The organism is Bacillus cereus group sp. BfR-BA-01382 (assembly GCF_022663475.1).
GTDB lineage: Bacteria > Bacillota > Bacilli > Bacillales > Bacillaceae_G > Bacillus_A > Bacillus_A thuringiensis_S.
Map to the genome: position 1 here is coordinate 1 of NZ_JAKUFQ010000030.1, position 55,266 is coordinate 55,266.

Genomic DNA, 55,266 nt, shown 5'->3' on the forward strand with positions numbered 1-55,266 from the left:
AAATTGTTGTGTGTAATTTGTACATCGTTTTAGAAAAGCTTCCAGACCATTCTGTTTATATTGGTTTACCCAATTCAAAATGATTGTGTCACTTATACCGAGCGATCTACCCATTTCTCGATAACTTTCATTTCCGTTCAAATAACGTAGAACGATTTGTATTTTTTCATCAGCTGTAAATTTAGCCATAGAAAAACTGCACCTCCAATTGTTAGACTGTGTCTAACAATTGGGGTGCAGTTCATTAAATCCTTACTCTTTTTACTTTTATTGTGTGAATAATTGTCGTTTTTGTATACATCAATTTAATATATGTGTAGTTGTGTGATTTAAATGTTGCATATTCTTTTTAAATTAGAAAGATGAAAAGTAAGTTTTTTCGGAAAATTTAAATAGAAACTATTGACTTTATGATTGGATTTTTAATACAATGATACTTCGACTGAAAAATTAGAACGGACAGGAGGGAATCGTCGAAATGAGCAACATATTTGAAGATGAGTTACAAAAAATGAAGGATACTTTGCATACGATGGATGAGCAATTGGATAAGCTTGAAAAAATCCCAGTTTATTATGGAGAAGATTTTAAGGAGCAAATTCTTGAAAGTATGAGAGAGTCTAATAGACAAAATTTACGTATTGGTGTGCAAGAGCCGTACTTTGGAAGGTTAGATTTTCAGGAAGATGGTAAAGAAGCAGCTATGCCGATTTATATTGGAAAAGTAGGGGTTTCGGATATGGACACGATGAAACCAATCATTATTGATTGGAGAGCACCTGTCGCAAGTATGTTTTATTCATTTACCGGTGGAGAAGAATTAGCATTTTATCAATCACCAGATGGGTTAGTAGAAGGTGATGTGTATTTAAAACGAAACATTTCTATTCGAAAAAGAGAACTTGAACGTGTCGTTGATACATATGTAAAAGGAAATGAAGATGTATCACATGCCGATGATTTTCTTCTATATCGATTAGGTGAGAATAAAGATAATAAACTAAAGGATATTGTTTCAACGATTCAATCGGAACAAAATGATATTATTCGTGCGGAAAGAAACTTGCCATTATTAATTCAAGGGGTTGCAGGGAGCGGAAAGACAACAATTGCTTTACATCGCCTTGCTTTTTTGATTTATGAATATCGTGAGCAGCTAGAAGCTGAGAGAATGATCGTATTTGCGCCGAATAGTCTGTTTTTAGACTATATTTCGAGTGTACTTCCTGAATTAGGTGTAGGGAATATTAGTCAAACAACGTTTCCGGATTGGGCATTACGCACGTTAGATGATTCAGTGAAACTAAAGCAGACAGAAGAAAAATTGAAAGAAGCATTTTCAATTAATCGTGATGAAGAAAAGGTTATGCTCGGTAAATTGAAAGGTACACTGGAATTTAAGTTCTTTATTGAAGAGAGAATGATTCAATTTGAAAATGAATTAATACCAACAAGTGATTTTGAGGCATGGGACAAAGCTATTATTCCAGTAGAAGACATAAAAAAATGGATGCAAGTTGAATATAAACATTATCCATTAAAGAAAAGAAGAGAAAGATTAGTCGGCCGAATGAAGCGCTGGATTGAAATTGAACTGAAAAAGTATGGAGAAACAAACGAGAAGAAATTATTAAAAAAAGAAGCGACAAAGAGATTGAACACTTATATGAAGTTTTGGCCGAAAATGAGCCCACTTTCACTATATAGTTCAATATTGAAAAGTAAAGAAATACTCGAAGTATTGCCTGAAGAACTTGTGAAAGAAACTGAAAAGAGTTGTCGTAAAAAAGAAGTGTATGTAGAAGATTTACCAGCTTTAATTTACATACATCACCGCATAACAGGTATTGAAATCGGACAGAAATTCCATCACGTCGTTATTGATGAAGCGCAAGATTTTCCACCATTCCAAGTTTATGTATTAAAAGAAATTACACTAGGTAATTCTTTTACTATATTAGGTGATTTATCTCAAGCAATTTATGATTATCAAGGAATTGAAGATTGGAGTGCTTTTAAAGAAGTATTCCAAGAAACAGGTTATTATGAACTGACGAGAAGTTATCGTTCTACAAAAGAAATTATAGAATTTGCGAACGAAATAATTAAAAATGCAGAGATTCCAGTTGGGCTCGCAACACCAGTTTTTCGCAGTGGTGAAGATGTTAAGGTAATCCATGCAGAAGATCAATTTAATGAGATTATGAAGACGTTAAAACATCTACAAAACGAAGATGTGAAAACCATTGCGGTAATAGGAAGAACAGACGATGAATGCCGCGATATATATGAGAAATTAACAAAAGCAGGATTGGCTGTAAACGTTATTGAAGCAGATCAAAGTAAATATGAAGGTGGTATTTCAGTAGTACCTGTCTATTTAGCGAAAGGTTTAGAATTTGATGCGGTGCTTTTAATTGATGTGGATGAAGAACATTACAAAAACACAAAACATGATGCAAAGTTACTATATGTCGGATGTACGAGATCACTTCATGATTTATGGATTTTCCATAGTGGGGAAGCGTCACCTTTAATTAAAGGATTAAAATAAAGTGAAACTATAATCAGTGGGGAGTTTTACTGCAAGCTAATGTGGGATAAATATAAAAAGAGGATTTTCTAGTACTGTATGAAAATCCTCTTTTTTATATTGAAATGGTAGATGTGTAAAATGACAATAAAGTTATTTAATTTTAAAACCTAAAACAAGTATAACCCCGCTCTAAATTTAGGACGGGGTTAAAACATAGTTATTTAATTTTCGATATAAGATACTTCACTGTACTTAAAAATATAACAATAAAGTCGTTTGAAAATCTAAGTTTTATTCAACAATATCGCCCATTGTTGAATAATGTTCAATTTTAAACGAATAAAGCCATTAATATTAAATTTTGATAGCTATCATCCAATTTTACACCCTTTGCTTTTCTACCCTCTTCAAAGAAGCCTAGATTCTTATATAACTGGATTGCACCTAGATTATCTTCCATTACCTCAAGACAAACTTTTTCAATCTTACTGTTATTTTTAGCCCAATTGATTAACGTTTCTAGAAGAGCTCTTCCAATACCATAATTTCGATATTCAGGTAGTATGGTCATCGCAAAAGCCCCTTGATGACTAATTTTTTCTTTGTTTCCGTTCTTAAAATCTATTGCACCGACTAACTTACCATCAACTTCAGCAATAAACTGTACATAATTTGGATTTTCATGATAAGCTTTTAACGTTTTTTGAATAGCATCGATACGCACCTTTTTTACATCCTCAACCGTACTTAGCGTGTATGGAGCGTTTATTAAAGCTTTTGAAGCAGAATCTAGTATTCTTTCTGCATCCTGTTCTTTAGCTTCTCTAATTATTACTGTTTTTCCATCCTTAGATTTATAAGTAAAAACATTAGTTGATAAGATACTACACACACCCTTTCGGAATATAATTAATTAAAATTTTTAACTGTTTCGCGATTCTTAAGTAAGAAAAAGTCGTATCACCTTTTTCTGCATTCGCTCTGCTTCAACTTAATAACGATTATTTCAAATGTTTCTAATTTTTACAATAATTTATTCCGTTATATAACCCGATTTTTGAATAACATGACTGGCGTTTTTTAAACAAATTCATTATCTCTGTACAAGATGAATTAACGACTTGAGCTGTTGTATAAATAATATACAATGACCTTTTCTAATTCCTTAGTTTGTCCTTTTTCCCGTATACGAACGGCATCTACTGGAATTTGTGTATGTTTTAACCAATCTAGAATAAGGTGTAGTTGTAGTTGTAGTTGTACTTGTATTTGACCAATGTGTAGCTTCTTTATGTTCTTATTCTGAATTCTATTAATTAATTGCAGCATATAGGGAAGTTTTTCTATACATTCGCTTAAATCTCCGCAATAACCTGAAGGGAATTCATTTGTACCAAATTCTAAAGTATTGATGTAATTAGAAACTAGGTATATCATGGCTTTTTGTTCGGTATAACCACCTAATTCAATCGCTTTTCGAAGGGATTTTTCTAAATCGTCTTCTTTATTGCTAGAGTCCATATAAATTCCTATCCATCTAAAAGGTCTTGAATCAATCGGATTGTTTTCTGTCCATCTATATAGAATATCAATTAGAAAACTATTTAGTGAGAAAGTTAAGACCTCATCTTTTTCGTTTAATGCATCTAAAATAGTAAACAGCGAAATGGCAAACTCTTCTTGATCTTTTGATTCCCATTTCTTTGCATTTGAAATAAATGTCTCTAAATGTTTATAAGCTAATTTTCGAAGTCCCGCTTCGCGATGCTGACAGTAACAAATAAAATCATGCCAATGTTCATTTGTATTCATATTTATAATAATGGTTTGTAATGCAGTGTGAGGTTTATGTATTATAAGTCCCCCAATCTATTAAGAACGTGTTGAAAATTTAGTGTTATTATATCATTACATAAATTAAAAAGGGAGAGTTACTATGATTACAAAAGTAATTACGAAAAGTAATTGGGAAATCGCAAAAATAATTGGAGAAATTAATGAAGATTCACTTATAGAAGAGGGATTTATTCATTGTTCATTAGTAGATCAAGCTTTAAAAGTTGCAGAAAAATATTTCAAGCATGAAGAAGATGTTTTATTACTTACAATTGATCCAGCCCTATTAAAAGCAGAAGTAAAATATGAACTTGCTTCTAACGGTCAAGAATATCCGCATGTTTACGGAGTAATTAATGTTGAGGCGATTGTAGAGGTTGTTCCATTGCATAAAGAAAACGGAGAGTTTATCCCGCATTAACAGACAGCTCGATTGGTGAGGGCTGATAATCAGTGGGGAATGAACCAAACCCCCACTGATTAAAAAAGATAAGTATGTTATATATGTTAGTGAGAAAAGCGCAAATCATATAGTTAGTGTGTTTTATTATCCGTTTTTTTGTAAAAAATATTGTTTTTATCACACTAATACTGTACGATACATAGTATAAAACATATACTGTATGACATATAGTAATGGAAAAGAGGTGAGTGAATGGATGCTTTATTAAATTCGTTAATTACTGAACTAAGAAGAGGAACATTAACATTAGCGGTTTTAAGCCAGTTAAGAACACCGCAGTATGGGTATTCACTTGTCCAATTATTGGAGAAATCAGGGATCACAATCGATCAAAGTACTTTATATCCACTACTTCGCCGATTAGAAAAGCAAGAGCTAGTGACGAGTAGTTGGGATAAAACGGAGAGTAGACCGCGTAAGTATTACGTTTTAAGTGAATACGGATTAGAGATATTTTTGCAGTTAAAAAAGGAATGGATAAAGGATTCGAAGGAACTTTATAACTTATTAAAGGAGGACAAGAATGAATTTAATTGATATTTATGTCGAGGAAGTAGCGAAGAGATTACCTGAAAAAAATCGTGAAGATATTATTCTTGAACTACGGTCAACAATCGAGGATATGTTACCGGATGATTATAATGAAGATGATGAAAAAAGAGTTCTTGAAAAATTGGGAAGTCCAGTTGCATTAGCTAATGGGTACTTGGATAGACCAATGCATTTAATTGGACCACGTTATTTTGATGTATATATGACATTATTAAAAATGATCTTACCAATCGCAGTTGTAATTGCGCTTATTTCAATGGTTGCAGAAAATTTTATTAGTTATAGTGGTGATCAGGCTGTATTAAATGTTATTTTAAAATTGATAGGTGAAGGCATTGGAAGAACGTTTGAAGTAGGTTTCCAAGTATTTTTCTGGCTGACAGTTGTGTTTGCTGTTATAGAAAGAACGGATAAAGAAAAGGACCCACAACCATTAACAACAAGTTTAAAAAAATGGACGCCAGATGATTTGAAAAATATTGCGTATATCCCGAAGAAAAAGGCGATCTCAAAGTTTGAAGTGTTTGGAGGTCTAATGTGGACGGCAATATGGGCTACACTTTACTTCTATGCGAATCATCTCGTTGGCGTATACAATGGTACGGAAAATGGACTGAAGTTTGTCTCGCCAACTTTTAATCAAGATGTTTTACTGCAGTACTGGCCAATTGTTGTAATTATGATCGTTTTTGAAATAGGTATATCCCTTTATAAATTAGTGCAAGGAAAATGGACGCAAAGATTGGCGATTGGAAATGCTATTCTTCAAGTAGCTGGGACGATAGTATTCATTGTAATTGTAGTAAATCCACATTTATTTAACACAGGATTTATTACGTATTTGGCAAATGCATTTACTATTTCCACAGAGGAGTTTAAAACGTGGCTCATTGGGGGAGGAATTTTCTTCTATACGTTATCTGCTGCAATAAATATATTTGATGGTTTCCGAAAAGCTAGTATTCGTACGTAGATAAAAATCGGAAATTTCGGTAAAATAAAACTATTAAAAAGATAGTGAAATAAGATGAACATGATGAAAGGAAGAAAACAATGATAAGGGAAGCAACGAAAAGAGATTTAGCATACATTTTAGATATTTATAACGATGCGATACTTTATACAACAGCTGTATATGCGTATAAACCTGTAACCCTTGAAAATAGAATAGATTGGTATGAACAAAAAAAGGCCGAAGGGTATCCAATTTTTATATACGAATTAGATAATAAAGTAGTAGGATTTGCGACATTCGGCCCATTTAGAGCGTGGCCTGCTTATAAATATTCAGTTGAACATTCTGTGTATGTAGATAAGACATATAGAAAAAATGGCATTGGGTCTTTATTCATGAAAGAATTAATTAAAATTGCGAAGGAACGAGAGTATATGACCTTAATTGCTGGAATTGATGCAGAGAATGAGAAAAGTATTGCCTTGCATCAAAACTATGGATTTGTTCATGCAGGGACAATAAAAAAAGCTGGTTATAAGTTTAATAAATGGCTAGATTTAGCTTTTTATCAGCTGGAGCTTAACGGTCCTGAAAATCCTATAGAAGAATAAATATTTTTCGGTAGCAAGAAAAAATTCATGCTACCTTTTTCTTATTTTAATAGCTGATGAAAAGGTTTTTTATATTCAATATTGAATTATTAGAAGTTAATATAACGATATGAAAAGAGGGATGGAAATGGAAACTGTCATAAATAAAATAAAAGAGGTACAATCTAATTATGTGGGAATGGAAATTTATTCTACAAAAAACAATCGTATAGTTGCTTCATATAATAGTGAATTAAATATTCCGTTAGCATCAGCAGCAAAATTAGTTATTGGATTTGTAGTAGCACAAATGGTGAAGGAAAATAAACATAATTGGAATGATATACTTCATCACATTAAATTTAATCCGCATGAAGATAGTACGCAGTTATATCCGCATTTACAAGGAAGAACTTCTTTAACACTTAGTCAAGCGGTCGAGGTAATGATAGCTTGTCATGATAGTTACGTTGCACAGTCAGTTGTAATGCACTGTGGTGGATGGGATGCTGTGAAAATGTATGTACAAACGTACTTTTCAAAAATTCATATACAAGAGAATGCTAGAGATGAGAAAAATATTGGAGACTTAAATGAAGTTCTTGCCCTTTTGATACAAACCTTTCAAGGTTATAAATCAGAACCAGAATTATGGGAACCAATTATTAGTGGCATGGTAAGACAACAAGGAGAGTATGAAGAAATCCCATATTATCATTTAGCTCATATGACAGGTGGATTGCTCACAGCTACAATAAATATTGGTATAATAGGAATGTTTAACGAATTTCCGCTTCTTTATGTGATTGGGGGAAAAGATTTACCGAATCGACGTGAAAATAAAGAGGTAGATGAAGCTTTTACAGTAGTTTTAAAGTACATATACAAAGAATATAGTGAAAACATGCTAGGAGTGAGCGGTTGAAAAGAAACTTAAAGACTTCAACAATCATTATTTTAATTTTAACGATTATTGCTCTTGAAGTTGGAATCGCACTATCTAATCACAATTTGTCATTAGATACAATTTACTTTGCAGCAATCCTTATTTGTATTGTATTGCTTTTTGGTACACGTGTTTCTGAAAAGAAAGAAAGTAAATCGAAACGAGGGCGAAGAAAAACAGCTCTTATATTTTGGCCATCTATTTTATTGTCTATCACTTGTTTCGCAGTTATAAGTTACATAAGGATAGGCTATGTCTCTGTACCAGGGATAATTGGCTTTTCATGCTTTGTTACATATGGTGGATTCGTATGTATTAGTATTTTAAAGAGAAAAAATAAAATGTAGCTTACTGAGCTGAAAGGAAGCAATATATATGAAACATATAAAGAACGGTACACGCACTGAAGGAGAATATATTAAAAATAAAGTTATTCAATATAATATGTCCATCTTAACAGATGAGGCAAGACAGACGATGGAAGAAGTAAGCCTCGTAGTAAAAAATGAAGAAGGAAAAATTTTTGGTGGCGTAACAGGTACGATGTATTTTTATCACCTTCATATCGACTTTTTATGGGTTGATGAATCAGTTCGTCATGACGGTTATGGTAGCCAACTTTTACATGAAATTGAAGGTATTGCGAAGGAAAAAGGGTGTAGATTAATATTGCTAGATTCATTTAGTTTCCAAGCACCAGAATTTTATAAAAAGCATGGTTACAGGGAGTATGGTGTCGTTGAAGATCACCCGAAAGGTCATAGTCAGCACTTTTTTGAAAAGAGATTATAAAGTGAAACTTTAATCAGTGGGGGTTTTACGGGTAGCCGGATCCCACCAAACTTCTTTGCTTTTGCTGAATTTTGAGGTGGGGTCTTACTGCACGGCAAATAGCGGGATAATAATATTATGTATACTGGTTGATGGGAGAAAGCATATGTACACGTATAAATTGCAACAAGAACAACCAGTCTGTGCAGAAAAAATAAAAAAACTTTATGATTCTGTCGGTTGGTGGCCAGAAAGAAAAGAAGTCGATATTGAAATAATGTTAAAGAATAGTATAGCAATTGGAGTATGGGAAGAAAATGAATTAATTGGATTTGCTAGAGTCGTTTCTGATGGTGTTTTTCGAGCATACATTGAAGATGTTGTCATACATGAGAGTGTAAGAAATAAAGGTATTGGAGAGAAGATGCTTACAATATTACTTCGAGAAATATCTCATATTGATATTGTTAGTCTATTTTGCGGAGAGAAGCTAATAAAGTTTTATGGTGAGCAACAATTTCAAGCAACGAAGCAAATTGTGATGCATCGTAATCAAACAGGGAAAGAATAAGAGGTGCCAATTAAAATGAATGCAACAAGAGCGTACTGTTTATCGAAAAGAAAAGCGACAGAAGATTCTCCAGATGGTTGGAGTGCAACATGTATGAGGCTTAATAATAAAATATTTGCGATAGTAAATCATGAAGAAGGTGAAAAAGCTGCGATTACATTGAAGTGTGATCCAGAAGTCGCATTAAGAATAAGAGAAGATTATCCAGAAACAATTATTCCAGGGTATCATATGAATAAAAAACATTGGAATACCGTTTATATTCGTAAGGGTATAGAACAGGAGCAAATAAATAAAATGATTGATTGGTCGTATGATTTAGTACTACAATCATTTTCAAAGAAAAAGCAGCAGGAGTTAATGAATTAATATGTATTAGGAGTGTGTGTAATGAAAGATTCGATTAAAGATACGTATGATAAATTAGCGAGTACATATAAAGAAAATCTAGATTTCGCAAATCCATATAACAGTTATTATGAAAGACCGGCGATGATGGAGCTTATTCCAAAGGAACTAGAAGGAAAAAAGATACTAGATGCTGGATGTGCAGCTGGATGGTATACTTCTCAATTCATAGGAAGAAGAGCAAATGTTACAGCAATTGATATAAGTCCTGAAATGGTAAAAGCAGCAAAAGAAAATATAGGAGAAGAAGCAACGTTCCTTTGTCATGATCTGCAAGAAACATTGCCATTTGAAGATAGTACGTATGATGTGATTGTAAGTTCGTTAACTCTTCATTACTTAGAAAATTGGAATCAAGTATTTCAAGAATTTCGTCGTGTACTGAAGCCAGATGGAGAACTTATTTATTCTATTCATCATCCTTTTATGGATTTCACAAAGTTTCCATGTGAAAATTATTTTGAAAAACAGTTATTAATAGATACTTGGGTTAAACCGAATATTACTATTGAAGTCAAGTTTTTCAGAAGGTCACTACAAGACATAATAAATGAAACTACAAATTATTTTGTATTAGAAGAGATAGTGGAACCGAAGGCAGTTGAAAAGATGAAAGAAGTAGACGAAAAATCATATTATTATCTAAATATGAATCCACATTTTCTTATCATAAAAGCAACTAATAAATAGCTAGTAAAATAACTTTATTTTACTAGCTATTTACAGTTATACATTATATATTAGGAGACTTTAAAATGAATACGAAACGAAATAGAGTATTATATGCACTATTTACTATAGTTGTTATTATTTTAGGTCTTAGCTCAAGGAAGTTTTCTTTTGCACTACCACATCTATTAAATGATTACTTAGGCGATGCTTTATGGGCATTAATGATTTTCACTGGCTTTGGATTTTTGTTTCTTAAAACAGAGACGAAGAAGTTGTCTTTTATTAGTTTAATGTTTTGCTACGGGATTGAAGTGAGCCAATTGTATCATGCTGAATGGATAGATAGCATGCGTGCAACGACTTTGGGTGGACTCGTGTTGGGATACGGTTTTTTGTGGAGTGATTTAGTGGCTTATACAATTGGTGTTGGAGTGGGAATACTGTGTGAGGTTATTTTTCGGAAGAAATAAGAATTGTAAAAGGAGTATTTGTAAATGGAACAAGCACTGGAAATTGCAAAGTTTTGGTTTCAAAATGAACATGTCACAGCTACTGTAATGCAACCAAAAGTAGCGAAGGTTATATGCAAGAATAAAGAGTATATTTTAAAGAGAACGGGATCGATAGACCAACTTCTAGTTGAATTCGATGTTTTGGATCAACTGTATGAAAAGGGAATTAAAGTACAGAGAGTAGTAAAGACAGAAAATGATGAACAATATGTATTATATAAAGAAAAATATTATTGCTTATATGAGTATGTTGCCGGAAGTGTTTTAGAAATAAAAGATACGGATAAGCTGGAAAGGCTAGCAAGTACAATTGGAGAAGAAATAGCTAATCTGCACAAAGCATTATATTCGGTGAATAGTGATCATGAGTTAATAAAAAGAAATTTATATAAGACGGTATTTGAATGGGCTATACCAATTTTAGAAAAGAATGAGTATGTTCATCGAGAGGTAATTCAAAAGATGGAGCGAATGCACACAGATTTCAAGGAAACGGTCCATCCATTACCGAGACAAATTATTCATCGTGATATGCATCTATCAAATGTAATCTTTAAAGATGATAAACTGGAAGGGTTTATAGATTTCGATATTTTAGAAAATAATGTAAAAATATTTGATATATGTTATTGCTGTACAAGTGTATTAAGCGAGGTATTTAGTGATGAAAGATTAAGAGGAAAATGGTTACATATCGTTAGCAAAGTCTTTGAAGGTTATTATAAACAAAATGATTTAACGAAAGAAGAACTAAAAGCTATTTGGTATGTTATGCTTTCAATTCAAATTATCTTTATTGCTTATTTTGTCCAGTTACCAGATTTATTAAAGTTAAATGAAGAAATGTTCTTCTGGATCTTTGCTAATAAGGAAGATATTGAAGAAGTTATAGAAGGTATCGTAAAGGTATGAAAAAAATAATATTAATTGGTTCTGGTGGTTCAGGAAAATCTACACTAGCAAGACAGTTAGGAAATAAATTAAATATTAAGGTGCATCATCTTGATGTATTATTTTGGAAACCGAATTGGGAAGGTGTTCCGAGAGAAGAACAAATAACAGTTCAAAATAACTTAATTAAAGATGAGAAGTGGATTATTGATGGGAATTATGGCGGGACGATGGGTATCAGACTGAATGCAGCTGATACAATTATTTTCCTTGATATTCATAGAACAATTTGTATTTATCGTGCTTTTAAAAGAATTGTAAAATACCGAAATAAAACAAGACCAGATATGGGCGCGGGGTGTGAAGAAAGATTTGATTTGCAATTTTTTAAATGGATATGGGAATATCCTAATGCTAAACGACCTACAATTTTAAAAGAGTTAGAGCAATTGCCCGAAGAGAAAAAGGTTATTGTTTTAAAATCTCCAAATGAGGTTCGGAAATTTTTAGAGCACATATAATAATAGAATGTAACACAAAAATTCTTTGTGGATCTTACCGATTAGTTTAATAAAACTAATCGTTTTTTATTATGAAAAATTTAACGCTTTTTGAAAATTGTATTTTGTAATGAGTATATGACTATAAGTTCATATAAAATGAACGTTTGGAGGAATAGAAAATGACTAACGATTTAATTCAACTAATCGATTCATTAATGGTCAATATTCCAGCTGGAGAGGTAGTATTAAGAGATGATCGAATAAAAAAAGAATGGCTAGTACAAATTCAACCATTTCTTCTTGCAAAGTATGCTGTAACAATGGAACTATATGATGCTATTACAAATAGTACATTAAATAATTTTGAAAAAAATCATAAACCAGTTGTAAATATTTCATGGAACGATGCCATTGCGTTTTGTAATGTACTTTCAAAAATAGCGGGATTAAAAGAATATTATTCTATTAGTGATGTTGGTCAAATTGTGAAATTTAATTTAGATTCGAATGGCTACCGATTACCATCTGAGGCAGATTGGCAATATGCATGTAAAGCAAGTACAACCGGATATACATACGGGAAACTTCTTGATATAGCGTGGTATAATGAAAATTCAAATGGACAAATTCATGACGTTGGCCAAAAGGAACCGAATGCATGGGGACTTTATGATATGCTAGGGAACGTTTGGGAATGGTGCTATGATTTGTATGATGAAAAAGTATACGGATCATACCGCATTTTTCGTGGAGGTAGTTGGGCGGAGGCAGCGAGAGGTTGCGGCGCTACTTGTCGTCGCCGAAGCCATCCCACATTTCATATAGAAGATCTCGGTTTTAGACTTGCTAGGTCAATTTAGCAGGAATATGATACGAACAACAAAGAAAAGAGTATGGAGAGAATCCATACTCTCGCTAACATAGAAATGATTTAACGTAAGGAGTGTTTATAATGGCGCGTGTTTTATGTATTAACGCTGGATCAGAAGGACATATAAATCCAACTTTACCGGTTGTAGAAGAATTGATTTCTCGCGGTGAAGAGGTCGTTTATTTCTCAATAGAAGCTTTCAGGGAGCGGATTGAAAAGACAGGTGCTACTGTACGAACGATTGATGATCAAAAATTTATAAAAGCGTTTCTATCTGGAGGCAGAAATTATTTACAGGAAAGAATAAACGGTCTTCTACATACAGCGGATATTGTTATACCTAGTGTTCTAGAACAAATTGAAGGTGAACATTTTGATTACATAATTCATGATTCTATGTTTGGCTGTGGGCACTTAATTGCTCAAATTCTTAAACTGCCATCCATAAATTCATGTACATCTTTTGCGCAGGATGAAAAATCTTTTGAACAAATGTTAGGTCATCTGTCAAAAAATATTCCAGTAGAAATTCATGATAAAATACAGAATGATTTTCAAAACTTAACGAAGGGAATTGCTGAAAAATATGGTGTTGAAATAAAATCACAGTATGAAGTTTTCTGTAATCCTGCACCCCTTACTATTGTGTATACAATTAAGGAGTTCCAGCCTTTTGGTGATACGTTTGATGAAACATATAAATTTGTAGGACCATCTATCTCTGCACACGTGAAAAACAGAGACGTTGATTTTACTTCAATTGAAGAAAAAAGTCCGATTTATATTTCATTAGGTACTGTTTTTAATGAAGCGATTGACTTTTATAAACTGTGTATGAAGGCCTTTGAGAATAGTGAGCATACAATTGTTATGTCTATTGGTAATAAAACGAAAATAAGTAATCTAGGCGAAATTCCTAAAAACTTCATTGTGAAACACTATGTGCCTCAAACCGAACTGCTTACTTATACGAAACTATTTATTACACACGGCGGGATGAACAGTACGCATGAAGGACTATATAACGGGGTTCTGCTCGTTGTAATACCGCAAAGTGCAGATCAGCCAGCAATCGCAAAGCAAGTGGAGAGTCTTGGAGCAGGAGTTCAATTACATATGAATGAATTAACCGTGGAGAAATTGCGTGAAAGTGTGGAGTTAATTTTAAATAACCCTTCATATAAAGAGGCTGCTTTGAATTTGAAGGAATCATTCCGAACATCGGGTGGATATAAGGAAGCTGTTGATGAAATTTTCACATTTGTAGGTCAGTAATAAATATAAAGTTATACATGAAAAAAGTGTCTATATTAAATGATATAGACACTTTTCTGTTGTAAGAAGAGAAGAATTGTTTAAATGGAAAAAATGAAAATACTAAATGTGAATTTTGAGAACTAAGTCTACAATTTCTGCTGCACACTTTTATTTTATCCCGTATTAACCGACCGTAAAACCCCAACTAATTAAAGTTTTACTTTATGATTTCAGGATGTGGTTTTATATGTTAGTAATAATTTCACTGTTTCTGCACAACTTCTGCACATGCTTAGGCGAGTTCTATGTCATGATATATTCATAAAGTGAAATATTTCACAAGGAAAAAATATATTTTCACTGCGGTGTATGCATAATTAATACATACATCGGTACAAGTTTGTCTCTTGTTATTCTTTTACATCAAAGCCCACATTCCACTACAAAGTATAACAAGAAGGAGACATGAACATGAATAATCGATTTTTAAAACAACTACAAAACATGAAAATGAACAAAAAAAGTTTAGGAGCTGTAGCATTAACAGCTGGAATTATTAGTACGACACTTATTCCTCAAAATGCTTATGCGCACGGTTTTGTTGAAAAGCCCGGTAGCCGATCCGCTTTATGTAGTCCAACTTATGGTGCGCTAAATGTAAACTGCGGAAGTGTTATGTATGAACCACAAAGTTTAGAAGCTCCAAAAGGGTTCCCACAAGGTGGTCCAGTAGATGGACAAATTGCTTCAGCAGGCGGAAAATTTGGTGGTATTTTAGATCAACAAACAGCAAATCGTTGGTTTAAAAATACAATCACTGGTGGGGAAAATACATTTACTTGGAAGTATACTGCGCCTCACTTAACGAGTAAGTGGCATTACTATATTACTAAAAAAGGATGGAATCCAAATAAAGCGCTAACAAGAGCAGATTTTGAACCAATTGGAACTGTGCAACACGATGGTTCTGCAGCTTCAAATAATTTAACTCATAAAATTAATGTACCTACTGATCGTAGTGGATATCATGTGATTTTAGCAGTATGGGATGTAGCTGATACAGCAAATGCATTCTATAATGTAATTGATGTTAATCTTATTAATGATGTGAAACCAGACATAGAAGCGCCAAGTATTCCAAATGGACTTCAGACGAAAAAAGTAACAGCGAATAGTGTAGAACTAACATGGAACTCTTCTACGGATAATGTAGGGGTAAAAGGATATCAAATCTTCCGTAACGGAGAGATGATAGATACAATACTAGGCACTCATTTTATTGATAAGAAATTACAACCAAGCACAGAATACTCTTATACTGTAAAAGCAATTGACGCAGCTGGAAATGTATCGAAAGAAAGTACAGCGCTTACAGTAAAAACAACAGTTGCGACTCCTGATACAGAAGCACCAACACAACCAAAAGGATTACATAGTATGGGAACGACAGCATCAAGTGTGGATTTAATGTGGAGTCCATCTGACGATAACATTGGTGTAGACCATTATGATATTTATAGAGAAATAGAAGGATTAATGAAAAAGATTGCAACATCCAATACAACTTCTTATATGGATAAAAATCTGCTTGCTAATACTACTTATAAATATGTAGTGAAAGCTGTTGATGTAGCTGGAAATGAATCCGTACAGAGTGATATATTCACAATTACTACAAAAGCTGAAAGCGCTTCATATGAAGCGTGGGATGCAAAAAAAGCATATAAAAAGGGAGATAGAGTTCTACACGAAGGAAAAGTATATGAAGCAGTCCAGAGTTATCAAGGAAATGGTGATCCAAACTGGATTTATGCATTATCATTATGGAAAACAGTGTAAGCTTTACCTAGGCATGAACTAAGAGATGATGGGCTTTGATGCAAAAGGGAATCTTGAGAATTCGCTTTTCTATTTATAATAAAGACGACGTATTCAGCGTCGTCTTTTTTTCTAAATTTTACTTCCCTTCATTCAATGATGATAAGTCCCGTAATTAATTAAACTAAAGTGTTATTTTAATAAAATAGCGGGAAAAGGAGAGATTTATAGAAAAATCGTTGTGTATGATTCTAAAATGTTTTTGAAAATGTATGGAGTGAAATAAAAAGAACCCTTTGTAAAACGGGTTCTTTTGGTGCGTTAATCTATTAATTACAATCTTGATGATATTCATCACACGAATCTTTATTATCGTTACAGCAAATACAAAATGTTTTTTGCACAAATAAACTAACTATACTAGTAGGGCCTTCCTGTTTCGTAAAAGTAAGACTTTGAAAATCTTCAACTTGAAATATTTTTGTTTGAACAGGTTGTAATGTTGTAGTAATTGGGCGGCTAGATTTTCTTGTTAGAATAGTTACTTGAACGGGTGCACTCATCCCGACAACGAATAACTGAATTAATGTTTTATTATGATTGTTTGTGAAATCCTCAAATACAGTTTGTGGAGCGGTGGTTTCAAGGAAAACAGATAAAGGTATATTTCCATTTGCATTTTCTTCAGAACCAGTTATCGTATGAGTTTCAATAAAACAGTTATTTTTTTGATCGTTCGAATACGATTGGTTTTTATAATATTTTTTACCATCTTTATAAAAATAATTAGCCATAATTATTTTGCTCTCCTTTCTTTGGAATATCAATATATAGTATTAATTAAAAGGAAAGAGTGCTTGTACTAAAGAATAATATCCGCTCTTGAAAATAATTGAAAAAACAATTTGATATGCATACTATTTGAGAATGTTGTAGTTTCTAACTAAAAATAAGCACACATTAAAGTGTGCTCTAGATAAGAAAGGTAAGAATCTTATGAATGGAGAATCTCCATTCAATAACATATGCTTGTCAAATTTTAAGGTGAAAACTTTTTAACAAGAAAGTTATTCAGAAAATTTTCCTGTGATGATAAAATTATATTTTTGATTTTAAATGTTTGGAATTATGGATGTCGAGATGGATTTTTAAAAAAATTATAGAAATTTAATTTTACTATAAATAAAGGAGCAGTTAGCCAAGTGTAACTAATCGATATATAGATATTATATTGAGTTATGTATTGTATTCGAGGAGGAATAAAGAATGTGTACGTATTGGGAAACGTATTTAGAGAATTCTCCGAGAAGCAAGAAAAAAATAAATGAGCCGTTAGCAAAAGCTAACGGCAAACAGGGATGTCACACTAGATGTATTTATAATATTAAAGAAATATTGATTTTTATTCAAATGGAGAGAAGTAGGCTATTAACATGGAGATGCATAAATTCATATCCTGTAAGTAGTAAATTAATGACGGGATAGATTGAAAATGGATGATCCGATTAAGGAGATAGTTGGTGCTTGGTTTGTTGCAATAGGGACAATTATTGCTGCGGTTGGTAGTACACCTTTTAAAAAATTGAATGACGAATTAAGAAGAGATTTAAACGTATGGGGGAATGTATTACAGGCAACAGGGAACGGCCTAGAAGCTGATGGACAAGGGGAAATATCTCTTGAAAAAATTGGTAATGAAATCCAATCAATTGGTAATGTAACGGTTTTAACAGGACTCATTATAGAATTTGAAGATAATACACAAAAAAAAGTAGTGATTGCAGGGAATTGGATTCAAGCATTAGGTGGTATTACATCAATAGGTGGTGAATTAGAGGATAGTTCCGACATAGATGAATCGTATAACATTGTTGGGAATGTGTTACAAGCGACTGGAAATTCATTACAGGCAATAGGTGGAATAGATGAATTGAAAGCTAGTCGGGATAAAGTGGAAGAAATTTCGGAAGGAAATGAGGAGGATGGACAGATTATAGTGATTACGGGGAGCTGGATTCAAGCGGTTGGTTCAGTAGTTTCATTAATCGGTCAAATAAGAGAAGAAAGACAAGAGATTTTAGACAACAATTCATAGTGAGTTTAATAAAATATTCTTTTTAAAGTGAAAGCAAACAGAATATAGTGCGAATAGAAAACTAGAGAATGCCAATTTCATTAAGGGTGTTTTAAGACTATGTATGCTAGGTTCTTTGCTTTCAAGTTAAAAGTTCTTTCATTGGAATATTCACTAAAGAGACTTTCAAGTGAATAAGATACAGAGAGGTGACTATATGAATAAACAATATAGTCACCTTTCTATTATGATAACATTTTCGTCATAAGTATATGTGGAATGCTATCTTCCATGAATATATCAGAAGAAGTTTGATAGCCTAATTTTTTATAAAATCCTTCAGCTTGTGTTTGACCGTGTAGCTTCACTTTTGTAACTTGTTCGTTACGAGCAATTTCTTCTAACGTTTGAATGATAACTTTACCTAATCCGTATGTACGATAATCTTTTAAAATACAAATACGTTCTAATTTTCCGACACCATCAACAAATCGTATACGCCCTGTGCCTACAGGAAACTCATGATAATAAACTAAAATATGTTTACATTGCTCTCCGATTTCATCGAATATATCGAATTCATCTGCAAGAGGGACACCTTGTTCTTTTACAAATACTTCTTTTCGAATGTGAAAGGCAGTTTCTAAATCAGTAAGTTCTGTTATAAGTTTGGATTGCAAAATGTTCAGTCCTTTCTAGTGTAATCAGCTTGTGTTTTCATAGTATATCATAATAAAGTGCTATTAAGAGAAGATGAACATACTAAAAAGCCAACTTTAAAAAGTCAGCTTTTATTACAATTCCTTTATCCCATTTTTAGTGCAGATAATTGCTTTACTCGTCATACTTATAAACAATCCTGTTTCAACTACACCAGTAATCATTTTTAATTGGGTGTGTAAATGGGCAGGATTAGAAATATGATTAGAGAATATACAATCGATAATCATGTTATTGTTATCGGTTATATAGGTTTCATTATTTTTCAAACGTAATGTTGTTTGACACCCTAAAGACTGAATTTTATTTTCGGTTTGTTTCCATGAAAAAGGGATGATTTCAACAGGTAATGGAAAATTACCTAAATGTGTTACAAGTTTCGATTCATCAGCAATGATAATTAGTTCTTTAGAGGAAGAGGCAACGATTTTTTCACGAAGTAATGCACCACCACCGCCTTTTATAAGTTGTAAATTTGAATCGATTTCATCCGCTCCATCAATTGTAAGATCAAGACTTTGTACGTCGTTTAACGAAATTAGGGGGATATTTAGTTGCTGTGCTAATGCTTCAGTTTCCTTTGATGTCGGTACAGCTTGAAATGATAATCCTTCTTTTACATACTCACCTAATTTTTGTATTGTCCAATATACAGTAGAACCTGTACCAAGCCCAATCTTCATGCCATCATTTACAAAGTTAGCAGCATATTCGCCAGCGAGTTGTTTTAAATTCATCGCTTTACTCCGCCGGACGTGGCCCAGCATCAAGACTTGAATTTTCAACTGTAAGTACCGGACGAACGACTATATCTTTATGTACACGCATTTGACAAGATAATCGTAAATGATCTTCAATCCCTTTTTCCGTCATTGCATGTTTCTCATTCGCACTCGCTTCACAGAAATCACCTGCTAGTATTTCTACTCTACAAGTCGTGCAACGTGCATTCCCGCCGCAACGATGGAGAATGTTGACACCGCTATCTTCAATTGCTAATACTAACTTTGTTCCTTCTTTCACATCAAAAGTTCCCGCACCTTCAATTGTTAATTTTGGCAAATTTGTTCCTCCTCACGTAAAATTGTACATAACATATTTATGACCGCGAATTCTTGAACATAAACATTATTTTTTTATACCCCCGTAACTTTTTTAAATGTAGAATCGTTTATTAAGTAAGCGCTGAAAAGGAGTGGTTATTTTGTGCACAAAAGTAACTCATGTTTTAAAGAATCATATCGATATGAATCATTCAAATATAAATTTTTTAATTGAACAATATGGAGAGCTAAAAAGATACTGTACTTTTTTAACGAAAAACAAATGGGATGGGGAAGATCTCGCCCAAGAAACGGTGTGTAAAGTGCTTCAAAAATATAGAAATAAAGATATTTGTATGACACTCGTCTATAAAATAGCTAGAAATCGTTGGTTAGATCAGATGAAGTCTAAGTCTGTTCATGAAAAAATAAGAGAACAAATCACTGTTGAAGAACCACATGAGAACATTGCAGATTTGCATGAAATGGTAGGGAAAGTATTGTCTTCATTAAATGTACAGCAATCCGCAATTTTATTATTAAAAGATGTTTTTCAATATAGTATCGCTGATATTGCTAAATTGTGTTCTGTATCAGAAGGTGCAGTGAAAGCTTCTTTATTTCGGAGTAGAAATAGGCTGAAAACTGTAAGTGAAGAAGGGATCGAGATAGTCGAATTCACAGAGGATATTGAAGTTGTTGTAACGTCTATTCGTGAGGAAAGACCGGAATTGTTAACGAAACTTCTTCCGACAATAGATTTTACTAAGTTACCATCTAAACAGCCAGTCTTATTATTTAGTGTAAAAGAACCTTCTTCCTACAGTTGTATGCTTTGCGTTGCATAACAAGTATTGGGGGGATTTAAAATGAATGCAATTCCATATGTAGTAGAACAAACAAAATTAGGAGAACGTTCCTATGATATATATTCAAGGCTATTAAAAGACCGCATTATTATTATCGGTTCAGAAATTAATGATCAAGTAGCGAGTAGTGTCGTAGCTCAACTATTATTTTTAGAAGCAGAAGATGCAGAAAAAGATATATATTTATATATCAATAGCCCAGGAGGTTCAACGACAGCAGGTTTTGCAATATTAGATACGATGAATTTAATTAAACCAGATGTACAAACGCTATGCATGGGCTTTGCGGCATCATTTGGTGCATTGTTATTATTATCAGGAGCAAAAGGAAAACGGTTTGCGCTCCCTAACAGTGAAATTATGATTCATCAGCCGCTTGGTGGTGCACAGGGGCAAGCAACAGAAATTGAAATAACAGCAAAAAGGATATTAAAGTTAAAGCATGATATTAATAAAATGATTGCAGAAAAAACAGGCCAACCGATTGAAAGAGTAGCGCATGATACAGAAAGAGATTATTTTATGACCGCAGAAGAAGCTAAGGAATATGGAATTGTAGATGATGTTGTTACGAAAAAATAAGATGAAAAGGCTAGAGGATATGTTAATTCTCTAGCCTTTTTATTAATCTTTTACCCATTCATCAACTAATGCTTGATTTTTTTTAATCCATTTTCGCGCAGCTTCTTCAGGATCTTTTGTTTTATTTAACATGACCATTAACGTACCAAGTTGTTCATCGGTCATTTTCCATTTATCAAAGTATTTTATAACATCTGGGTGATCTTTTTCGAAACCTTTACGAACGGAGTAATAAATGTCATCTTTTTCACCATATACTTTCTTAGGGTCTTTTAAATATTTTAAGTCAAATTCTGAAAAACCCCAATGCGGATTCCAAAGCGTAACAGCGATTGGTTTCTTTTTCGTATATGCTTTCTTTAATTCACTCATCATCGCAGCTTCTGAGGATTGGACAAGTTTTAGTTTTATATCATATTCTTTCATTGCTTTATTCGTTAAATTCATAAGACTACTACCAGGTTCGATACCGACAATTTTATTATCTAATTCATCTTTATGAGCATTTAAGTCTTCAATACTGTTAATATTTTTCACATAGGAAGGTACGACTAGACCAAGTCCAGTACCTTCGTACCATTTTGATTTTAAGACAATATCATCTTTATAACGATCGTTTAGCGGCTTATCCGTAACGGGTAGCCATACTTCTAAATTCGCATCAACATCACCACGAGCGACACCAGTCCAAATTGCGGCTTTTTCTAAATACATGAGCTCAACTTTGTAGCCTTTTTCTTCTAATAAAACTTTCCACATGTTTGCAGTTGCAATATTTTCTTTCCAACTTGTTACACCAAGTTTAATTTTCCCTTTCGAATTTGCATTTGTTGCATTACATGAAGTGAAAATCATAGTAATAAATAATGCAAGGCATATAAACCAAATTTTCTTTCGCATCGAAAACCTCCTAAGTAGTGTTTGCCTTATAAAATAAATGTATAAGTAAGCATTCTTATTATGAACGGAAACGAGAATTTTAAAGAAATCTTATGAATGTCATTTTTATGTAATATTTCTTTGCAAAATCGCAACACTATGTGAATAGATGGGTAGAAAAGGAGTAGTGACATGGATAATACAAAGGTGCGTGTTGAAAACGTAACAAAAGTATTCGGGAAACATCCGCAAAGAGCCCTTTCTTTATTAAAAGAGGGGAAAAGCAAATCGGAAATTTTAAAAGAGACAGGAATGAACGTTGGTGTAAAAAAAGCAACGTTTGAGGTATACTCTGGAGAAATTTTCGTTATTATGGGTTTGTCTGGTAGCGGGAAATCTACGCTAGTTCGTATGTTAAATCAATTGATTAAACCAACTGCAGGTCATATATACATAGATGGTGAAGACATCGCAACGATGGGAAAAGAAGAGTTACGGAGAGTAAGAAGAACGAAAATGAGTATGGTATTTCAGAAGTTCGCTCTATTTCCGCATCGTACGGTTATACAAAATGTTGCATATGGTTTAGAAATACAAGGGGTTTCGGTAGAAGAGCGAGAGAAAAAAGCGTTAGAATCGCTACAGTTAGTAGGACTCGATCATCATAAAGATAATTATCCAAGTCAACTTAGTGGTGGTATGCAGCAGCGCGTTGGAATCGCAAGAGCACTAACGAATAATCCAGATGTATTACTAATGGACGAGTCATTCAGTGCATTAGATCCACTTATTCGAAAAGAAATGCAAGATGAATTGTTAGAGTTACAAGATAAAATGGAAAAAACGATTATATTTATTACACATGATTTAGATGAAGCGCTTCGAATTGGGGATCGTATCGCATTAATGAAAGATGGAGAAATTGTCCAAATTGGAACGCCAGAAGAAATTATGATGAGCCCCGCTAATGAATTCGTAGAAAAGTTTGTTGCGGATGTGAATTTAGGAAAAGTAATTACAGCGGAATCTATATTAAAACGACCAGAAACTTTATTAATTGATCGTGGACCACGTGTAGCCCTTCAAATTATGAGGAATGCAGGTGTTTCAACTGTATATGTTGTCAATAAAAAGTATGAGTTTTTAGGTATATTAACCGCGGATGATGCGAGTAAAGCAGTTCAAAAACAATGGCCGATTGCTGATTTATTACTTAATGATATTCCGCATGTGTATTTAGATACTTTACTGGAAGAGACATATGCAAAAATGGCGGAGATGAAATATCCGTTACCAGTAATCGATGAGAAGAAAAGGCTAAGAGGAATTATTAAACGTGAAAGTGTCATTCAAGCTCTTGCAGGAAACATTGAGGAAGAGGTGAAAGACGATGAATAATATACCACGTATTCCTTTAGGAGAATGGGTCGACTCATTTGTTGCAAGTTTATATGAGCACCTTGAAGGCATATTCCGAGGTTTCTCTTATATTATCGGCGGATTCGTTGATTTACTCACTAATTTTTTAACAATAATACCGGCCATATTGATGATTATTATCCTTTGTTTCCTCATTTGGTACACAACGAGAAAAGTATCATTAATTATTTTTACACTAATCGGCTTATTGTTTATTTTAAATATTAACTACTGGGCACAAACGATGCAAACATTAGCACTCGTACTTACGTCTGTTATTATTTCAATTATTGTCGGAATTCCAATTGGAATATTAGCATCTCAAAATGAACGTTTTTCAAAATTTTTAAAACCAACATTAGATTTTATGCAAACAATGCCGGCATTCGTATACCTCATTCCAGCGATTACATTTTTCGGAGTTGGTGTAGTACCTGGAATTATTGCATCGGTAATCTTTGCAATGCCACCTACAATTCGTTTTACTGACTTAGGAATTAGACAAGTTCCAGAAGATTTAATTGAAGCAGCGAATGCATTTGGATCCACAGCATCACAAAAACTATTTAAAGTACAATTACCACTTGCAACCGGAACGATTATGGCTGGTGTGAACCAAAGCATTATGCTTTCGTTATCAATGGTTGTAACAGCGTCACTTGTAGGAGCTCCTGGGCTTGGAGTTGATGTATATCGCTCGGTAACACAAGTTAATATCGGAATGGGATTTGAAGCTGGATTAGCTATCGTAGTAATCGCAATTATATTAGACCGAATTACACAAGGGTTCCATACGAAAAGAAAATAATGACCAAAAAACACACTTTTATACTACAAAGTGTGTTTTTTATTGCATCCAGTTTACATACGAACGATAACAGAACCTCCAGCTGGTGCACAAACTTGGTTTTGCTGTTGTTCCATGGATTTAATTAATTGATTATTTTCTTCGATTAATGAGATTAATTTAGCTAACTGACTTTCAAGGCTAGCGATGCGCGGCATCATATATTGTGAATCATGATGCAATGTATTCCTTACAGGATGGGGGGAATAAACATACTGTTGATTTATATTTGGATTCCAATGAGGATGCATTTGAATCGTTCCTCCGTCAATAAATTACGGATCTTTCTTATAGTAAATGCCTATATATATTTAATGGTTACTTGAAATTTTTTCATTATAAAAGGAGTATGTACAGAAAATGGAAAATATTATATGAAGTTAAAGTGCTTTTTTTGAAAAGATTCAAGCGAGATAGTGCGTATATTAATACATTTAAGTGAATGCATGTTGTTTAGGGAGAAATGATGGGAGGAGATGCAATTTTGGCTAAAAATAAAAAAAGAAATGATGCTTTGGCAATAGGTGTCGGTATAGGGGTTGTAATCGGTGTATTTCAAGGGCACTTTACAAATAATTTAGTAATCGGAATTGTGATTGGGATTATAATTGGGATTGCGTTTTTGAAGAAATAATGAGGTGTAAATTCATTTCAAAAATTGCTGTATAAAGAGAATGAAAATTCGGAATAAGGAACTTGTTTTTCCTTTTTTTGTGATATTATATATGAAAAGGATGGTGATGGATATGTCAACAAACAATCAAGTAGAACAAAACTGCTTCATTTGCGAAAAACATAAAGGAAATATTATAGTTCCAGGTGGAGCTATTTACGAAGATGAACTCGTTTACGTTGGACATGTCTACTGGGATAGTGAAGAAACATACCTAGGTTATGTAATGATAGATATAAAAAGACATGTACCTGGCCTTGCTGAACTAACAGATGAAGAAGCGAAAGCGTTAGGACTTATAACAAGTAGAGTAAGTAAAGCGCTAAAAGAAAGCGAAGGTGCAGAGCATATTTACACTTTTGTTTCAGGAAATGGTGTACCACATATGCATATGCACATTATTCCACGTTATCCCAATACACCAAAAGAATTTTGGTCACCAACCGAAGTAGCGAAATGGACTGGTGCACCATATGGTGATGAAGAGAAAATAAAAAAACTATGCGAAAGAATACGTAAGTATATGGTAAATGAGTATGCATACAACAAATAATACACAATATTCATGGGTTGGAAATATAGAAATGTGTTTAGGAGAAATTTCAGTTAAGCAATATGGTGATATTGTACTTGGTAAATATGGCGGGAATATAAGTGCTGGAGCGAAAAAGAATGAAGATGGTGCGTTAGTTTGGCCGAATGATGATTGGGAGTTTACAGCTATTTTAGATGGACATAATAGTGCGGAAAGTGTTGATTTAGTAGTAAATACAATCGAAAAAGAATATGAAAATATAAGAATAATTTTGAATGAACCAATTGATACAGTATTTCGATCTGTTGAAAATCATATACTTTCAATTTTTCAATCCTCTTCATTTAAAGAAAAATGCCAAAGAATTAAAGGTGAAACAGCTTGCTTACTATGTGTAAGAAAAGAAAATTATATATGGTGGCTTTCTATTGGTGATTGTTTAGTGTATGTATTTCATGAAGAGTTACATAAGTTAGGGCAATATGCATTAAATCAACGTCATTTTTACGAATGGATTGGAAATGTAAACACATTTGATTTACCTGTTCCTTGCTATTCATCAGGTATTCGTGAATTACGTACTGGAAAGAACCGAATTGTAATGGTGACAGATGGGGTATTAGAATGCGGGGAACGCCGATATGAAACGCCATTAAATCTGTATAATAATATGAATAGAAATAATATTAAACTTAAAGAAAATGTTCACAATGTTTTAGAACATGTTCATCATCAATTCGGACGAGATAGTGCGACCATTATTAGTTGGGATGTTGAAAATAAAGATAATGCTACGTATCCGAGTGATCAGCCGGAGAAAAGGTAAAGGAGGAGGCCTTTCTGTTTCTTTTGAAACTAATTGTCTTATTGTTATGGATTATAATTTTAATTTTTTTAGAAAAAATCGTGAGGAAGAAGTTAAATATACCGAGACAAACAGGATGGAATAGTAAATATGTCAGTCAATCACATAAATGGGGACAATGGATCATCATTATTTCTTATGTAGTACTTATGATGATAGGTTCAATTTGGAATCCAATATACATGACTTATATACCAATTTTCTTTTTTATGACGTTGTACATTTTTCAAGGATATATGCAGTGGAAATATGATAGTAAAGCAAAAGAATATATTATTTCGTTTGGAATTGTTCCGTTATTAATAATTACAGGTATTATTTTGAATGTATTCTATAATACGTATTGGTGATGGATGGTCATACAAATAAAGGGTGAGAAAATGATAAGACCACATTTACGGGCTGAAGTAATGATTGTAAACGACGAACATTCAAAAGTACTAGTACAATGTGATGAAAACGAATCATTTTATCGTTTTCCAGGTGGCTCTATTGAATTTGGTGAAACGTCAAAAGAAGCAATAATTCGAGAGTTAATAGAAGAATACGATTTGAAAGTTCATGTTCAAGAGTTAGCAATTGTAAATGAACACATTTTTGAGTGGGACAACGAAAAAGGTCATCATTGTACATTGATATATTGGGGGACTGTTGAAAAAATCATTACAAATGAAATAAGGCATAAAGAGCATGAGGATATTATATTAATTTGGAAAAGTCTAGAGGAATTACAGGAGAAGCCGACATATCCTGAAGGAATCATAAGTTATTTAGAAGGGGATAACCGTAATATAGTCCAATTTATTTCAAGTAATTAAATGAAATAATAGGAGGGGTGAAAATAGGAGCTTCTACTTTTTGGATTATAACTATTGTTTTTTGTATAGCTGTCTATTTTCTCGATAAGTTTTTAAGAAAAAAATTGAATATGCCCAAGGGTGGTTTTTGGGGATATAAGAAACATGTAAATAGTTTACATAAAAAATTGGAAATAGGACTACTTTTTATTTATTTAATAACTAGCTTTATGTTTATCTTTAAATTCGAAAGTATTAATATTGCTTATGTCATTTTTACTTATTTAGGTGGGAAGTTAATCTTAAGAGCATTGATGGAATGGAAGTATGATAGAGAGTCGAAAGAATATATATTTTCGGTAATTGGGGTATTCACGTTTATTTTTATGACTTCGATACTATTTTACTTCTTTCCACCTGCTGTATAATAAAAAAATTGATAGTATAAATAATAAGATAACTAACGAATAAGAAACCATTTACTTAGGAATAAACGGTTTCTTATTCTGTGTATGAAATTCTGTCTTTTTCATTCAATCATTTATTTTAGCTAGTATGAATGTAATGAAATTTGTTTTGTCCTCCGCATACTTATGTTTATCAGTAGGATTAGCTTGTGAAAGTTGAATTTTTAATTGTTCATACTGTATACGAGATGTTTTATTGTCTATTAAGTAATCTCGAAATTGTAATTGTTCTATTAAATATTTATTTCCTTGTTCATACATATGAATTTGATGAGTTCGTGGCTCTCCTTTATTAAAATAGTATCTTTCAGGCAATACATCTTTTCTGTATTTATAATTTAGTAGTTCCAACTTTGCGATACATTGTATGCCAACTGCATTATCTTTTAGTTCTATTGCTATATCAATAATTGGCTTTGCACTTAAATATGGAATAGAAGTACTACCAATATGGTGTATCGCTAAAATATGTTCGCCAATTTGTTCCTCAATGATTTGTTTCTCTTTCATAAACTCAATTTCCCATTCTTCAGTCCACGGCACTAAAAACACTTTCCCATACGGTAAACCTAACATTTAATTAGCACCTCTTTCAAAATAGTTTTCAAAAAGTTTATTACATCTTCTTAAAGCTTCTCAAAACAAGGTGTTCCCACAATCTCCAAGGAAGAATCTTCTTCGTAAAGATCATAAATTTTACACCTTTTCCAATAGGATATCGTAAAGTAGTACGCTTTGTTTCAGCAATTTCAACGATTTTATTAGCAACATCTATCGGATTACCAAATGTATCACTACCGCTATTAATATGTTTTTGTATTTTATCCATATATTCTTTGTAAGGAGATGTTGTATCAGATTGGTTTTCAGCTAGTTGTTTACCAACCTCCCATATATTTGTGTTGTAAGAACCAGGTTCAATTAAAGCGACATCTATTCCGAAAGGTTTTACTTCTAAGCGAAGCGATTCACTCCAGCCTTCTAATGCATATTTTGAAGATACATAAGGAGATAAACCAGGAAATCCAACTTGGCCGCTAATGCTGCTTATATTAATGATTTTTCCACTTCTTTGTTTTCTCATATACGGTAAGACAAGCTGGGTAATTGATATAGCTCCAAATAGGTTCGTTTCAAATTGTTTACGGTATTCCTCTACTGGAATTTCTTCTACAAAGCCGCCATTTGCATATCCTGCATTATTAACAAGTAGGTCAACTTTTTGTATTTCTTTTAAAAATAATTGGAAGTTATGTATAGAGTTTTGATCGGTTACATCTAATTGTTGAATTTTTATGTTTTGTTGTAAGTTGAGTTGAGTAGCTTGAGATAGTAAGTTCACTTGTTTTTCAAGGTTCCGCATTGTAGCAATAACTAAATAATCTTTTTTTGCGAGTTCGAGTGTAGTTAATAGTCCAAATCCACTTGAGGCTCCAGTAATTATTGCGATTTTTTTATTCATTTTTCGCCAGCTTTCTTTTTCTCTTATCATAACGAGTTATGATAAGAAAATCTATTATTCTTACATTTAGTATGAAATCAATTTGTATGTAAAAAAAGGGGATTATAGGGAATCAGCGTATATAGAGTAGTGTATATTAATATGATAATGAAATGAGGGAAGAAAAATGGTCCATGTAAAAGCTGTATTAGCGGATCAGTTATTAGCAAATGCAAATGATCCCAGTTGGTATATGCCATTTTCAGATGCAGTTAAGGGTTTGTCTGAGAGGGAAGCTTTCTGGAAACCGAATGAAGAGAGTAATAGTATAGCTGAAATCGTACAACATTTACTGTATTGGAACTCTACGTGGCAAACTAGGTATAAAGAATCAAATGTGAATGCAGTACCCGCTATAGGAGATAATAACAAAAGTTTTATGCTCTCAGATAATCAAACTTTCGATGAATTACGGGAAAAACTACTAGAAAAACTGTTACAATGGCAAAATCTCATAAATGAAGAAAAGGTTGAAAGTGATGTAGTGGGATTTCCTGTTTCTGCAAAGTGGTGGGAAGTGCTAGCGAATGTAACAACTCATAATGCATATCATATTGGTCAAATTATTTACATCCGAAAATTACAGAAGAGCTTTGATAATGAATAAAGTAACAATTCTCTTATTAAGGGAACAAAGGTGGACAAAACGAGACAAACGTCTCATTTTGTCCACTTTTTTATTGTTAAAAGATAGAGAAAACCTATTAAAACAAGGATTCGAAATTGGCACAATACTTGCAATATAAAAGACGAACAAGAAAATAGGAGGGCTGGACATGTTAAAAACAACTGAAAGTAAAGGGAATGAAATTACGAAAGAACAAGTTCATTGGATGTACGAAAAAATGTTAGAAATTCGTAAGTTTGAAGATAAGGTGCATGAATTGTTCGCGCAAGGCGTTTTGCCAGGTTTCGTTCATTTATACGCAGGTGAAGAAGCGGTAGCAGTTGGTGTATGTGCCCACTTAACGGATAGTGACAGTATTACAAGTACACATAGAGGTCATGGACATTGTATCGCAAAAGGTTGTGATTTAAATGGTATGATGGCTGAACTTTTCGGGAAAGCGACAGGATTATGTAAAGGTAAAGGCGGTTCCATGCATATTGCCGATTTAGATAAAGGAATGCTTGGTGCGAATGGCATTGTAGGCGGGGGTTTCCCACTTGCTTGCGGTTCAGCATTAACAGCTAAATATAAAGGAACAAAAGATGTAAGTGTTTGCTTCTTCGGTGACGGAGCAAATAATGAAGGAACATTCCATGAAGGGGTTAATTTAGCGGCGATTTGGAAGTTACCAGTTATTTTTATTGCAGAAAATAACGGTTACGGTGAAGCAACTACATTTGAATATGCTTCAAGTTGTGATTCTATCGCTGATCGCGCAAAAGCTTATAATATTCCAGGTGTTCAAGTAGATGGAAAAGATCTTCTAGCTGTATATAAAGCTGCTGCAGAAGCAGTTGAACGTGCGCGTAATGGTGATGGTCCAACAATTATTGAATGTATGACATATCGTAATTATGGTCATTTCGAAGGTGAAGCGCAAACATATAAAACATCAGAAGAAAAAGAAGAACATTTAAACGAAAAAGATGCAATTGTGAATTTCCGTAAGCATTTAATTCATGAAGGTTTATTAACAGAATCTGAACTTGTTGATATGGAAAAAGCAGTAGATGATGCAGTACAAAGATCCATTGAATTTAGTGAAAATAGTCCATACCCAGAGGATGAAGAATTATTAAAAGATGTATACGTTTCTTACAAATAAGAGGAGGGTGAAAAATTATGACTAGAACAGTAAGTATGTCAACTGCAATTAATGAAGCGATGAAAATCTCAATGCGTCGTGATGAAAATGTAATTTTAATAGGTGAAGACGTTGCAGGTGGTGCACAAGTTGATCACCTGCAAGATGATGAAGCATGGGGCGGTGTACTCGGTGTTACAAAAGGACTTGTACAAGAATTTGGACGAAATCGTATTTTAGATACACCAATTTCTGAAGCGGGTTATATGGGAGCGGCGATGGCAGCTGCGGCAACAGGATTACGTCCGATTGCTGAATTAATGTTTAATGATTTCATCGGCAGTTGTCTTGATCAAGTATTAAACCAAGGTGCAAAATTCCGCTATATGTTCGGTGGTAAAGCGAAAGTCCCCGTTACAGTACGTACGATGCATGGTGCTGGTTTTAGCGCAGCAGCTCAGCATTCGCAAAGTTTATACGCATTATTTACAAGCATTCCAGGTATTAAAGTTGTCGTTCCTTCCACTCCATATGACGCAAAAGGCTTATTATTAGCGGCAATTGAAGATGATGACCCAGTAATCTTCTTTGAAGATAAAACACTTTACAATATGAAAGGTGAAGTGCCAGAAGGATACTATACAATTCCATTAGGAAAAGCAGATATTAAACGGGAAGGTTCTGATTTAACAATTGTCGCAATCGGAAAGCAAGTTCATACAGCGCTTGCAGCTGCAAAGCAATTATCGAAAAAGGGGCTTGAAGTAGAAGTAATTGATCCACGATCTTTATCACCGCTTGATGAAGATACTATTTTATCATCTGTTGAAAAAACAAATCGTCTTATCGTCATTGACGAAGCGAATCCTAGATGTAGTATTGCAACAGATATTGCGGCAATTGTGGCGGATAAAGGTTTTGATTTGTTAGATGCACCTATTAAACGAATTACAGCACCACATACACCTGTTCCATTCTCACCGCCACTTGAAAAGTTGTATTTGCCAACGCCAGAAAAAGTAATTGAAACTGTATCAGAAATGATCGGAGACCAATCTTTATTACATGTGTAATAAAACGATGAGAAGGGAGAGAGACACATGGCTGTAGAAGTTGTAATGCCGAAGTTAGGTATGGCGATGAAAGAAGGTATTATTACGAGCTGGAATATTAAAGCAGGCGATAATGTAGCAAAAGGAGAACTGATCGCTAGTATTAACTCAGAAAAAATTGAAACGGAAATTGAAGCACCCGCTGATGGTACGGTACTTGATATAGCTGTAAGTGAAGATGAAGGAGTGCCGCCTGGTACTGTAATTTGCTACATCGGTAAACCGAATGAAAAAGTAGAGATGAAGGAAAGTACACCTGTTATAGAAGAAAAAACATCTAATATAGAAGCGCAACATGTACAACATCCAGAACCTTATGTGAAAGAAGTGGCGAAGCAACGAATCAAAATTTCACCTGTAGCGAAGAAAATTGCAAAGTCTGAAAATCTGGATATCAAGGAATTAGTTGGCACAGGTCCTGGCGGAAGGATTACAAAGGCAGATGTATTAAAAGCACTTGAGGTAAGAGGAAACGTTCCGGAAATATCTGAACGAGAAGAAAGTAACGCGGTTCCTGTTACTGGTATGCGTAAAGCAATCGCAAATCGTATGCACGCAAGCTTACAAAATAGCGCACAATTAACGTTAACGATGAAAGTAGATGTAACAGATTTAGTTGCTTTACATAAAGAAATAGCAGAAGTTGTACAAAAAAGATATGATAACAAACTAACCATTACGGATTTCGTCTCTCGTGCTGTTGTATTAGCGCTTGGGGAGCATAAAGAAATGAACAGCGCTTATATAGATGATGCAATTCATCAATTTGAACATGTTCATTTAGGCATGGCAGTCGCATTAGAAAAAGGGTTAGTCGTTTCGGCTATTCGCTTTGCAAATAATTTATCTTTAGTAGAGTTGTCTAAAGAGATTAAGAATGTGGCACAAAAGGCACGAGCAGGTAGCTTAAGTAGTGATGATATGCACGGAACGACATTTACAATTAGTAATTTAGGTAGCTTTGGTATTGAATATTTTACGCCGGTATTAAATACACCTGAAACTGGTATTTTAGGTGTAGGTGCAATTGAACATGTTCCTGTATATAAAGGGGAAAAACTAAGAAAAGGAAGTATGTTACCTTTAAGTTTAACATTCGATCATCGTGTATTAGACGGTGCACCAGCAGCTGCATTTTTACGCACAATTAAACATTATTTAGAAGAACCTATAACAATTCTTTTATAAAGAGAAGGTGAGAGAATGGATAAATTAGTTGTTATTGGGGGTGGACCTGCTGGCTATGTAGCAGCAATTACCGCGGCTCAAAATGGCAAAGATGTCACTCTTATTGATGAAGCTGACCTTGGCGGAACATGTTTAAATGTTGGGTGTATGCCTACGAAATCACTGTTAGAAAGTGCTGAAGTACATGACATTGTGAGAAAAGCGAATGATTATGGAGTTACGATTAATACAGAAAATATCTCAATTGATTGGGGTCAAATACAGGCGAGGAAATCACAAATCGTAAAGCAACTCGTCCAAGGAATACAATATTTAATGAAGAAAAATAAAATTAAAGTTGTAAAAGGAAAAGCGAAATTCGAAACGGATCATCGTGTGCGAGTTGTACAAGGAAATAAAGAAGAAGTAATTGATGGAGGGAGCTTTATTATTGCAGCTGGTTCCGAACCTACAGAATTACCATTCGCTCCGTTCGATGGAAAATGGATTTTAAATAGTAGCCATGCAATGTCTCTTGAGAGTGTACCATCTTCATTGTTAATCGTTGGCGGTGGTGTAATAGGATGTGAGTTTGCAAGTATTTATAGTAGACTCGGCACAAAAGTATCGATAGTTGAGATGGCACCGCAATTACTACCTGGTGAAGATGAAGATATCGCGAATATTTTAAGAGAGAAATTAGAAAAAGATGGTGTGGAAATTTTTACGGGAGCAGTTTTAAAAGGATTAAATAACTATAAGAAGCAAGCTTCATTTGAATACGAGGGAATTACTCACGAAGTAACTCCAGAATTTGTTCTTGTTTCTGTAGGAAGAAAACCACGAGTACAACAATTAGGATTAGAAAAGGCAGGAGTTCAGTTTTCAAATAAAGGGATTGCTGTGAATGAACATATGCAAACGAACGTATCACATATTTACGCAGTTGGTGATGTGATCGGTGGAATTCAGCTTGCTCACGTTGCCTTCCATGAAGGAACGACAGCAGCATTACACGCAAGCGGAGAAGACGTGAAAGTAAATTATCACGTTGTTCCCCGTTGTATATACACAGCTCCAGAAATAGCTAGTGTCGGGTTAAGTGAAAAAGGTGCAAGAGAACAATATGGTGATATTCTCATTGGAGAATTCCATTTTACAGCGAACGGAAAAGCTCTTATTTTAGGAGAACAAACGGGTAAAGTAAAAGTCATTGTGGAACCTAAATACCAAGAAATTGTAGGGATTTCTATTATCGGTCCTCATGCAACTGAACTTATTGGTCAAGGGACCGTAATGATTCATACAGAAGTTACCGCTGATATAATGAGAGATTATATTGCAGCGCATCCAACCTTATCTGAAGCGATTCATGAAGCATTATTGCAAGCTGTAGGACAGGCTGTACATGCTTAAATCGAATTATAATAAACCACTATTCTCTAAATGAATGAGAGAATAGTGGTTTGAATTTTTATAGAAGAAATTAAATCCTCTATTACTTTTTAATGTCAATAGCTGAAGTTTTATCGTTCCATTCAGGAGCTAAATTAGCAGTTTTACCGTACCAATCAGCGTGTTTAAATAAAACGCCTTTTCCATATCCTTGTGTTGAAGTGTGTTCCCAAAGTGTTGTTGAATAACTTGCAGAAGGCGACGCTGTACTTACAGAAGAAATTCTGTCATTCCAGCTAGATGGTAAGTTTTTAAAGCCACTGCTCCAGTAAATATATTGGCCACCTTTATCTTTATGTTCATAAAAATCAGTACTACCAGCACCACTACCTAAAGGATTAATATTATTTTTAATTGCTTTTTTATCCTTTGCAATATACGCATCCAATGTTTCGCGGCTAGTAAAACCATAAGCTAGCCAATCTCCATTTTCATTTTGCTTAGGTAATACCATAGTAATTTGGATATCTTTCTTATCCTGATCACTTAATTTTGCAAATGAATTAACATTTTGTTCATCCACTTTTAAATAATCAAATGACTTAATTGTGTTACTTTTTTCCTCAGCACTTACTGCACCTAGTCCTCCAGTTAATGCAAAACCCGCTACTAATGTCCCTGCTACTAATTTCTTCAACATATAACCATCCCTTTTTGTTTGAATTTTTGTACAGGTGAATCTTGTACAGCTAAAATGTATTCTAATTTTATACTTTTGTAAATATTCTGAAGTTTTAGAAATAATAGGCGGAATATTTACATTTTTACATTATTTCTTTAGAAAAAATGGTTATTGGAATGATATAATAAGTGGATGCATTGCTTTTACTGGATGTAAAGATATTTTAGGAGAGGTGTCATTGAAATATTTTACAAGAGAATGGTATAAAAAAATGCAAGTTTTAGAATTTGTAAGTTTTATAGAGTCTATAAAAGAATGGTCGGAAATGGATATACAAAGTTTAAAGGAAGAAATAGAGGAAAGGAAAATAGATTTATTAAAATTCCTTCCTGAATCGATATACTCAATTATACAAAACATAACAATTAATTCAGAATACCCATCAGGTGAACTGAAAAAACTTATGCAAGAGTGGACAACAGATTATGAGAAAAGAATGGCACAATTAGATCAATCATACGTAGAATATTTTAATTCCATTGAGAAAAAACTTCCGTCAAATGTCGCTCAGTTACACAAGACATCACTACACGATAGTGTAATTAAAGTAATAAAGAGAGAATCAGAAGATACTTTGTCTATCGTATTAGATTGCAGTGGTACTTTTAGTGAATTTGATAAACTTGAAGTAACCTTTATAGGAGTAACAAAGTGTTCTATGCAGGAAAACTTTGACAGTGCTTGGTGGCTATATCATGAAATAGCTCTTACTGAAGATGGTTTTGAACTAGGTGTTTTATTTGACTCTCCATTTAGAGAAGTGACGATTTGCGCAGCAGATGTATTACTTGTGAAGAAATAATGTTGTATGGAGTATTACAAACGTTTGACATAATAAAAAAATAAAGTTATTGTAGATACATGGAGTCTACAATAGGAGCTGTACTATGAAATATTCTAAAGCTACAAATTATGCTCTTCATACAATGCTTTTTCTGGCAAAGGCCACACCAAATAAGTTAGTTAGTGTTTACCAATTAGCAGAAATGCAAAATGTTTCACCAACGTACTTGTCTAAAATACTAACTAAGTTGACGAAGGAAGGGATGATACACTCATCATCTGGTCCAAAGGGCGGTTACTCGCTTAGTAAGAATTGGGAAGATATTTCATTTTTAGATATTATACATGCAATTGAAGGCAAAACATCATTGTTTGACTGTTGTTTACATGACAAACCTGGATGTTTAATTAATGAGGCAATGCTCGCAGCAGAAGAGAAAATGGAAGAAGAGTTAAGAAATCAAAAAATCGTAGATCTTGCGAAAAAAATAAAAGTGGATTTTTAATCTGCTTTTATTTTTAAATTAATTAAGGATAAAAAGGCTCTTTAATATCTTTAATTGTAGTTAGAAAATGATATGAAGAAGGAGAGAAGATGATGAATAATTTTTGGAATGATCGATATAAATCAGATGAATATTTTTACGGGGAAGAACCTAATACATTTATTAAAGAACAAGCATTTCGTTTAGCAAATCACAATAAAGTAATAGCATTTGCGGAGGGAGAAGGTAGAAATGCTGTATTTCTAGCAAGACAAGGGAACGAAGTAACAGCTATTGATTATTCGGAAGATGGATTAGAAAAGACAAAAAAATTGGCAGAGAAGCATAACGTAAACGTGCATACAAAAAAAGTAGATTTATTAGCTGATAGTTTGCCAGAAAATGAATATGATGCGGCAATTATGGTATTTGGACATTTTCATGATGATTATAAAAAAATGATATTAGATAAAATGATACAAACGATAAAACCTGGTGGATTAATTATGTTTGAAGTTTACTCAAAAAAACAAATAAACTATAGTACTGGTGGACCAAAAGATGTTGATATGCTGTATGATCCAATTGATATCCTTACTTGGTGTGAAGAACATAAGGTAATTCATTTCTTTAATGGAGAACAAGAGCGAGTTGAAGGGAAAGGGCACACTGGTTTAGCTGATGTTATTCAAGTTGTTATTAGAAAATTAATATAAGTGTTAATGAAAGTTAAATGTATGAATGTAAAAAGACCAGTCGTATAAGACTGGTCTTTCTATTTAGATACTAAATTATCAAGTTTCCAATATGTATTTGTTAACGGCGCAGCTTTGCTATCTATGTATAAATACATATTATTTAAATCTTTTGGTGAAGTTTTCAGTTCAAATACAACGTCAGTAGTTAAAGAGAATTCGTGTGGAACATTTTTATAGTGCTCGTCACCTATCGGATGAGCTTTACCTTCATATTTCTGACCAGTTTTTTCATCTTGTATGAAATATTTTATTTCCGAAAGATCAATAGTTTGTCCATCGTCTCGAACATTATTAATCATAACACGAGTAGTAAGGCGCCGCTCTTCGTCTATTTTTTCAAACTTTGCATTTTCAACTGTCGCTCTATAGTATTCGTTTTTAACTATTTCTCCATAGTGCATTGCATTCTTTTCGAGAGCGCTCTTTTCTTGTTTTGGTGTAGTATTGCTATTGCACCCTGTTAATATTCCTGTAAATAATAATGCTGTACATGTCGTTTTGATTAATGATTTCATAGTAATCCCTTTCTGTATTAAAAAGTAAAACATAGGAATAATTTTACATGAATAAGGAAATAAATAGAAGTCTTTTAGTGAAATATGCAAATCTGCATTTATTTTATGTAAAGTTAACAAAATAGAAAAAGAGGAAAACACTGCATAAAGACGGAAGAAAAAGGATTGAAAATATTGTGAAACGGAAGAAACGTGCATATAATTAATATAAAGTTCAAATTTCTGAATCTTCAATAACGGTGGTGATAACATGTTTACTGAAGAACGTCGAGAGAAAATTTTAGAACTACTTAATACAGATGGAAGAGTAATCGCAAAGGATCTTGCGGAAAGATTTGATATGTCTATTGATTCTATAAGAAGAGATTTGTCTATTATGGAGAAGGAAGGTTTATTAAAAAGAACCCATGGGGGTGCAATTGAACTTGCACGAGTGAGAAACTTAGCTGTGGAACCAGCTAAACGTTATAGTGATAGCTCAATATATGAGGACACAATTGCAAGAGTTGCGGTATCTTATATACAAGAAGGTGATTCAATTTTTATTGGTGGGGCTTCCGTTCATAATGCGATGCTGAAATATTTACCGGAAGTATCATTTACGGTTATTACGAATTCTATAGAAATAGCTGGTTATCTACGAGAATATAAGAATATTGATACGTATTTAATTGGCGGAAAAGTAAAACCTTCAGGGAATATTACTGATACACTTGCCTCTGAATTGATAAGTAGATTTTCTATTGATCTGTATTTCTCTACAGGTGGAGGCATTTCATTACAAGGTATTAGTACCGCAACACCTGAAGTTGCTTATTTTAGTAAAAGAGTAAGTGAAATTGCTAGAAGAAATATTTGTTTAGTTCCGCATAATAAACTTGGAATAGATTGTTTTATAAGAGGAGAGTCTCTAAAAAAAATTGACATTATTATAACTGACGAAGAGGCTAGTAAAGAAACTGTTCAGGACTTTGAGAAACAAGGTAAACAAGTTGTAATAGCGCCATTATATTCATTTGAAAGGAGTTTGACATGATTGTAAAAGAGCAAGAGTTTCATATAAATGGATTAACTTATACAATTCGTTCTGCAGCTGAGAAAGATGCAGAGCAGTTATCGAAAATTAGAGTTCAGATTGATGGAGAAACTGAAAATATGGATAGAGATGCTGGAGAGGGATTTATAGATGATCTAGGATTTCAAAAAATAATAAAAACAGATAGTGAAGAGACTAAGAATCTCTTTTTAGTTGTAGAAGTGCACAATCGAATCGTTGGATTTTCAAGATGTGAAGGGTCAAATTTTAAGAGATTATCTCATAAAGTGGAGTTTGGTGTTTGTATTTTAAAAGAGTTTTGGGGATATAGAATGGGTAAGAGTCTATTGCAACAATCTATTAAATGGGCTGATGAAAATGCAGTAAATAAAATATCTTTACAAGTATTAGAGACAAACGAGAAAGCTATTCATCTGTATAAAAAATTAGGTTTTGAAGTAGAAGGCATTTTGAAAAATGACAAAAGACTATCGGATGGAAAGTATTATAATACGGTAGTGATGGGAAGGTTTACTGATACTTTTCATAAAAGAGGGGAAGAGGTATGTTTTACAGAAGGAAGTACTATGTAGTGAAAAATGAATTCATAGAAGTATTTAATGATCATTTCAATAACACGAACTTACCTAATCAGTTAAAGCATGGCTCTAGGCTAATAGGACGCTGGATGAAAGGTAATAAGAATGGTACGTCTGAAGTATTCGCCATATGGGAATATGATAGTTTTGAAAGGTATAAAGAAATTGAATCGAAAATTAGAAGTGACGAGATTCATGTAAAAAGAATACATGATTGGTATGAAAAACATGGCGGAAGAGAATATGTTTTACAGAAGTACATAGTAGAGATGAAAAATGAAGAGTTAGTATGTACTGTAAAATAATAGGAGCGAAGACTAATGCAGGTCAGAACGAAATTATATATTAGTTTATCAGCCGCTATTTTATTTGCAATAGCCGTGATTGTTTTCTTTATAAATGGTAATCCACAAAAGTGGTTTTGGTTATGTATTTTCTTTGCGTCCATTATACAAAATATGGTGCTACTAAAAAAGAATAAAGACGAGAATTAATATATTCAAATTATTAACATATTTGTGTCATCTTTCTAGTTGTATTGAAAACGCTTTTATTCAGTTTTATAATAGAAGTATGTTTTATAAATCTCCAAAACAATTAAAAGGGAGATGATACAATGTTAGCTTCACCGTTTTACTTACATACATGGAAAAAGTTTATTGATGAAGGAGTCTTTGATTCGAACCGTATAAACGAAAGAATTTCAGAGTCATGGCATCGATGTAGACAAGCAAATGTGAATCCTTATATGAATAAAGGTCAGAAAATTTCGTCTTCTAATGTTTTTCAAGAACAAAAGAAAAAGAGTGAAATTTTTCTTGATATAGCATTACCTCAAATACAAAATATGAGAAAAACCATTGATGAACTACAAATGATGGCATTATTAATCGATCCAGATGGTTATGTTCTATCGTTAAGTGGAAATAAACAAACGTTAAAGCGAGCGAAACATATTAATTTTATTGAAGGTGTAAAATGGACAGAAGCAGCTGTTGGTACAAATGCAATTGGAACAGCGCTAGAAATTGAAGAAGCTATTATGATAAGTGGTACTGAACATTATTCCGTGGCATCTCATAGCTGGAGTTGTGCGGCTGCTCCTATCCATAATGATGACGGGAAATTAATTGGTGTTCTAGATTTCTCCTGTCCAATTGAATTTTCGCATCCATATATGCTCGGTATGGTAACTTCAATTGCACATGCAATAGAACGTGAATGTAGCATAAGAGTTCATCAAAATGAATTACACTTAATTCATCGTTTTTTGGATGTCATTGATAGTGACGAACAAGTAGTTATTTGTAATCATCGTGATGTTATCGTTTCTGCGAGTAAGAGTGTTCGTGAACGAATAAATAATTGGTCAAGAATGAAGCTTGAAGAGTTAATGCACCATGGATTGGAAACTAAATTAGAGATACCAGTATATAGTAATGAAAGAATGATTGGGAAATGTATGTATTTAAAGAAAAACAAACAAATAAATACATATTCTGCTTTCGCATTTATAAAAGGAATTACTTTTTCAGGAGTTACCGGGACAAGCAAAGCATTTCAACACACACTAGAAGAAATTAAGCTTGTTTCACCGACTGATGCTAGTGTGTATGTATGTGGTGAGACAGGAGTAGGAAAGGAATATGTTGCGAGAGCGATTCATGAAAATAGCCCAAGAAAAGATGGGCCCTTTATAGCTGTTAACTGCGGTTCTCTGCCTAAAGAATTAATGGAAAGTGAATTGTTCGGTTACGTTGAAGGTGCGTTTACAGGTGCGCGACGTCAAGGGTATAAAGGGAAATTTGAACAAGCGCATGGAGGAACATTATTTTTAGATGAAATTGGTGAAGTACCACCAGAGATGCAAGTAGCATTATTGCGTGTTTTACAAGAACGTACAATAACTCCAATAGGAAGTTCAAAAGAGGTACCAGTAAATATTCGTATTATTACTGCCACACATAAAGATTTACTACGGTTAGTAGAAGAAGGGAAATTCCGTCAAGATTTATATTATCGTTTGCACGTTTATCCGTTATATGTTCCATCGTTAATAGAAAGAAAAGAGGATATCTCATATTTTATACAACACTTTTGCGAACGGAAGAATTGGAATGTTGTATTTCCAAAGAGTATTTGCAATCAATTTTTACAACATACATGGCCCGGAAATATTCGAGAACTAGTAAATGTATTAGAACGCATTTACATCTTGTCGCAAGGACGGGAAATATGCGAAAAGCAAGTCGCTTTTTTGCTACAAACAATGATGGGAAATCAACAACAACTTGAGTTACAAGTTGAAAATAAAACAGAACATCCACTAAATTTTCGCGAAAAAATACAGCGTGATAGCATGATTGAAGTATTACAAAAGACAAACGGAAATGTTTCATTAGCTGCAAAACTATTAGATGTACCCCGTAGTACATTTTATAAGCGAATGCAAAAATATAAGTTATAAAGTAGATTTTTATAATCTACTTTTTCTTTGTGGGCTCATGTTCTGTCGGAATCTGCGCTTACCGGGGAAATAATAGAATTGTTAGAAGGGAAATTTCCTAATGGAGGTTAGTATGTGAAGTATATTGAGATTGGAATCGGGAATAAGTGGTTCGTTCGAACGGAAACTGAAAATAAAGATGGGACTGAATTTGAAGAACGAGGAATTATAAAACCTATTTACTTAGAGTCTGTATACGTACGAATTTGGTTTCGGAAAACGTGTTTTATTTTTGATACGAAAGAGGGTTTTAAGAAAGATAAGAAGAGAAGGATTGAATATAAATTTATTGTTGGAATTGTGAGTAGGGTGACTGAAGAAAAAGTACGCTAATGAAAAGCATGTAAAGTAAAAGTGGTACTCAATCTATTGAGTACCACTTTCAGTAAATGATAGAAATTTGTTTGCAAGTTTTTCTTGCGACATGTTTTTATCCTTTCTATATAGAAGTTTGTATTAAGAATATTATGCAATAAATATCAGAAAATACAGTTATTAATAGATTAGGAGAGAATAGTATATCAATGTCACTATATTATAAAAAAATCCGTGAGCAATTAGGGCATGAACTAATATTCATGCCGAGTGTAGCTGCTATTATAAAAAATAAACAGGGGGATATTTTATCCCGCATTAACGGGCAGTAAGACTCCCATCTCAAAATTCAGCGAAAGCAAAGAAGTTAGGTGGGGGATCAACTGCCCGTAAAAGCCCGATTGGTTCAACTAATAATCAGTGAGGGATAATAAAACCCCCACTGATTAAAGTTTCACTTTATTTCAATATCCTGGTGGGGAATACTGGAGTTTGCCAGCTGGAGCAATTGAACTTGGGGAAACTCCAGAAGAAGCAGTAGTTAGGGAAGTTTTGGAAGAAACAGGATTGAAAGTACAAGTAAAAAAACAAAAAGGAGTATTTGGAGGAGAAAAGTACCGCCATACATATCCGAATGGTGATGAAGTAGAATATATTATTGTTGTGTTTGAGTGTGAAGTTAGCGGTGGCGAGTTGAAATCGATAGATGGTGAATCGTTAAAACTAAAATATTTCCCTTTATCTGAAAAGCCCCTTTTAGCATTGCCATACCCAGATAAAATATTTTTATAAATGTAAAATAGCACACCGTATTTATTGCAGGTGTGCTATTTATATAACCCCGTCGTATACATTTCCGTCAATGTATGTACTATCTCTTCTAACTCTAATTTTTTATCATTTTTCACAATCGCCCAAAGAAACATCTCATTCATTGCGAACCAAGCACGTGCTACAATTTCTTTATTTAATTCAGGCTGTGCTAATCCACTTTCTTGAGAGTATGTAATATCCTGCGTAATATTGTTTATGAAGCGTTCCCGTATCTCGTCCCATTTTTTACGTATCTCTTTTGATAATCCGATTGCTTCTTCTACAACTTGTAAAATAGCTCGTTCTTTCTTTGCTAGTTGGAGAAATGCTCTAACTTGATTTCGAATCATTTTATGAGCTTCTTCCTTCGTTTGAGGCAAAAAGGAGCGCTTGGAAATATTATGAAATTGATTCATAACATCTTCCATTAAACTAATTAGGAGATCGTCTTTGTTTTTGAAGTATACATATGCTGTTCCGTAACCGGTTTCTGCATGTTTAATAATTTGTGTAATTGTCGTTTTTTGAAATCCGTTACGTATAAAAATAGTGTAACCAGAGTGTAGTAGTTTCTTCTTCGTTTCTAAGGAGCGGTGTTTTCTTGATGAAAGAGTAGAGTTTTTCAAAGAATCACCTCTTTATACTGAAATATCTGAAAATATAAGTGTATTGTAAAAGAAGTTCATATATAAAGTCAACTGACATAATATCATTGACGTTATATCAATTAAGGTGCTATATTTCAATTAGTTAGAATAAAAAGAAAATTAAGAGAAGGTGACACCATGTATAAAGAACCATTTCAACCAACTTATGAGTATGCGCTTGAATGTGATAAACATGATGAACTGAAAGATTTTCAAACTGAATTCTATAAAAAAGAAGGTACTATATATTTAGATGGAAACTCATTAGGGCTACTTTCAAAAAGAGCAGAGAAATCATTACTTACGTTGCTAGATTCGTGGAAAGAATATGGAATTGACGGCTGGACTGAAGGTGAGCACCCGTGGTTCTTCCTTTCAGAGAAATTAGGTAAACTTACAGCCCCTCTTATTGGAGCTTTACCGGAGGAAACTATTGTAACCGGTTCTACGACTACAAATATACACCAAGTTATTGCGACGTTTTATGAACCGAAAGGAATACGTACAAAAATACTTGCGGATGAATTAACTTTCCCGTCAGATATTTATGCACTTCAAAGTCAAATACGTTTAAAAGGATTAGACCCAGATGAGCATCTAGTAAGAGTGAAAAGCCGAGATGGTAGAACACTTTCTGAAGAAGATATTATTCATGCGATGGAAGATGATATCGCTTTAATTTTATTACCTTCTGTTTTATATAGAAGTGGTCAAATTCTTGATATGAAACGTTTAACAACGGAAGCACATAAACGAGACATTCATATCGGATTTGATTTATGTCATTCAATAGGATCTATTCCGCATCATTTCAAAGATTGGGATGTTGATTTTGCTGTTTGGTGCAATTATAAATATTTAAATGCAGGACCGGGTGGTGTTGCAGGACTTTATGTAAATAATAAACATTTTAATAGACTGCCAGGGTTGTCTGGATGGTTTAGTTCTAAAAAAGATAAGCAGTTTGATATGGAGCATACATTAACAGCCGCTGATCATGCAGGTGCTTATCAAATTGGTACACCTCACGTATTAAGTATAGCACCATTAATTGGTTCTCTTGAAATTTTCAAAGATGCTGGTATTGAACGTTTACGTGAGAAATCTTTACATATTACGAGATACATGCTGAATTTAATTGATCATGAATTAAAAGATTTCGGATTTACAATTGGAAATCCGTTAGAGGATGAAAGTCGAGGCGGGCACATTTATTTAGAGCATGCAGAAGCAGCACGTATATGTAAAGCGCTAAAGGCAAATGGAGTAATTCCAGATTTTAGAGCGCCAAATGGAGTGAGACTTGCGCCGGTCGCTTTATATAACACATACGAAGAAGTGTGGAAATCTGTACAAATATTAAAGGGAATTATGAAAGAAGAAAAGTATAAGCAGTTTGAAAATAAGCGAGAGGTTGTGGCATAAGTATGAAAACATCAGAGTGGATTGATATTTCACAACCGCTAAATAATAATATTGCAACGTGGCCAGGAGACACACCGTTCTCGTATGAAGTTTCATGGTCAAAAGAAGAAAGTGGCTCGGTAAATGTCGGAAAGTTAACGATGAGTATTCATACAGGCACTCATATTGATGCACCATTTCATTTTGATAATGATGGAAAGAAAGTATTGGATTTAGATGTTCAAGTTTATGTTGGCCCAGCACGGATTATTGACGTTTCTAATCTTGAAAGCATCGGGAAAAAGGAATTAGAAAGCTTTCATTTAGAAGGTGTAGAACGATTATTATTACGTACATCTTCACATGGAAAAACTGAAGAATTTCCAGATGTGATCCCTCATTTACGTGCAGACATAGCACCTTTTCTATCAGAGAAAGGTATTCGTTTAATCGGAGTAGATGTACCATCAGTTGATCCGTTAGATGATAAAGAATTAGCAACGCATCATCAATTATTTAAACATGGAATTCATATTTTAGAAAATGTCGTACTAGATCATGTAGCAGACGGTGATTATGAACTTATTGCATTACCACTTGCATTAACTGATGCAGATGGAAGTCCAGTTCGAGCCGTTATTAGACCAATATAAGTAGAATTATATAAAAGGGGCGTTTGGCTAATATGAAAGAAAATGAAAAAGTAATTATTGAAAAAGGGATTCATACGGATTTTAAAGAGAATATGACGTATGGGGAGTATTTACAATTAGATAGTTTACTATCTTCTCAAAAAAGATTATCGGACCATCATGATGAAATGTTATTTATCGTTATCCACCAAGCAAGTGAGCTTTGGATGAAGCTCATTTTACATGAGCTAAATGCGGCGATTGAATCTATTAAACAAGATAAATTACAACCAGCTTTTAAAATGTTAGCACGTGTATCGAAAATTCAGTCTCAAATTATTCAATCTTGGGATATTCTTGCGACATTAACACCATCAGAATATATTGAGTTTCGTGATTCACTCGGTCAAGCTTCAGGTTTTCAATCGTATCAATATCGTATGATTGAGTATGCACTTGGCTATAAAACGCCGCACGCATTAAAAATTTATGAAAAGGATCCAGAATTACATGCACGACTTCATAAAGCGCTACATGCACCAAGTCTATATGATGTCGCGATTCAAGCATTAGTAAAAGAAGGATTCCCTATTCATAAAGATGTGTTAAACCGTGATATTACGCAGCCTTATGAAGAAGATGCAACAGTAGAAGCGGCGTGGTTAGAAGTGTATGTGGATGTGAAAAAATATTGGAATTTATATCAGCTTGCTGAAAAATTGATTGATATTGAAGACTGGCTACAACAATGGCGTTTCCGTCATATGAAAACAGTAGAAAGAATTATTGGACATAAAATGGGAACAGGTGGATCCTCCGGTGTTTCTTATTTAAAACGAGTACTTGATCAAAGATTCTTCCCAGAGCTTTGGAATGTTCGTACGAAATTATAAAAATAAACCTGTCAGTTCATTATGGCTGACAGGTTTATTTTTATTTGAGCACAATTATGTTTAAAATGAAGTAACAAGATATAATAAATGGAGTAACTATTTAAATGGAGGTAAAGTTTTTGGATTTCAAGCAACTAGAAAATAAATTCGAAAAGAAAAAAGTGAATACATTTCTTGTTTATCAAAAAGGGGAATTAACAACTGAGTATTATAAAACACCTGAATGTGCAAATAACTTATATAAAATAAATTCGATTACAAAAAGTATCGTATCTTTATTAATTGGTATTGCAATTGATAAGGGCTATATAAATGATATACATACACCGATTACAGAGTGGATTGAAAATGTACCTGGGGAAAAACATGATTTGACGCTTTATCACTTATTAACAATGACTACTGGTGAGGATTGGAAAGAGTTTGGGAATGGAGTAGTATTCCCAAATGACTTTGTAGAATCAGAGAACTGGGTACAGTACATATTAGAAAAGCCAATAATTGAAAAACCTGCTACAAAAATGAATTATAATTCAGGTTCTTCTCATTTACTGAGCTATATTATTCAAGAAGCTACTGGAATGTCGACAGAGCGGTTTGCAAAGAAATATTTATTTGATCCATTAGAAATTAACGAATACGAATGGCAACAAGATCCGCAGGGTATATATGTTGGCGGCTTCGGTATGAAAATGAAATCTACAGATTTATTAAAATTAGGAAAATTATGTTTACAAAATGGATATTGGAATGGGAAAGAAATTGTATCAGCACAATGGTTAGAAGAGTCAAGCAGGGCGCAATTTGAAACATATGAACATGTCGGTGCCTATGGATATCACTGGTGGGTATTACATAACGAAAGATTTCACATACCGTATTGTATATATTTCGCTATGGGATATGGCGGACAATACATCGTTATCATTCCTCAGTTAGAAGTAGTAGCTATTATAAGTAGTCATATGCCAAAGCGTGGGCTCGTTCCATTAAAATTATTTATTGAGCATGTACAGGGAAATTCTAATTATTTATAAGAAAAGGAGGGAATGTATGAGGGGTGAAAAAACTTTATCTTTATTTAGATTATGTTTAAGTCTTCTAGCATGTAGCGCCATTATTACGCAATTCATAATCAGGGCACAAGTGAAACCGTTCAATCCAGTTAACTTTTTTAGTTTCTTTACGATCGAAAGTAACATTTTAGTTGCATGTATTCTCCTTTTAAGCAGTATCGGAACAGCTACATTTGGTCGATCAGAGCAGTTTGGTATACTTCGTGGTGCGGCAACGGTATATATACTTACGACAGGACTAATTTATTTTTTACTATTAAGAGGATTAGAAGAATCACTTCAAACTGCAATACCATGGGTAAATACGGTGCTGCATTATATCATGCCAATTACCATGCTTTTAGATTGGATTTTAAATCCACCAAATAAGAAAATCACCTGGAAAAAAGCTGCAAGTTGGCTCTTATTCCCGTTTTTTTACGTTGTATATAGCTTATTACGTGGTCCAATCGTAAATTGGTATCCATATCCTTTTTTAGATCCGAGAATAGGAGGATATGGTAGAGTCCTTTTATATAGTATAGGGATAGCTGTTGTAATTGGCGCTATTTGTATATTGGTAAGATTTTTAGGGAATCGAAATTTTAGGAAAGAATTTTAGAAATGCAAGAACCCCCACTGTTTCTGTTTTTAACAGTGGGGGTTCACTTTATCTACTCGTCTTCTGAAACGACAACTTTATAAATTTCTCCGTCTTCGTTTCAAATTCTACATCAACAAAAACACCATATTCTTTTCCATCTTCACGTAACCACAATTTAAATTTTTCAACAGTTATTTGAACTGTTTTGGGTTTTCTACCTATATGTAGATAATCAATAATTTCTGCTTTTGGGTATTGTTCTTTCGTCTTTTCTACGGCAAGTTTACCCCATTTGGCATACGGCGGCTGCGCATGAACAATTGATGAGCCTGTATATATATTTGAACATGTTGTTAGGAACAGAATGACGAGTGCGACACGTTTTAACGATTTTTTCATGATGAACTCCTTTTATCCTTTTTTTATATTGTTTACATATTTTTTCAACGATATTAGTTTGGATTTTTTTGTCTTCTTTACATAAAAGCGAGGCTTTTACAAAACATAACCAAGAAATCATTTCTGTAATTAAGGAGGGAAAAGTATGCGCCAAAAAGCTATTTTTAAAATAGCAGTTTTACTTGCGTTCATAGGACTGTCTTTAATGGTCAGTAGTATACAACTAAAGAATGTAGAAGCTTTTTCTAATCAAGTCATTCAAAGAGGAGCATCTGGCGAAGATGTCATTGAACTGCAATCTCGTTTGAAATATAACGGATTTTATACGGGAAAAGTGGATGGTGTTTTCGGATGGGGTACATATTGGGCACTTCGGAATTTTCAAGAGAAATTCGGATTACCCGTTGATGGTTTAGCTGGAGCTAAAACGAAGCAAATGCTCGTGAAGGCAACGAAGTATGACAAGTCCACTGCCAATAAAGGAAATAGTGGTAGTACTGCACAAAAAAATAAACCATCTCAAAATAAAGGGACAAATGTTCCGAATGGTTATTCGCAAAATGACATTCAACTCATGGCAAACGCAGTATACGGGGAATCACGTGGTGAACCGTATTTAGGACAAGTTGCAGTAGCTGCTGTTATTTTAAATCGTGTTACAAGTGCATCATTTCCAAATACCGTTTCAGGAGTAATATTTGAGCCAAGAGCCTTTACGGCAGTTGCGGATGGGCAAATATATTTAACGCCAAATGAAACAGCGAAAAAAGCTGTATTAGATGCGATTAATGGATGGGATCCAACAGGAAATGCTTTATATTATTTCAATCCAGATACTGCGACTAGTAAATGGATTTGGACTCGTCCACAAATTAAAAAAATCGGTAAACATATTTTCTGTAAATAGAGCGGAGGTGGGACAATGTTACGAGGTATTATCATTGTATTATTAACAGTCGGTGTAGTAGGAACAGGATACTGGGGCTATAAAGAGCACCAAGAGAAAAATGCGGTTTTAATTAGAGCGGAAAATAGCTATCAACGTGCATTCCATGATTTAGCATACGAAGTCGATTTATTACACGATAAAATTGGCACAACACTTGCGATGAATTCACGATCATCTTTATCACCTGCATTAGCGGATGTATGGCGTTTAACATCTGAAGCTCGCTCAGATGTAGGGCAACTTCCTTTAACATTAATGCCATTTAATAAAACGGAAGAATTTTTAGCGAATATCGGTGATTTTAGTTACCGTGCAGCCATTCGTGATTTAGAAAAAGAGCCTTTAAATGAGCAAGAATATAAAACGTTGCAAACTTTATATTCAAATGCAGGAAATATACAAGATGAACTAAGAAAAGTACAACATCTTGTTTTGAAAAATAATTTACGCTGGATGGATGTAGAAATGGCACTTGCATCAAATCGCGATCCAGCAGATAACACAATTATTGATGGATTGAAAACTGTAGAGAAAAACGTAACATCATATTCTTCTACAAACTTCGGACCGACCTTTACAAGTGCGCAAAAAAATAAAAAAGGCGGATTTGAAGCGCAAGGAAAGGCAATTTCTAAAGATGAAGCGGCGAAAATTGCAAAATCGTTTTTGAATTTAAAAGGAAATGAAAAAGTAGATGTTGAGAAAAGCGGAAAAGGTGCGAAAGAATCTTTCTATAGTGTGAAAATTAAAGATGAAGCAACGAACAATGAGTTTTATATGGATATTACGGGAAAAGGCGGATATCCAATTTGGGTTATGAATAACCGCGAAATTAAAGAACAGAAAGTTAGTTTAAACGATGCAGGTAGTAAAGGTTTGAAATTTTTAAAGGACCATAAGTTTAATAATATGGAGCTTTATGATAGCTCTCAATATGATAATGTTGGTGTGTTTACGTATGTAGTAAATGAAAATGGAGTACGAATTTATCCAGAAGCAATCCAAATGAAAATTGCTTTAGATGACGGTTCTATCGTAGGGTTCTCCGCAAAAGAATATTTAGCGTCGCATCAAAAACGAACAGTTCCATCGGCAAAGTTAACTGTAGCAGAAGCAAGAAAGAAAATCAATCCGGATGTGAAAGTAATGGAAGAACGTAAAGCTGTAGTAGTCAATGATTTGCATAATGAAGTACTTTGCTATGAATTTGTAGGTACTTTAGGAAAAGATACGTACCAAATATTCATTAATGCTAATAGTGGGGCCGAAGAAAAGGTAAAGAAAATGCAAGCTGTTGAAAAAATTTATGATTAAACCTTAATAGTGAAGTGGTGAAAATAATGAAAACTCTAATATATATATTGATGCTTTGCTTCGTTATAACTGGATGCAGTATTGGAAAAAAAGACAATCCAAACGAAAAGCCGGAACAAAAAAATGTCTCAATGAAAAATGTTAATTATACGAATAAATTAAATAAGCCAAATGAAAAAGCAGCAGATCATTTAGCATCTTTAGCTGCAAGTGTGCCAGGTGTGAATGATGCGACAGCCGTAGTAGTCGGCAAATATGCAATTGTAGGTATAGACGTAAAAGCAAAACTTGATCGAACTCGAGTTGAATCAATTAAATACTCTGTTGCAGAAAGTTTAAAAAATGATCCTGACGGTGCTAATGCAGTCGTTGTAGCAGATGTTGATACGTATGAACGCCTCAAACAAATTGGAAAGCAAATTAAAAAAGGAAAAACAGGTGAAGGTATACTAGATGAATTAGCGGCTATTGTGGGCCGAGTAATGCCACAAGTTCCAAATGATATGATTGAAAATAGAGAAACGAATCCAATTAAAGATAATGATAAACAATTACCAAAAGATGAAAAACAAGAGCTAAGAAAAGAACAGGATGATCAATCAAATAATCATTTGAATAAATGAAATTAGCCTCGTACTTAATTGTACGAGGTTTTTGAATATAATATTAAATATTCAGTTTATTTTTAAGGGAATATATGGTTTAATTATGATGGGAGGGACAACTGTTATGATGAAAAAAAGCGCATGTATATTGTTTAGTTTTTGCTTAGGTTTCAGTATGACAGCGTGTGAACAGAGAAAAGAAGTGAAAAATCAAACAGCAACTTCTTCTACTGTGATGGAAAGGCAACAGAAAGCGTCTATCAATATAAACCATTTCTCGAACATAAATGAAGGAATGACTTATACAGAAGTAAAAGATTTAATTGGTTGTGAAGGGGATTTACTTATAGAAGAAGGGGTAGAGCATTCTACACAAATTAAACAAATTTTTGCTTGGAAAGGAAACGATCCAAATTCATTTGTTGAAATTACCTTTTTAGATGGAAGAGTGCATTCAAAAGTACAGCAAGGTATAAGTTAATAAGCAAAAAATGGGAGAGTTTAGCATGAACATACACACAGGGGAAATTCAATTAGTTCCGTATAAGGAGAAATATAAAGAAGTTATTCAAACATTTACTTTACCAAGTGAACAAGTTCAGTTTACATCAGATCCAAGCGCATTACTGGAGAAAGCAAAAAGTGATCGTACAAAAAATGTGATTGTTATTTTAGATTACAATGGGGTACCGGTTGGTCTTTTCGCATTGCAAACGGGAGATAGAGTAAAGGAGTTTACGGATAATGAGGATGCTTTACTTTTAACATCATTTTCTATTAATCACAATAGACAAAGAAAGGGATACGCTAAAAAGTCATTGTTATTATTAGAAGAGTTTGTAAAACGTTATTTTCCAATAAAAAATGAAGTTGTACTTGCTGTGAATGAAAGAAATATTCCTGCACAAAATTTATATGCAAAAGTCGGCTTCCAAGATAAAGGTTTTAGAAGAATGGGACCAATTGGCCAACAAATAATAATGCATTTACCTATAATGAAATAATGAGATAGAAAACTTACTCTTGAATATTCATGTAGTAGGTTTTTTTATTTTAACAATATATAATATATGTATATAAAATGAAACAGAAATGAAGGATATAAAAAATGAATCAAGATAGACAATGGAATATTGTTGGGGGAAGAGTGATTAAAACTGGGATTGCAGTTTTTCTTACAGTGTTAGTTTGTAAATTTTTTAACATCCCAACTATTTTTGCTGTAATAACAGCAATTGTTACAATTGAACCAACTGCAACAGACTCAATAAAAAAAGGGTTTATTCGCTTTCCGGCCTCAACAATTGGATCGGCATATGCCATGACTTTCACATTTTTCCTAGGCCATCAAGCAATTTCTTATGCATTAGCTGCGATGTTTACGATTGTTACATGTCAAAAACTAAGGTTACATGCGGGAACATTAGTCGCGACTTTAACTGCTGTAGCTATGATTCCAATTACGGCAGATCATTATTTTACTGCATTTTTAATTCGTTTAGCTACTACATCTACTGGTATTATAGTATCTACTTTAGTGAATTTTTTCATTTTCCCACCACACTACACGAAAACGATTTTTGGATGTACAGAGGATCTATTTGCTAAAACAGCAAATATTATGGAAGAATGGATTACTGCATTACTTGCAGGAAAAGGTATGAAAAAGGAGACAGCTCAGGATCTATCTAAATTGACTTTATTATTGCATAAGGCGATACAATTTGTTCAATATGAGCAGAAAGATTGGAAATATCATCACCATACAAAGAAGGAAATGAGAAGCTTTTTACTTGTACAAAAGCAATTGCATTTATTACAGCAAATCATTTACCATATAGATAATTTAGCTCGAGTGTCAATTGAGACCTGTGACTGGTCACAAAGTGAAAGGGAAATATTACAACAAACAACTTATTCTATAATTGCTATATTGAGAAACCGTTGTAATGAAATTGATGAGGAACATTTTAAACTTATTGCTGAATTAGACAAGCAATTTTGGAGTTATAAAAATGATTTAAAAGATTATAAACCAGATCATTATCATCACCATTTTTCAAGTGAATCTATTATTTTATTTGAGGTATTATCTATTCATGATATGTTAGAAGAATTAAAACAAATATCCGAGAAATATGAGTGGGAAAATCAATTCAGTTGATAAATTCATTTTATTGTGGGGGAATAATATGACAATTTATGTTGCACTACTAAGAGGAATCAATGTCGGTGGACATAAAGTAATCAAAATGGCTGATTTAAAACGATTGTTTGAATCAATAGAATTAAAACATGTGAAAACATATATACAAAGTGGTAATATCGTGTTCGAATCTGAGGAAGGTATAAACTTTCTAAAGGACCGAATACAATCTGAAATGAAAAATGAATTTGATTTCGATGTTCCAGTCATGCTAAGAACACATGATGAATTTATAAATATTATTAAACAATGTCCGTATGAAGTTCATTCATTGTTAGAAGGAGAAAGTGTTCATGTTGCTTTTTTAGCTAATGTACTTTCTGAAGAAGAGAGTAGTAAATTGCTTACATTTAAAAGTGAACTTGAAGATTGCTATATAGATGAGAAGGTTGCTTATTTGTTTTTCAAAAATAGCATTCGAAATTCTAAATTAATGAACCAGTTTCAGAAGTTACATACACCAGCTACAGTTAGGAATTGGCGGACTGTGAATAAATTAAAAGCAATTGTAGAGAGTATGTAAATATAAAAAGATGAGGTTTTCTACATGTAGAAAACCTCATCTTTTTACTTATATTGTTTTGCAACTATGAGTTCGACAATAGGATAAATAAAGAATGAAGAGCAAATTGCGATGAACAGAGGGAGGTTTTTAACGCCATCTAAATTAGCCCCCATAGAAAATCCTTCGGAGAAGATTAATAAAAGGAACATTATAACTACAAGCACAAAATACGCAATTTTAAAGCTTTTATATGTAATTTGTTGGCCCATTTCATCTTGACTTTCTTCTGATACACCGTGGGGATCTCCCCAAGTAATGTGATTAATTAAATTACTAAGTATTAACGAAATAGCAAAAATCGTACTACCCAAAATAGAACCTTCAGTGATGTATTTATATGTGCCATGTACTATTATTGCAATTAATGCTAAAACAATGATGATAAAAATAGTTTTTTTAGTATTCAATAAATAATTGCCCCCCTCGATTGTAAAAAACTCTTTACAAATATAAGTATAAAATTGGAAAAGTATCATGTCAAATACTTTTTACATAAAATATGTAAGTATGCAATATTTTGGTTTTATGATAAATAAAAAATTACAATACATTTGAATGTAAAAGAATGGGCTCGCATATATTTGGAAGGG

The 55,266-nt window shown here is 33.4% G+C and carries 72 protein-coding genes and 1 pseudogene; 57 read left to right on the top strand and 16 right to left on the bottom strand.

The annotated features are described in order from the left end of the window. On the bottom strand, positions 1-189 hold a 189-nt coding region (locus MR160_RS14370; protein ID WP_242297637.1), incomplete at its 3' end, for a transposase. 289 nt (positions 190-478) lie between these two features. On the opposite strand from MR160_RS14370, the gene MR160_RS14375 reads away from it, so the two are divergent. Continuing rightward, positions 479-2,554, top strand: a complete 2,076-nt coding sequence (locus MR160_RS14375; protein ID WP_000065164.1) for a HelD family protein — start codon at positions 479-481, stop codon at positions 2,552-2,554. Positions 2,555-2,867: 313 nt separating this feature from the next. Here MR160_RS14375 and MR160_RS14380 read toward each other — a convergent pair whose 3' ends face one another. Together MR160_RS14380 and MR160_RS14385 are read right to left on the bottom strand one after the other, a co-directional pair. Continuing rightward, positions 2,868-3,428: a GNAT family N-acetyltransferase gene (locus tag MR160_RS14380; protein ID WP_000337120.1), complete on the bottom strand. Its 561-nt coding sequence runs from the start codon at positions 3,426-3,428 to the stop codon at positions 2,868-2,870. A 221-nt stretch (positions 3,429-3,649) separates the two neighbouring features. Continuing rightward, on the bottom strand, positions 3,650-4,348 hold the full coding sequence (locus MR160_RS14385; RefSeq protein WP_242297640.1) for a hypothetical protein: 699 nt from the start codon (positions 4,346-4,348) through the stop codon (positions 3,650-3,652). Between the two features lie 124 nt (positions 4,349-4,472). On the opposite strand from MR160_RS14385, the gene MR160_RS14390 reads away from it, so the two are divergent. From MR160_RS14390 to MR160_RS14465, 16 genes are all read left to right on the top strand, one after another. Next, the gene (locus tag MR160_RS14390; protein ID WP_000629079.1) at positions 4,473-4,793 is read left to right on the top strand and encodes a DUF952 domain-containing protein; all 321 of its coding nucleotides are present in this window, start codon (positions 4,473-4,475) and stop codon (positions 4,791-4,793) included. Between the two features lie 234 nt (positions 4,794-5,027). Next, on the top strand, positions 5,028-5,372 hold the full coding sequence (locus tag MR160_RS14395; protein ID WP_000339346.1) for a PadR family transcriptional regulator: 345 nt from the start codon (positions 5,028-5,030) through the stop codon (positions 5,370-5,372). Next, positions 5,359-6,360, top strand: a complete 1,002-nt coding sequence (locus tag MR160_RS14400) for an HAAS signaling domain-containing protein (protein ID WP_001048843.1) — start codon at positions 5,359-5,361, stop codon at positions 6,358-6,360. Before MR160_RS14395 ends, MR160_RS14400 begins: the two co-directional genes overlap by 14 nt. A gap of 80 nt (positions 6,361-6,440) precedes the next feature. After that, positions 6,441-6,953 (top strand): GNAT family N-acetyltransferase, encoded by a 513-nt coding sequence (locus MR160_RS14405; RefSeq protein WP_000617519.1) that lies wholly within the window; start codon positions 6,441-6,443, stop codon positions 6,951-6,953. Between the two features lie 127 nt (positions 6,954-7,080). Beyond that, the gene (locus MR160_RS14410; RefSeq protein ID WP_242297641.1) at positions 7,081-7,857 is read left to right on the top strand and encodes a serine hydrolase; all 777 of its coding nucleotides are present in this window, start codon (positions 7,081-7,083) and stop codon (positions 7,855-7,857) included. Continuing rightward, the gene (locus tag MR160_RS14415; protein ID WP_000827988.1) at positions 7,854-8,225 is read left to right on the top strand and encodes a hypothetical protein; all 372 of its coding nucleotides are present in this window, start codon (positions 7,854-7,856) and stop codon (positions 8,223-8,225) included. Before MR160_RS14410 ends, MR160_RS14415 begins: the two co-directional genes overlap by 4 nt. Positions 8,226-8,253: 28 nt before the next feature. Beyond that, the gene (locus tag MR160_RS14420) at positions 8,254-8,670 is read left to right on the top strand and encodes a GNAT family N-acetyltransferase (protein ID WP_000680538.1); all 417 of its coding nucleotides are present in this window, start codon (positions 8,254-8,256) and stop codon (positions 8,668-8,670) included. Between the two features lie 145 nt (positions 8,671-8,815). After that, complete coding sequence (locus MR160_RS14425; protein ID WP_000288980.1) at positions 8,816-9,220, top strand: GNAT family N-acetyltransferase; 405 nt, start codon at positions 8,816-8,818, stop codon at positions 9,218-9,220. A 15-nt stretch (positions 9,221-9,235) separates the two neighbouring features. Then, complete coding sequence (locus MR160_RS14430; RefSeq protein ID WP_000994625.1) at positions 9,236-9,589, top strand: MmcQ/YjbR family DNA-binding protein; 354 nt, start codon at positions 9,236-9,238, stop codon at positions 9,587-9,589. Between the two features lie 21 nt (positions 9,590-9,610). After that, a complete protein-coding gene (locus MR160_RS14435; protein ID WP_000655259.1) occupies positions 9,611-10,318 on the top strand; it encodes a class I SAM-dependent methyltransferase in 708 nt (235 codons plus the stop codon). A 65-nt stretch (positions 10,319-10,383) separates the two neighbouring features. Next, entirely contained in the window at positions 10,384-10,770 is a 387-nt protein-coding gene (locus MR160_RS14440; protein ID WP_001093452.1) for a ribosomal maturation YjgA family protein, read from the top strand. A gap of 24 nt (positions 10,771-10,794) precedes the next feature. Continuing rightward, a complete protein-coding gene (locus tag MR160_RS14445) occupies positions 10,795-11,724 on the top strand; it encodes a phosphotransferase enzyme family protein (RefSeq protein ID WP_000434085.1) in 930 nt (309 codons plus the stop codon). Further along, positions 11,721-12,224 (top strand): DNA topology modulation protein, encoded by a 504-nt coding sequence (locus MR160_RS14450; RefSeq protein WP_000720571.1) that lies wholly within the window; start codon positions 11,721-11,723, stop codon positions 12,222-12,224. The genes MR160_RS14445 and MR160_RS14450 overlap by 4 nt, the downstream gene beginning before the upstream one ends. Before the next feature lie 161 nt (positions 12,225-12,385). Beyond that, positions 12,386-13,066: a formylglycine-generating enzyme family protein gene (locus MR160_RS14455; RefSeq protein ID WP_242297642.1), complete on the top strand. Its 681-nt coding sequence runs from the start codon at positions 12,386-12,388 to the stop codon at positions 13,064-13,066. A gap of 92 nt (positions 13,067-13,158) precedes the next feature. Continuing rightward, positions 13,159-14,352 carry a macrolide family glycosyltransferase gene (locus MR160_RS14460; RefSeq protein WP_000124873.1) on the top strand — a complete coding sequence of 398 codons (1,194 nt, stop codon included), beginning with the start codon at positions 13,159-13,161 and terminating at the stop codon, positions 14,350-14,352. Between the two features lie 453 nt (positions 14,353-14,805). After that, positions 14,806-16,173, top strand: coding sequence for a lytic polysaccharide monooxygenase (locus tag MR160_RS14465; protein WP_001065141.1), 1,368 nt, complete (start codon positions 14,806-14,808; stop codon positions 16,171-16,173). A 308-nt stretch (positions 16,174-16,481) separates the two neighbouring features. On the opposite strand, the gene MR160_RS14470 is transcribed toward MR160_RS14465, so the two are convergent. After that, positions 16,482-16,946 (bottom strand): hypothetical protein, encoded by a 465-nt coding sequence (locus MR160_RS14470; RefSeq protein WP_000024965.1) that lies wholly within the window; start codon positions 16,944-16,946, stop codon positions 16,482-16,484. Positions 16,947-17,418: 472 nt separating this feature from the next. Here MR160_RS14470 and MR160_RS14475 point away from each other — a divergent pair, with 472 nt between their 5' ends. Further along, on the top strand, positions 17,419-17,637 hold the full coding sequence (locus MR160_RS14475) for a hypothetical protein (RefSeq protein ID WP_000337734.1): 219 nt from the start codon (positions 17,419-17,421) through the stop codon (positions 17,635-17,637). 7 nt (positions 17,638-17,644) lie between these two features. Next, a complete protein-coding gene (locus MR160_RS14480) occupies positions 17,645-18,247 on the top strand; it encodes a DUF6944 family repetitive protein (protein ID WP_000342603.1) in 603 nt (200 codons plus the stop codon). Between the two features lie 224 nt (positions 18,248-18,471). Here the strand turns inward: MR160_RS14480 and MR160_RS14485 are convergent, their stop codons facing one another. The 3 genes from MR160_RS14485 to MR160_RS14495 all read right to left on the bottom strand — a co-directional run bounded on the left by MR160_RS14485 (position 18,472) and on the right by MR160_RS14495 (position 20,008). Next, positions 18,472-18,906 (bottom strand): GNAT family N-acetyltransferase, encoded by a 435-nt coding sequence (locus tag MR160_RS14485; protein WP_001190875.1) that lies wholly within the window; start codon positions 18,904-18,906, stop codon positions 18,472-18,474. Between the two features lie 114 nt (positions 18,907-19,020). Then, positions 19,021-19,683: a ribose 5-phosphate isomerase A gene (gene rpiA / locus MR160_RS14490; RefSeq protein WP_001049995.1), complete on the bottom strand. Its 663-nt coding sequence runs from the start codon at positions 19,681-19,683 to the stop codon at positions 19,021-19,023. Between the two features lie 4 nt (positions 19,684-19,687). Further along, positions 19,688-20,008 (bottom strand): 2Fe-2S iron-sulfur cluster-binding protein, encoded by a 321-nt coding sequence (locus MR160_RS14495; protein WP_001125391.1) that lies wholly within the window; start codon positions 20,006-20,008, stop codon positions 19,688-19,690. A 142-nt stretch (positions 20,009-20,150) separates the two neighbouring features. On the opposite strand from MR160_RS14495, the gene MR160_RS14500 reads away from it, so the two are divergent. Both MR160_RS14500 and clpP read left to right on the top strand, forming a co-directional pair. Beyond that, positions 20,151-20,837, top strand: a complete 687-nt coding sequence (locus MR160_RS14500) for an RNA polymerase subunit sigma-70 (protein ID WP_000337517.1) — start codon at positions 20,151-20,153, stop codon at positions 20,835-20,837. Positions 20,838-20,858: 21 nt separating this feature from the next. Further along, positions 20,859-21,440: an ATP-dependent Clp endopeptidase proteolytic subunit ClpP gene (clpP, locus tag MR160_RS14505; RefSeq protein ID WP_000991620.1), complete on the top strand. Its 582-nt coding sequence runs from the start codon at positions 20,859-20,861 to the stop codon at positions 21,438-21,440. 42 nt (positions 21,441-21,482) lie between these two features. On the opposite strand, the gene MR160_RS14510 is transcribed toward clpP, so the two are convergent. Then, a complete protein-coding gene (locus tag MR160_RS14510; RefSeq protein WP_001227626.1) occupies positions 21,483-22,340 on the bottom strand; it encodes a glycine betaine ABC transporter substrate-binding protein in 858 nt (285 codons plus the stop codon). A gap of 171 nt (positions 22,341-22,511) precedes the next feature. Here MR160_RS14510 and MR160_RS14515 point away from each other — a divergent pair, with 171 nt between their 5' ends. Together MR160_RS14515 and MR160_RS14520 are read left to right on the top strand one after the other, a co-directional pair. Next, the gene (locus MR160_RS14515; RefSeq protein WP_000370608.1) at positions 22,512-23,717 is read left to right on the top strand and encodes a quaternary amine ABC transporter ATP-binding protein; all 1,206 of its coding nucleotides are present in this window, start codon (positions 22,512-22,514) and stop codon (positions 23,715-23,717) included. After that, positions 23,710-24,546, top strand: a complete 837-nt coding sequence (locus MR160_RS14520) for an ABC transporter permease (RefSeq protein ID WP_001059837.1) — start codon at positions 23,710-23,712, stop codon at positions 24,544-24,546. The genes MR160_RS14515 and MR160_RS14520 overlap by 8 nt, the downstream gene beginning before the upstream one ends. Before the next feature lie 53 nt (positions 24,547-24,599). Here the strand turns inward: MR160_RS14520 and MR160_RS14525 are convergent, their stop codons facing one another. Next, positions 24,600-24,836 carry a hypothetical protein gene (locus tag MR160_RS14525; RefSeq protein WP_000553346.1) on the bottom strand — a complete coding sequence of 79 codons (237 nt, stop codon included), beginning with the start codon at positions 24,834-24,836 and terminating at the stop codon, positions 24,600-24,602. 215 nt (positions 24,837-25,051) lie between these two features. Here MR160_RS14525 and MR160_RS14530 point away from each other — a divergent pair, with 215 nt between their 5' ends. From MR160_RS14530 to MR160_RS14555, 6 genes are all read left to right on the top strand, one after another. After that, positions 25,052-25,219 (top strand): glycine zipper domain-containing protein, encoded by a 168-nt coding sequence (locus MR160_RS14530; RefSeq protein ID WP_000508401.1) that lies wholly within the window; start codon positions 25,052-25,054, stop codon positions 25,217-25,219. Between the two features lie 91 nt (positions 25,220-25,310). Continuing rightward, entirely contained in the window at positions 25,311-25,811 is a 501-nt protein-coding gene (locus MR160_RS14535) for an HIT family protein (protein WP_057187477.1), read from the top strand. Next, a complete protein-coding gene (locus MR160_RS14540) occupies positions 25,789-26,619 on the top strand; it encodes a PP2C family serine/threonine-protein phosphatase (RefSeq protein WP_098832640.1) in 831 nt (276 codons plus the stop codon). The genes MR160_RS14535 and MR160_RS14540 overlap by 23 nt, the downstream gene beginning before the upstream one ends. Positions 26,620-26,642: 23 nt before the next feature. Next, on the top strand, positions 26,643-27,008 hold the full coding sequence (locus MR160_RS14545; protein ID WP_000767737.1) for a DUF4181 domain-containing protein: 366 nt from the start codon (positions 26,643-26,645) through the stop codon (positions 27,006-27,008). A gap of 30 nt (positions 27,009-27,038) precedes the next feature. Next, complete coding sequence (locus MR160_RS14550) at positions 27,039-27,476, top strand: NUDIX domain-containing protein (RefSeq protein WP_000620904.1); 438 nt, start codon at positions 27,039-27,041, stop codon at positions 27,474-27,476. A 23-nt stretch (positions 27,477-27,499) separates the two neighbouring features. Further along, positions 27,500-27,883, top strand: coding sequence for a DUF4181 domain-containing protein (locus MR160_RS14555; RefSeq protein ID WP_033669661.1), 384 nt, complete (start codon positions 27,500-27,502; stop codon positions 27,881-27,883). Positions 27,884-27,988: 105 nt separating this feature from the next. Here MR160_RS14555 and MR160_RS14560 read toward each other — a convergent pair whose 3' ends face one another. Both MR160_RS14560 and MR160_RS14565 read right to left on the bottom strand, forming a co-directional pair. Beyond that, positions 27,989-28,498, bottom strand: coding sequence for a GrpB family protein (locus MR160_RS14560; RefSeq protein ID WP_000901210.1), 510 nt, complete (start codon positions 28,496-28,498; stop codon positions 27,989-27,991). Between the two features lie 40 nt (positions 28,499-28,538). After that, a complete protein-coding gene (locus tag MR160_RS14565; RefSeq protein ID WP_025989043.1) occupies positions 28,539-29,384 on the bottom strand; it encodes an oxidoreductase in 846 nt (281 codons plus the stop codon). A gap of 166 nt (positions 29,385-29,550) precedes the next feature. Here MR160_RS14565 and MR160_RS14570 point away from each other — a divergent pair, with 166 nt between their 5' ends. The 6 genes from MR160_RS14570 to lpdA are packed head-to-tail and all read left to right on the top strand — an operon-like array spanning position 29,551 to position 34,872. Continuing rightward, a complete protein-coding gene (locus MR160_RS14570) occupies positions 29,551-30,030 on the top strand; it encodes a DinB family protein (RefSeq protein ID WP_071713672.1) in 480 nt (159 codons plus the stop codon). Continuing rightward, entirely contained in the window at positions 30,023-30,169 is a 147-nt protein-coding gene (locus tag MR160_RS14575) for a hypothetical protein (RefSeq protein ID WP_001045415.1), read from the top strand. Before MR160_RS14570 ends, MR160_RS14575 begins: the two co-directional genes overlap by 8 nt. Before the next feature lie 30 nt (positions 30,170-30,199). Then, positions 30,200-31,198 carry an acetoin:2,6-dichlorophenolindophenol oxidoreductase subunit alpha gene (gene acoA / locus MR160_RS14580; protein ID WP_242297643.1) on the top strand — a complete coding sequence of 333 codons (999 nt, stop codon included), beginning with the start codon at positions 30,200-30,202 and terminating at the stop codon, positions 31,196-31,198. Between the two features lie 17 nt (positions 31,199-31,215). Further along, positions 31,216-32,250 carry an acetoin:2,6-dichlorophenolindophenol oxidoreductase subunit beta gene (gene acoB, locus MR160_RS14585; RefSeq protein ID WP_000198884.1) on the top strand — a complete coding sequence of 345 codons (1,035 nt, stop codon included), beginning with the start codon at positions 31,216-31,218 and terminating at the stop codon, positions 32,248-32,250. 27 nt (positions 32,251-32,277) lie between these two features. Then, a complete protein-coding gene (locus tag MR160_RS14590; RefSeq protein WP_242297644.1) occupies positions 32,278-33,477 on the top strand; it encodes a dihydrolipoamide acetyltransferase family protein in 1,200 nt (399 codons plus the stop codon). Between the two features lie 15 nt (positions 33,478-33,492). Beyond that, on the top strand, positions 33,493-34,872 hold the full coding sequence (gene lpdA / locus MR160_RS14595) for a dihydrolipoyl dehydrogenase (protein ID WP_242297645.1): 1,380 nt from the start codon (positions 33,493-33,495) through the stop codon (positions 34,870-34,872). A gap of 82 nt (positions 34,873-34,954) precedes the next feature. On the opposite strand, the gene MR160_RS14600 is transcribed toward lpdA, so the two are convergent. Beyond that, positions 34,955-35,551, bottom strand: coding sequence for a hypothetical protein (locus MR160_RS14600; protein ID WP_000914437.1), 597 nt, complete (start codon positions 35,549-35,551; stop codon positions 34,955-34,957). A gap of 220 nt (positions 35,552-35,771) precedes the next feature. Between MR160_RS14600 and MR160_RS14605 the strand changes: the two genes are divergently transcribed. The 3 genes from MR160_RS14605 to MR160_RS14615 all read left to right on the top strand — a co-directional run bounded on the left by MR160_RS14605 (position 35,772) and on the right by MR160_RS14615 (position 37,577). After that, a complete protein-coding gene (locus MR160_RS14605) occupies positions 35,772-36,395 on the top strand; it encodes a DUF4085 domain-containing protein (RefSeq protein ID WP_000873450.1) in 624 nt (207 codons plus the stop codon). Between the two features lie 85 nt (positions 36,396-36,480). Further along, a complete protein-coding gene (locus tag MR160_RS14610) occupies positions 36,481-36,882 on the top strand; it encodes an Rrf2 family transcriptional regulator (protein WP_000877653.1) in 402 nt (133 codons plus the stop codon). Between the two features lie 89 nt (positions 36,883-36,971). Then, entirely contained in the window at positions 36,972-37,577 is a 606-nt protein-coding gene (locus MR160_RS14615) for a class I SAM-dependent methyltransferase (protein ID WP_002094049.1), read from the top strand. A 59-nt stretch (positions 37,578-37,636) separates the two neighbouring features. On the opposite strand, the gene MR160_RS14620 is transcribed toward MR160_RS14615, so the two are convergent. After that, positions 37,637-38,134: a hypothetical protein gene (locus MR160_RS14620; protein ID WP_000838462.1), complete on the bottom strand. Its 498-nt coding sequence runs from the start codon at positions 38,132-38,134 to the stop codon at positions 37,637-37,639. A 250-nt stretch (positions 38,135-38,384) separates the two neighbouring features. On the opposite strand from MR160_RS14620, the gene MR160_RS14625 reads away from it, so the two are divergent. The 7 genes and pseudogenes from MR160_RS14625 to MR160_RS14660 all read left to right on the top strand — a co-directional run. Beyond that, a complete protein-coding gene (locus tag MR160_RS14625; protein WP_000493643.1) occupies positions 38,385-39,170 on the top strand; it encodes a DeoR/GlpR family DNA-binding transcription regulator in 786 nt (261 codons plus the stop codon). Continuing rightward, positions 39,167-39,763, top strand: coding sequence for a GNAT family N-acetyltransferase (locus MR160_RS14630; RefSeq protein WP_000635676.1), 597 nt, complete (start codon positions 39,167-39,169; stop codon positions 39,761-39,763). The genes MR160_RS14625 and MR160_RS14630 overlap by 4 nt, the downstream gene beginning before the upstream one ends. Next, positions 39,736-40,074: an NIPSNAP family protein gene (locus MR160_RS14635; protein WP_000499995.1), complete on the top strand. Its 339-nt coding sequence runs from the start codon at positions 39,736-39,738 to the stop codon at positions 40,072-40,074. The genes MR160_RS14630 and MR160_RS14635 overlap by 28 nt, the downstream gene beginning before the upstream one ends. Before the next feature lie 15 nt (positions 40,075-40,089). Then, on the top strand, positions 40,090-40,263 hold the full coding sequence (locus MR160_RS14640; RefSeq protein WP_016098613.1) for a hypothetical protein: 174 nt from the start codon (positions 40,090-40,092) through the stop codon (positions 40,261-40,263). 122 nt (positions 40,264-40,385) lie between these two features. Further along, positions 40,386-42,236, top strand: a complete 1,851-nt coding sequence (locus MR160_RS14645; RefSeq protein WP_098832642.1) for a sigma-54-dependent Fis family transcriptional regulator — start codon at positions 40,386-40,388, stop codon at positions 42,234-42,236. A gap of 114 nt (positions 42,237-42,350) precedes the next feature. Beyond that, positions 42,351-42,608: a DUF3977 family protein gene (locus MR160_RS14650; protein ID WP_000873836.1), complete on the top strand. Its 258-nt coding sequence runs from the start codon at positions 42,351-42,353 to the stop codon at positions 42,606-42,608. A 441-nt stretch (positions 42,609-43,049) separates the two neighbouring features. Then, a pseudogene (locus tag MR160_RS14660) lies at positions 43,050-43,382 on the top strand (NUDIX domain-containing protein); the annotation flags it as partial. 35 nt (positions 43,383-43,417) lie between these two features. On the opposite strand, the gene MR160_RS14665 reads toward MR160_RS14660, so the two are convergent. Continuing rightward, the gene (locus MR160_RS14665) at positions 43,418-44,029 is read right to left on the bottom strand and encodes a TetR/AcrR family transcriptional regulator (protein WP_000798549.1); all 612 of its coding nucleotides are present in this window, start codon (positions 44,027-44,029) and stop codon (positions 43,418-43,420) included. 159 nt (positions 44,030-44,188) lie between these two features. Here MR160_RS14665 and kynU point away from each other — a divergent pair, with 159 nt between their 5' ends. The 5 genes from kynU to MR160_RS14690 all read left to right on the top strand — a co-directional run bounded on the left by kynU (position 44,189) and on the right by MR160_RS14690 (position 48,656). Further along, complete coding sequence (gene kynU, locus MR160_RS14670) at positions 44,189-45,475, top strand: kynureninase (protein ID WP_000276296.1); 1,287 nt, start codon at positions 44,189-44,191, stop codon at positions 45,473-45,475. 2 nt (positions 45,476-45,477) lie between these two features. Further along, a complete protein-coding gene (gene kynB, locus MR160_RS14675) occupies positions 45,478-46,107 on the top strand; it encodes an arylformamidase (protein WP_000858077.1) in 630 nt (209 codons plus the stop codon). A gap of 32 nt (positions 46,108-46,139) precedes the next feature. Continuing rightward, positions 46,140-46,979: a tryptophan 2,3-dioxygenase gene (gene kynA / locus MR160_RS14680; RefSeq protein ID WP_000661940.1), complete on the top strand. Its 840-nt coding sequence runs from the start codon at positions 46,140-46,142 to the stop codon at positions 46,977-46,979. A gap of 119 nt (positions 46,980-47,098) precedes the next feature. Next, on the top strand, positions 47,099-48,016 hold the full coding sequence (locus tag MR160_RS14685) for a serine hydrolase domain-containing protein (protein ID WP_000346246.1): 918 nt from the start codon (positions 47,099-47,101) through the stop codon (positions 48,014-48,016). 16 nt (positions 48,017-48,032) lie between these two features. Beyond that, on the top strand, positions 48,033-48,656 hold the full coding sequence (locus MR160_RS14690) for a Pr6Pr family membrane protein (protein ID WP_001213866.1): 624 nt from the start codon (positions 48,033-48,035) through the stop codon (positions 48,654-48,656). A 48-nt stretch (positions 48,657-48,704) separates the two neighbouring features. Here MR160_RS14690 and MR160_RS14695 read toward each other — a convergent pair whose 3' ends face one another. Then, on the bottom strand, positions 48,705-49,037 hold the full coding sequence (locus MR160_RS14695; RefSeq protein WP_000749154.1) for a DUF3889 domain-containing protein: 333 nt from the start codon (positions 49,035-49,037) through the stop codon (positions 48,705-48,707). A 145-nt stretch (positions 49,038-49,182) separates the two neighbouring features. On the opposite strand from MR160_RS14695, the gene sleB reads away from it, so the two are divergent. The 7 genes from sleB (at position 49,183) to MR160_RS14730 (ending at position 54,634) form a co-directional block, all read left to right on the top strand. Then, complete coding sequence (sleB, locus tag MR160_RS14700) at positions 49,183-49,944, top strand: spore cortex-lytic enzyme (RefSeq protein ID WP_001249046.1); 762 nt, start codon at positions 49,183-49,185, stop codon at positions 49,942-49,944. Between the two features lie 15 nt (positions 49,945-49,959). Beyond that, a complete protein-coding gene (ypeB, locus tag MR160_RS14705; protein ID WP_000943737.1) occupies positions 49,960-51,300 on the top strand; it encodes a germination protein YpeB in 1,341 nt (446 codons plus the stop codon). A 26-nt stretch (positions 51,301-51,326) separates the two neighbouring features. After that, a complete protein-coding gene (locus MR160_RS14710) occupies positions 51,327-51,923 on the top strand; it encodes a YhcN/YlaJ family sporulation lipoprotein (RefSeq protein ID WP_000854051.1) in 597 nt (198 codons plus the stop codon). Between the two features lie 106 nt (positions 51,924-52,029). Beyond that, positions 52,030-52,386 carry a hypothetical protein gene (locus tag MR160_RS14715; RefSeq protein WP_000976437.1) on the top strand — a complete coding sequence of 119 codons (357 nt, stop codon included), beginning with the start codon at positions 52,030-52,032 and terminating at the stop codon, positions 52,384-52,386. A gap of 10 nt (positions 52,387-52,396) precedes the next feature. Next, positions 52,397-52,909: a GNAT family N-acetyltransferase gene (locus MR160_RS14720; RefSeq protein WP_003278429.1), complete on the top strand. Its 513-nt coding sequence runs from the start codon at positions 52,397-52,399 to the stop codon at positions 52,907-52,909. A gap of 104 nt (positions 52,910-53,013) precedes the next feature. Further along, positions 53,014-54,069: an aromatic acid exporter family protein gene (locus MR160_RS14725; protein ID WP_001070855.1), complete on the top strand. Its 1,056-nt coding sequence runs from the start codon at positions 53,014-53,016 to the stop codon at positions 54,067-54,069. A 28-nt stretch (positions 54,070-54,097) separates the two neighbouring features. Then, positions 54,098-54,634 (top strand): DUF1697 domain-containing protein, encoded by a 537-nt coding sequence (locus MR160_RS14730; protein WP_000158573.1) that lies wholly within the window; start codon positions 54,098-54,100, stop codon positions 54,632-54,634. 44 nt (positions 54,635-54,678) lie between these two features. Here MR160_RS14730 and MR160_RS14735 read toward each other — a convergent pair whose 3' ends face one another. Beyond that, a complete protein-coding gene (locus MR160_RS14735) occupies positions 54,679-55,083 on the bottom strand; it encodes a hypothetical protein (protein ID WP_001093136.1) in 405 nt (134 codons plus the stop codon). Positions 55,084-55,266: the final 183 nt, after the last annotated feature.

Excerpts from the sequence above, each read along its gene's own strand:
- MR160_RS14375 (WP_000065164.1), top strand. The coding sequence starts at position 479 with ATGAGCAACATATTTGAAGATGAGTTACAAAAAATGAAGGATACTTTG.
- MR160_RS14385 (WP_242297640.1), bottom strand. The coding sequence starts at position 4,348 with ATGAATACAAATGAACATTGGCATGATTTTATTTGTTACTGTCAGCAT.
- MR160_RS14390 (WP_000629079.1), top strand. The coding sequence starts at position 4,473 with ATGATTACAAAAGTAATTACGAAAAGTAATTGGGAAATCGCAAAAATA.
- MR160_RS14395 (WP_000339346.1), top strand. The coding sequence starts at position 5,028 with ATGGATGCTTTATTAAATTCGTTAATTACTGAACTAAGAAGAGGAACA.
- MR160_RS14400 (WP_001048843.1), top strand. The coding sequence starts at position 5,359 with ATGAATTTAATTGATATTTATGTCGAGGAAGTAGCGAAGAGATTACCT.
- MR160_RS14405 (WP_000617519.1), top strand. The coding sequence starts at position 6,441 with ATGATAAGGGAAGCAACGAAAAGAGATTTAGCATACATTTTAGATATT.
- MR160_RS14410 (WP_242297641.1), top strand. The coding sequence starts at position 7,081 with ATGGAAACTGTCATAAATAAAATAAAAGAGGTACAATCTAATTATGTG.
- MR160_RS14420 (WP_000680538.1), top strand. The coding sequence starts at position 8,254 with ATGAAACATATAAAGAACGGTACACGCACTGAAGGAGAATATATTAAA.
- MR160_RS14425 (WP_000288980.1), top strand. The coding sequence starts at position 8,816 with ATGTACACGTATAAATTGCAACAAGAACAACCAGTCTGTGCAGAAAAA.
- MR160_RS14430 (WP_000994625.1), top strand. The coding sequence starts at position 9,236 with ATGAATGCAACAAGAGCGTACTGTTTATCGAAAAGAAAAGCGACAGAA.
- MR160_RS14435 (WP_000655259.1), top strand. The coding sequence starts at position 9,611 with ATGAAAGATTCGATTAAAGATACGTATGATAAATTAGCGAGTACATAT.
- MR160_RS14440 (WP_001093452.1), top strand. The coding sequence starts at position 10,384 with ATGAATACGAAACGAAATAGAGTATTATATGCACTATTTACTATAGTT.
- MR160_RS14445 (WP_000434085.1), top strand. The coding sequence starts at position 10,795 with ATGGAACAAGCACTGGAAATTGCAAAGTTTTGGTTTCAAAATGAACAT.
- MR160_RS14450 (WP_000720571.1), top strand. The coding sequence starts at position 11,721 with ATGAAAAAAATAATATTAATTGGTTCTGGTGGTTCAGGAAAATCTACA.
- MR160_RS14455 (WP_242297642.1), top strand. The coding sequence starts at position 12,386 with ATGACTAACGATTTAATTCAACTAATCGATTCATTAATGGTCAATATT.
- MR160_RS14460 (WP_000124873.1), top strand. The coding sequence starts at position 13,159 with ATGGCGCGTGTTTTATGTATTAACGCTGGATCAGAAGGACATATAAAT.
- MR160_RS14465 (WP_001065141.1), top strand. The coding sequence starts at position 14,806 with ATGAATAATCGATTTTTAAAACAACTACAAAACATGAAAATGAACAAA.
- MR160_RS14470 (WP_000024965.1), bottom strand. The coding sequence starts at position 16,946 with ATGGCTAATTATTTTTATAAAGATGGTAAAAAATATTATAAAAACCAA.
- MR160_RS14475 (WP_000337734.1), top strand. The coding sequence starts at position 17,419 with ATGTGTACGTATTGGGAAACGTATTTAGAGAATTCTCCGAGAAGCAAG.
- MR160_RS14480 (WP_000342603.1), top strand. The coding sequence starts at position 17,645 with ATGGATGATCCGATTAAGGAGATAGTTGGTGCTTGGTTTGTTGCAATA.
- rpiA (WP_001049995.1), bottom strand. The coding sequence starts at position 19,683 with ATGAATTTAAAACAACTCGCTGGCGAATATGCTGCTAACTTTGTAAAT.
- clpP (WP_000991620.1), top strand. The coding sequence starts at position 20,859 with ATGAATGCAATTCCATATGTAGTAGAACAAACAAAATTAGGAGAACGT.
- MR160_RS14510 (WP_001227626.1), bottom strand. The coding sequence starts at position 22,340 with ATGCGAAAGAAAATTTGGTTTATATGCCTTGCATTATTTATTACTATG.
- MR160_RS14515 (WP_000370608.1), top strand. The coding sequence starts at position 22,512 with ATGGATAATACAAAGGTGCGTGTTGAAAACGTAACAAAAGTATTCGGG.
- MR160_RS14520 (WP_001059837.1), top strand. The coding sequence starts at position 23,710 with ATGAATAATATACCACGTATTCCTTTAGGAGAATGGGTCGACTCATTT.
- MR160_RS14525 (WP_000553346.1), bottom strand. The coding sequence starts at position 24,836 with ATGCATCCTCATTGGAATCCAAATATAAATCAACAGTATGTTTATTCC.
- MR160_RS14530 (WP_000508401.1), top strand. The coding sequence starts at position 25,052 with ATGGGAGGAGATGCAATTTTGGCTAAAAATAAAAAAAGAAATGATGCT.
- MR160_RS14535 (WP_057187477.1), top strand. The coding sequence starts at position 25,311 with ATGAAAAGGATGGTGATGGATATGTCAACAAACAATCAAGTAGAACAA.
- MR160_RS14540 (WP_098832640.1), top strand. The coding sequence starts at position 25,789 with ATGAGTATGCATACAACAAATAATACACAATATTCATGGGTTGGAAAT.
- MR160_RS14550 (WP_000620904.1), top strand. The coding sequence starts at position 27,039 with ATGATAAGACCACATTTACGGGCTGAAGTAATGATTGTAAACGACGAA.
- MR160_RS14560 (WP_000901210.1), bottom strand. The coding sequence starts at position 28,498 with ATGTTAGGTTTACCGTATGGGAAAGTGTTTTTAGTGCCGTGGACTGAA.
- MR160_RS14565 (WP_025989043.1), bottom strand. The coding sequence starts at position 29,384 with ATGAATAAAAAAATCGCAATAATTACTGGAGCCTCAAGTGGATTTGGA.
- MR160_RS14570 (WP_071713672.1), top strand. The coding sequence starts at position 29,551 with ATGGTCCATGTAAAAGCTGTATTAGCGGATCAGTTATTAGCAAATGCA.
- MR160_RS14575 (WP_001045415.1), top strand. The coding sequence starts at position 30,023 with ATGAATAAAGTAACAATTCTCTTATTAAGGGAACAAAGGTGGACAAAA.
- acoA (WP_242297643.1), top strand. The coding sequence starts at position 30,200 with ATGTTAAAAACAACTGAAAGTAAAGGGAATGAAATTACGAAAGAACAA.
- acoB (WP_000198884.1), top strand. The coding sequence starts at position 31,216 with ATGACTAGAACAGTAAGTATGTCAACTGCAATTAATGAAGCGATGAAA.
- MR160_RS14590 (WP_242297644.1), top strand. The coding sequence starts at position 32,278 with ATGGCTGTAGAAGTTGTAATGCCGAAGTTAGGTATGGCGATGAAAGAA.
- lpdA (WP_242297645.1), top strand. The coding sequence starts at position 33,493 with ATGGATAAATTAGTTGTTATTGGGGGTGGACCTGCTGGCTATGTAGCA.
- MR160_RS14600 (WP_000914437.1), bottom strand. The coding sequence starts at position 35,551 with ATGTTGAAGAAATTAGTAGCAGGGACATTAGTAGCGGGTTTTGCATTA.
- MR160_RS14610 (WP_000877653.1), top strand. The coding sequence starts at position 36,481 with ATGAAATATTCTAAAGCTACAAATTATGCTCTTCATACAATGCTTTTT.
- MR160_RS14615 (WP_002094049.1), top strand. The coding sequence starts at position 36,972 with ATGATGAATAATTTTTGGAATGATCGATATAAATCAGATGAATATTTT.
- MR160_RS14620 (WP_000838462.1), bottom strand. The coding sequence starts at position 38,134 with ATGAAATCATTAATCAAAACGACATGTACAGCATTATTATTTACAGGA.
- MR160_RS14625 (WP_000493643.1), top strand. The coding sequence starts at position 38,385 with ATGTTTACTGAAGAACGTCGAGAGAAAATTTTAGAACTACTTAATACA.
- MR160_RS14630 (WP_000635676.1), top strand. The coding sequence starts at position 39,167 with ATGATTGTAAAAGAGCAAGAGTTTCATATAAATGGATTAACTTATACA.
- MR160_RS14635 (WP_000499995.1), top strand. The coding sequence starts at position 39,736 with ATGTTTTACAGAAGGAAGTACTATGTAGTGAAAAATGAATTCATAGAA.
- MR160_RS14640 (WP_016098613.1), top strand. The coding sequence starts at position 40,090 with ATGCAGGTCAGAACGAAATTATATATTAGTTTATCAGCCGCTATTTTA.
- MR160_RS14645 (WP_098832642.1), top strand. The coding sequence starts at position 40,386 with ATGTTAGCTTCACCGTTTTACTTACATACATGGAAAAAGTTTATTGAT.
- kynU (WP_000276296.1), top strand. The coding sequence starts at position 44,189 with ATGTATAAAGAACCATTTCAACCAACTTATGAGTATGCGCTTGAATGT.
- kynB (WP_000858077.1), top strand. The coding sequence starts at position 45,478 with ATGAAAACATCAGAGTGGATTGATATTTCACAACCGCTAAATAATAAT.
- kynA (WP_000661940.1), top strand. The coding sequence starts at position 46,140 with ATGAAAGAAAATGAAAAAGTAATTATTGAAAAAGGGATTCATACGGAT.
- MR160_RS14690 (WP_001213866.1), top strand. The coding sequence starts at position 48,033 with ATGAGGGGTGAAAAAACTTTATCTTTATTTAGATTATGTTTAAGTCTT.
- MR160_RS14695 (WP_000749154.1), bottom strand. The coding sequence starts at position 49,037 with ATGAAAAAATCGTTAAAACGTGTCGCACTCGTCATTCTGTTCCTAACA.
- sleB (WP_001249046.1), top strand. The coding sequence starts at position 49,183 with ATGCGCCAAAAAGCTATTTTTAAAATAGCAGTTTTACTTGCGTTCATA.
- ypeB (WP_000943737.1), top strand. The coding sequence starts at position 49,960 with ATGTTACGAGGTATTATCATTGTATTATTAACAGTCGGTGTAGTAGGA.
- MR160_RS14710 (WP_000854051.1), top strand. The coding sequence starts at position 51,327 with ATGAAAACTCTAATATATATATTGATGCTTTGCTTCGTTATAACTGGA.
- MR160_RS14715 (WP_000976437.1), top strand. The coding sequence starts at position 52,030 with ATGATGAAAAAAAGCGCATGTATATTGTTTAGTTTTTGCTTAGGTTTC.
- MR160_RS14720 (WP_003278429.1), top strand. The coding sequence starts at position 52,397 with ATGGGAGAGTTTAGCATGAACATACACACAGGGGAAATTCAATTAGTT.
- MR160_RS14725 (WP_001070855.1), top strand. The coding sequence starts at position 53,014 with ATGAATCAAGATAGACAATGGAATATTGTTGGGGGAAGAGTGATTAAA.
- MR160_RS14730 (WP_000158573.1), top strand. The coding sequence starts at position 54,098 with ATGACAATTTATGTTGCACTACTAAGAGGAATCAATGTCGGTGGACAT.